We start from the raw sequence: 57,671 nt of genomic DNA, 5'->3' as shown, positions 1-57,671 counted from the left end.
ATTCGTCATGTTTTATCAAGCCCACTCATTTGAGTGGGCTTTTTCGTATAAACAAGAAAAAGACAAACATTTCCTTAAAAAATCCCCACTTTTCATTAAATTGCGTTATCTTTTAGATAGAACATATTTAAATACCAATATTTACCTATTGTTACATTGGTATCGCTGAGTATGGTCGGCTAAAAATGGAGATTTGGCGTTAAAACTGGCGTGATGTTCAGTCGCTAACAGGGATTATTATTGCTTAAAAAAAGAAGTAGTAATTGTTTAAACATAATCTATTTATTTTAAGGATGTAAACATGGCAAATGACTTGTCGAGTGTAGTGGAAGACCCAATTGTAGAGACGCTTTCTAGTGTTCAACAGTGGCTAAATAATAACTCGGAACTTTTAATTCAATATGGCGTGAATATTATTTCGGCTATTTTGATTTTATTCATTGGTAATCTTATCGTTAAAACCATTGCTGGTAGTGTCGCTAAGATTTTAGAAAAAAAAGAAATGGACAAAGCGGTTATTGAATTTATTCATGCGCTAGTTCGTTATACATTATTTGTTATTGTCCTTATTGCGGCGCTTGGTCGAATAGGGGTACAAACTGCATCTGTTGTCGCTGTTATTGGTGCCGCGGGTTTAGCCATAGGTTTAGCGTTGCAAGGTTCTCTATCTAACTTTGCTGCAGGCGTACTTATTGTTGCATTTCGCCCATTTAAGTCGGGTGACTATGTGGAAGTTGGTGGTGTAGCCGGTTCTGTTGAATCAATTCAAATTTTCCAAACCGTATTAACAACGCCTGATAACAAAATGGTCGTGGTACCAAATGGTGGCGTTATTGGTTCACCGATCACAAACTACTCTCGCCATGCTACTCGCCGTATTGATCATGTCATTGGGGTTTCTTACAAAGCCGATCTTAAAAAGACCAAAGAAGTGATTACTCGCGTTTTAGCAGAAGATTCGCGTATTCTAACCACTCCCGCACCAACCATTGGTGTGGTTGCGCTTGCGGACTCTTCAGTGAACTTTGTGGTTCGTCCATGGGTTAAAACGGCAGAGTACTGGGATGTGTATTTTTCTTCACTACAAGAGATAAAAGAAGCGCTAGACGCTGAAGGTATTGAAATCCCATTCCCTCAAATGGATGTGCATTTGAATAAGCAAGAAGACTAAATTAAGCACTCGAAATGCAGAAGGGGATCTCATTGAGATCCCCTTTTTTTATTGTGTGACTAAATTCTAAGGTTTAGTGAAGAAGACGAGCGCGAATAGTGCCTTCAACCTCTTTTAGTTTTGATAATGCTTCTTCTGAGCGGCTTGCTTGAATATCAATCACCACATAACCAATATTGGGATTTGTTTGTAGGTATTGACCCGCAATGTTGATACCTTCATCGGCAAAGATAGTGTTAATTTGCGTTAAAATACCAGGGCGGTTTTCGTGAATATGCAATAAGCGAGAAGTACCAGTATGTAGCGGTAGTGAAACCTCAGGGAAGTTTACGCTAGATAGTGTTGAGCCATTGTCAGAATATTTCGCCATTTTACCAGCAACTTCGATACCAATGTTCTCTTGTGCTTCTTGAGTTGATCCACCCACATGAGGCGTCAAAATTACATTATCAAACTTCATTAATGGGGACTCAAAAGGTTGAGCATTGGTTGCAGGCTCTGTTGGGAATACATCGACCGCAGCGCCACCTAAATGTCCTGACTCAAGTGCTTCGCAAAGTGCAGGTATATCAACAACAGTACCACGAGCGGCATTGATAAATATTGAGCCTGGCTTCATGCGTGCAAACTCTTCCTTGCCCATCATGTTTTTAGTGCCGTCCGTTTCAGGTACGTGCAGAGAGATGACATCACATTTATTGAGTAACTCACTCATTGTATGAACTTGAGTTGCGTTACCTAATGACAGTTTATTTTCAATATCATAGAAATAAACACGCATGCCTAGGTTTTCAGCAATAATACCTAACTGAGTACCGATATGACCGTAGCCAATAATACCTAAACGCTTGCCACGAGCTTCGTATGAATTATCTGCACTTTTTTTCCAAATGCCACGGTGAGCTAGAGCGTTCTTTTCAGGAATACCACGCAATAGGAGTAAAACTTGCCCTAGAACTAGCTCGGCAACACTACGAGTATTAGAGAAAGGCGCATTAAATACAGGAATACCACGTTTAGCGGTTGCTTCAAGATTAACTTGGTTTGTACCGATACAGAAACAACCCACAGCAACTAATTTTTCTGCAGCATCAACGACTTCTTGACTAATATTGGTGCGAGAGCGTATCCCGATAAAATGGGCATCTTTAACAGCTTCTAAAAGCTCTTCTTCCCCTAACGACCCTTTATGGTATTCTATGTTGGTGTAACCTGCTGATTGGAATACTTCTACAGATGAAGGGTGGAGTCCCTCAAGCAAGAGGATCTTAATCTTATCTTTTTCCAGTGATACTTTAGCCATTATTATCGTCCTTAAAATGGGAAGGGGAAAATGCGGCGCACATACAGTAAAGCGATTTGATGATTTATCTATCACTATTCTGTATAGAAGCAAACGTTATCCCTGTGCGTCTTCTGCTTAATAAAGTAACAAAAAAAAAATCATTTGGGTAAGAAAATTAAGGAATAAGGAATAATTTTATATGCAAAAAATAAAAAAACGGCACTCTTAAGTGCCGTTTGTAATCAAATAACAATATCTAGCCGTTATTCTTCGATTTTTGCCCCTTCAGGTGTACCAGTAATGATCACGTCAGCACCACGATGAGCAAATAGACCAACGGTAACCACGCCTGCAAGTGCATTTATATCGTCTTCAAGCTGTTTTGGGTTGGTAATGCTTAATCCATGCACATCGATGATGATGTTGCCATTATCAGTAACGACACCTTCACGGTAAACAGGGTCACCACCAAGCTTTAGCAGTTGACGTGCAACATATGAACGCGCCATCGGGATAACTTCCACTGGCAGAGGGAAGCGACCTAGAACGTCAACGGCTTTTGTACCATCAACGATACAGATAAATTTATCTGAAATAGCAGCAACAATTTTTTCACGAGTTAATGCAGCGCCACCGCCTTTGATCATTGCACGGCTTGCATCGATTTCATCAGCGCCATCAACGTAGACATCTAAAGAAAAGACATCGTTACATTCAAAAACCGGGATCTCAAGGGCTTCTAAGCGCTCTGTTGAAGCGACAGAGCTTGATACTGCGCCTTTAATTTCCCCTTTCATCGTCCCTAGAGCATCGATGAAGTGATTAACAGTTGAGCCTGTGCCTACACCGACAATGCTGCCTGGTTCAACATACTGTAGTGCTGCCCAACCTGCTGCTTTTTTCATTTCATCTTGAGTCATGCTCATCTCCTGAGTGTTCATTTTTATGGATGCGATATCGTTTGCGCGATGAGCAGGATTATATACTTAAAAGTGAGTTAGAGGCAGGGGATGACGTGAAAATATGATCATTTATTTTGTCTAGACCACTGCCAAACATGAGAAGGCGTAATAATAGTTGGTAGTGGGATGTCCCAGTGCTCTGAGGGGAGCAGGTCCACTTGTTGACAGTCATGAGCAATACCTAAAGGTTGAGCCCCCTTACCAGTCTGAAACCATGCTTCAAGCGTTCGATCATAATAGCCTCCTCCCATACCGAGGCGTTGGCCGTTTTGATCAAATGCGACCAGTGGGGTAACGATCAAGTCGAGTTGTGAACTTGGTTTGATTAAACGTTGGTCGAGTTTAGGCTCAGAAATACCGTATTTATTCGTTACCATTGGCGTTGATGGTAAGTAGTGAAGAAAGAGCAGATGACCCGGTGATAAGGGATGCAATACCGGTAGGTAGACCTGTTTTTGTTGTTGCCACAATGCAGTGATTAGTGCATGTGTATCGATTTCACCATCGGACGGTAGGTAGAGTGCAATATGTTGAGCTTGTTTGAATAAATCGAGAGAAAGGCATTGCTGCAATAACTGCTGGCTAGCATGATTTTGTTGTGAGACGGAAAGAGCATGTCGCTGAGCGCGAATGAGTTTACGATAGTCTGAACGTGATCGTGTGATCATAGAGATTACCCCAAAGTGCCGTTGAGAATAGATGGCCCTTGAACCAGTAGTTCAAGGCGGATCAGTAATGATTACCGTAGGCTTCTCGATACTAGCCGAGCATGCTCAATAGCACTCAAGTACTAACCCTTAGGGATTGCTTATCGGCTCGGGGACTTAAATCCTCTGACAAACACTCCAGGGTAAATTTAGATCGTTATCGATATATCGATTAACGAGTTAGCTGTCCTTGCGGTACATTTTTGAGTGCACCTTCAAGAGATGCGGTGAGCTTTTCCATTCGCTCAGCCAGTAACTTGTTTTGGTCATCAGCACTATGCTGCTGAGTTTGTAACTCATAACATATATTAAGCGCTGCAATAGTCAATAGCTTGACTTCATTGGTGACCTTAGTACGTTCAGCCATCTCTTTCAAGCGATTATCAAGATCTTGTGCAGCTTGAACTAAAGCGTCTTCCTGCCCACTGGGACAGTTAACTCGAGTTAGCTTTCCTAAAATTTCTACGTCTACCGCTTGATTACTCATGATGAATGAACTCTTTACGCGCTACCTAAGATGGGCTTCACTGCAACCATCGAGGGGGAAACTATAGGTAAAGCAGTGACAAGATTCAAGTCTTTCGCTAACTCAATGTTTAAATCATTGGCTAACAACACAGTAATTCAACAATTTGAGCAAATGCTGTGCATAATTGATGAGATCAGCATTTGCGCATTAAGGGTGAAATGATAGGATTGTTGCTTACATAACTAGATTCGAGTGAGTCCATTCATGAGCGAAATAACCTTACCTGATTACTTAACGACGGCAACTGAGCTACAGTCTTCAAGCTTGGCGGTAACACCAGCAGAAATGCATGGTTTATTAACAGGAATGTTAAGTGGCGGTTTGAGCTTAAGCGATAAAAGCTGGCAGCCATTGATTTTTGATTACACCAACGAAGGAATGGGTTGGCCAGATCGAGCGTTACAACTTGCCGAGACAACATTGACAGCAACGATCAGTGAAATCACTGGTTCAGATATGGAGCTATCTTTGCTACTGCCAGATGAAGAGGCGAGTGCTAGCTTATTTGACATTGCTGATGGTGTTTCAGAGTGGGTAAATCATTTTATTTCAGGTCTTGGTCTCGTTGGGGCAAAACTCAACTCTGCTTCAGAAGATGTGAAAGAAGCGCTTGCTGATTTAGAAGAGATGGCAAAGTTAGGTATTGATGAAGATGATGACCTTAATGAGCAAGCTCAATTGTTAGAGCAAGTGATCGAACATATTAAAGCTTGCGTATTAACAGTACATGCTGAGTTCGGTGTGAGACCAGAGCCAGCGCCGTCAACAACGGTTCATTAGTCTATGCTTAATACGATGAGATAAAATATGAACCAATATGATGTAGTCATTGTTGGTGGAGCGATGGCCGGCTCAACGCTTGCTTTAGCTTTGCATAAGTTAAGTAATGAGTCGCTTTCTATTGCCATTGTTGAGTCATATCAAATGGAGAGTCTTTCTCATCCTGGTTTTGACTCTCGCTCGATTGCTTTATCTTATAGTACGGTACTAATTTTACAAAATCTTGGTTTATGGCAAGCGATAGCGCCTGTTGCGACAGCGATTAATAACATTCATGTTTCAGACCGTTCTCATATGGGGATGGTCAATATTAACGCTGAAGATGAAGGGGGCTCAGCACTTGGTTATGTGGTTGAATTAGCTGATATTGGTCAAATATACCAAACGAAAATTCAATCAATAAAACAAATTGATTTGTTGTGTCCCGAGTCAGTAGCAGAGGTAACGCGCACGCAAGATAATGTCGTTGTTCGCTTATCAAGTGGAAAAGCATTACAAGGTAAGTTACTTGTTTCTGCAGATGGCGCCAATTCAACGTGTTGTCAGCAACTTGGTTTAGATGCAACAGCGCATGACTTTGAGCAAGTCGCAATTATTGCTAATGTGACAACCAATGAGAGTCATCAAGGTCGAGCATTTGAACGCTTTACCCATCATGGTCCGATTGCTTTATTGCCGATGAGTGATCAGCGCCTTTCTTTAGTTTGGTGTACTTCAGTAAGTGATGCAGAAGGCATTGTTAACTTAAATGATGATCAATTTATCGCTCGTTTACAGCAAGAATTTGGCTGGCGTTTAGGTGCCTTTACTAAGGTGGGGGAGCGAGCAAGTTACCCTTTAGTTTTACGTTATAGAAAACAAAATATCTCTCACCGATTTGCTGTGGTTGGCAATGCTGCGCAAGCTTTACACCCTATAGCTGGTCAGGGGTTTAATTTAGGTATTCGAGATGTAGCCTCTTTGGCTGCAGAGATTGTTAAATCACCGCATGATGCTGGGGAATATGCAAATCTAATGCGCTTTAGTCAACGTCGACAGCAAGATCGAACGGAAACAATAGCACTCACATCTCAATTAGTGCATCTGTTCTCTAATCGTCTACCAGCACTGCAAATAGGTCGAAATTTAGGGTTAATCGCAATGGATAATTTTGCGTTAATTAAATCCCCTTTACTACGCCGTACATTAGGCTTAGTTAAACGATAATAGGTTAGAAGATAGATCATGATGCAGAGTGTGGATATTGCAATTGTAGGTGGTGGAATGGTTGGGCTAGCTTTAGCAGCCGCTTTAAAAGATAGCCATTTACGCATTGCTGTTGTTGAAGGAACAATGCCGGAGGTAGAGCTACAGGCTTTACCTGACGTTCGTGTCTCTGCTTTAAGTCGTTCCAGTGAAATTATTCTACGTAATTTAGGGGTATGGGAAGGAATTACTTCTCGTCGTAGTGCTCCATACCAAGCTATGGAAGTATGGGAGCGAGACAGCTTTGCTCGTATTGAGTTTAAAGCGAACAACCTGGCTCAGCCTAATTTAGGTCATATTATTGAAAATCGTGTTATTCAGTTAGCTTTACTTGATCAAGTGAAGCAGCAGGATAATGTTACGTTATATATGCCAGCAATGTGCAGCTCCCTTGCTATCGGGGAGCAGGAAGCGTGGTTAACACTCGATAATGGGCAAGCCTTAACCGCAAAATTAGTGGTGGGTGCTGATGGTGCTAACTCTTGGGTTCGCCAGCAGCAAGCGATTCCTTTAACGCATTGGGATTACGGGCATAGTGCGATCGTTGCAAATATTAAAACAGAGTTTCCTCACGAGTCTGTAGCAAGGCAGGTTTTTACCCCTCAAGGTCCATTAGCTTTCTTACCTATGTCTAATGAGCACATGAGTTCAATAGTTTGGTCAACGGACCCAGGTCGAGCGCAGCAGTTAATATCAATCGATAACAGTAGTTTCAATAAAGCACTGACTACAGAGTTTGATGCCAAGCTTGGGCTGTGTGAAGTCGTTGGTGAACGTTTCGCTTTCCCTTTAAAGATGCGTTATGCACGAGATTTTGTATTAGATAGAGTCGCACTGGTTGGTGATGCTGCGCATACTATTCACCCTCTTGCAGGACAAGGGGTAAATTTAGGTTTGCTTGATGCCGCGAGTTTAGCGCAAGAGTTACTTAAGTTGTGGAAGCGAGGTGAAGATATTGGAACTCGACGAAATTTACGTAGTTATGAGCGTTGGAGAAAAGCAGAAGCCGCGAAAATGATAGCTTCAATGCAAGGCTTTAAAGATCTATTCGAAGGTCAAAATCCTGCCAAAAAACTGATACGTGGATTGGGTATGAAACTGGTTGGTCAGCTACCTGGGGCAAAAGATGAAATCATGAAACGGGCACTGGGTTTAAAAGGTAACTTACCGGATCTAGCAAAAAAAACGGTTCACTGATAAGCGAAAGGGCTGGCATAAATGCCAACCCTTTTTATTTTTTAAGCCATGTTTATTTTTTATTTGAGATCTAATCGCCTCAACTCATTATGCATAAGCACAACGTAGTCTCATTACTTCTTGGTTGATTTCATTGACCGTTTTAAAGTGACGTTTTTCAGCGCGTTCTGGAAGAATTAGCTTGCCATGATCGAACTCAAATTTTCCCACGCCATAAATGTAGATTCTACCTTTAAAAAGACGGCTAGTGTGTTTTGCTATCATCCCTGGAGTATAGCGTTTAAATAGTCTCATTTTGGTTGTCCTTATTATTACCTAGCGCTGCAAATTATAAGAAATTTTTGATGAAATTAGTGTGACACTATTAGAGTTAAATGCACTGGAGTGTTCTTTTGTTGGCGATTTGTGCTGGAGTTTGCACTTTAATTAGTAAATTGATTTTTATGTGTGAGCATCACCCCATAATCACGACAATTTAAAAAGCTGAATCGCTGCTTTATTGTTCAAGCCGTGCATTATGATGTCTAGAATAGTAGGTTCGCTGTCATCTTGTGTATTTTTTGTGTAAAAATCAGGCAAAAAAATGCCCACAATCAAGTGGGCGAATAGTCTTGCAGACAGTGAACTGTCTAGGGGGAAGTTTTATATACATATAGAAAGTATAGACTAAAAAATTACTCTTGAGTATTTATGCTTTTTTAATGACTGATAAATCAAGATAATTAATTGTTATTCTGCATCTAATGTGTAAGGCAACGGCATGATTGTCCAACGAGTTTCTGGCTGTGCCGTTAAGCGTAACTCGGTGTCATTTTCTAGCGTGTTAGGAAGAACAATAAGACCAATGGCTCGCTGATCACTAAATTGGAAGTGATTCATTAGCTTACCCGTGCTGCGCCAGTTTTCTCCAACAGAACGTTCTAGTTGAACTTCCTCGCCCATAACAAGTGGCTGTTGAGTATCACCAGTGACAATGCATAGTTGTCTTTTGTTTGTGCCGCGGTATTTTGCTCGAGCAACCGTTTCTTGACCGGTGTAGCAGCCCTTATTAAAGCTAATGCCACCTAAAGCTTGTAGGTTTAGCGCTTGAGGGATGTGTTCATTTTGCTCATCACTGGTTACGTTTGGTAGGGCATCAAGGATATCTAAATAGTGCCAAACAGATTCAGTGGCTTTGGTTGCTGTGATTGTTGTAACCAGCGACTTTGCTGCAGCAGGGGTTAAAATTAACGCCCAGCGAAGTGGTGAGACTTTTACAGCGGTTCCACCATCAATCACTCTTACGTCACCACGCTCAGGGCTTAACGAATCGATAAATTGCTCAGCATCACTGCCGATAAGACCTAAAACAGTCTCATCACCTTGAGCGATATCTACTTTTGAGAAAACAGCGTATTTTTTAATTTCATTCAATTCAATATCGATAGCAGACTTAGGCTGTAGGAGCGCATAACCTTGGTTGTGGTTAAATAGTCGGAAGATGCTCCATACTTTTCCTTTTGCATCACAGTGAGCACCAAGTGTTGATTGATCGGGCTTTAGTGCTACGACATCACAGGTGACTTGACCTTGTAGGTAAGATTTTTTGTCATCACCAACAAGTGTGATAATACCCCAGTCTGTTAAATGGCTAATAACGAGAGCGGGTAGTTTATCGTGTTGAGCAAGAGAAAGCGGTGTAAAGTCTTTGTGCCAATCCATATTTTTATTACCTAGTTCAATGGGTATTATTGATATGTTAATCCTATTATTTTTTTTTGCCAGCTTGAATAGGAGTGTGACAACGATAGTAGTTGAATATGACGAGGCTTGTTACACTGCAAGTAAGATAAGTCTATGGTGAGGGGCACCTATGTATAGTACAGAGCAAAGAGCACGAATCAAATGGGGTTGTCGTCGAGGAATGCTAGAGTTGGATGTGGTCATCATGCCATTTTTTGATGAATGCTTTGATAGGCTGCAAGAAAACGAACAGCGTGACTTTGTTTCGTTGCTAGAGTGTGATGATCCTGATTTATTTACTTGGGTCATGGGGCACGGTCGTAGTGACAACCTTGGGCATGCATCTATTGTGGATAAAATCGTTGCACACAACCTTAGTAAGGTACGCTAACCTTAATTTACATCAATCGATACTATCCCATAGGCTCAGCGTGGTTACGCTTATCTTCAGTCTATGGGCTATCACCTTGTCATCGATCCCACTCCTGCCATCTATTTTATTGCTATTGCTTTTATCTCAGTGGCTAATCGTCGATAAACTACCACTAGAAGCGGTATTTTTTGCTGAACCTTTGCATGGAAAAGTGACATTTAAAACCCAGCAATGGCTTGAGTATCAACAGCAGCGTTATCGCATACATTCACTGTTTCTTGCTTTTTATCGTTGGGCAGTTGTCATTCAATGTGAGAACAAACAACGTTTTATTATTTGGAGAGACAGTTGTAGTGAGCAAGAGTATCGGCACCTACTGGTCGTGTTAAGGCAGCATAAGGCAAGTAAATAGAGGTGTAGACGATGAGTTGTTATGCTCGGGCTAAATTGAATCTATGGCACAAACTGCATGGTAATAACCCCGATATAGCAGTGACTGCAGCACTGACCGCAACCCGTACACTTGGCTTTATCTAGACTAGGTAATTCATCCTCTTCCACTAAAATTGCCGCTTGTGGGCACAGCTGTTGGCATTGATTGCATTCGATTTGTAGATAGTTATTACAGGCTTGAGAAAATGTGGGCTGTAGGTCAATCGCGATGTTGATAGAGTCATGCAAAGCATCGGCGTTGCAGGCGACAACACATTGTTTACATAGACTGCATTCATTGTAGTCGAGGTTAATTTTTGCCAGCCCATCTTGGATTTCGATGACACCATTAGGGCAGGCAGATTGACAAAGACCACATCCATCGCATAAGCGCGTAAAAAGAGCTTCATCGACAGCGCAAGGAGGTCGAGGCTGTTCTCTTGGCGTCACTTCTGGAGCCTGACGAATAGCAGAGACAGGCTTTGAGAAGCGAGTTAAAAAACCTCGACGCTGCGGATCAACGATCTCACTCATGGCTGTGAATTTTGCGTGGTTGAATTGTATATTGCTGGTTTTTCGCTAGTTGTAATAGCCAGATTTTTACATCATGTGCAAGCGCTTGGAAGTAGAGGTTGTCAGTTTGAGTATGTAATCTTTCAAGGTATACAATCCCCCAAGGAAGAAAATGATATTCCATTAAGTCTTTGGCTGCGCTTTGTTTATTTTCTGACAGTAGTTGAGCGTATGCAAATAACATTAATCCAAATTGATCTTCAGGCTCTCTCAGTCCAGTATCTAACTCAATATCATGTTGAGATAAAAAAAGTCGGTATTCAATTGTAGAAGTGCCAAAGATGACCTTTTCTTTATCTAAATATACCGAACCCCAAGGTGGAGCTGGCATCTGACCATCACCTTCAAATAGAGTTAAGAAACTGGATTCTATTAATTCATCTGTTTGTAAATAAAGGCTTTTTATGCAGTATTCACTTAGGGCATTAATATCGATTAAAGCAAGGGTTAATGCTTGTAACTCATCTTTCTTATGTTTGTTGTAAAATAATGAACCGAGTATTTTAACCGTATCGATAATCATTCTTAATCCAATGTTTAAATATCAAAGTGAGCCTGTTTATATACCACACAGTTAGAGCAAATAAATATGTAAATATAACTGATAAAATTATTTTTAACCTGAATTTGATTTCTATCAATAGAACGACGAAGTGTAGATGTCATTCATCCATATAACTATAAAGTGGTAGCAATGGTTATAAAAAGGCATCTTATAATGACAAAAAGTACCAGCAAGTCAGGAATAATGAACGTTACCCGCCGTGGCTTTATTAAGGCTTCATCGGCAGTGGGTGGCGCTGCAGCTATTGCGAGTGGAATCACGCTTCCATTTACATCCAAACCAGCATCAGCAGCAGAGGCTTCTCCGTCGGATGAAAAAGTGGTATGGAGTGCATGTACAGTAAACTGTGGCTCTCGTTGCCCATTGCGAATGCATGTTCAAGATGGTGAAATTAAATACGTTGAAACCGATAACACCGGTATTGATGAGTACGGTAAAAACACTCAAGTACGTGCTTGTTTACGTGGTCGTTCTATGCGTCGTCGTGTGTATAACCCAGATCGTTTAAAGTACCCAATGAAGCGTATTGGTCAACGTGGCGAGGGCAAGTTTAAGCGCATTAGTTGGGAAGAAGCGTACGATGAACTGGCTGGAACCATGCAACGCTTGATCAAAGATTACGGTAATGACTCTATTTATCTTAATTATGGTACCGGCACTTTAGGTGGCACAGTGACACGTTCATGGCCACCGGCAACCACCTTACTTGCTCGTTTGATGAACCTATCGGGCGGTTACTTAAATCATTATGGTGACTACTCGACAGCACAAATTGCTAAAGGTTTGAGCTATACCTACGGTGGTTGGGCAAACAACAACTCATTTTCAGATCTAGAAAATACTAAGCTTAATATCCAATTCGGTAATAACCCTGCAGAAACGCGTATGTCGGGTGGTGGTTTAATTCATCACTATGTTGAGAGTAAGAATCGTTCTAATGCCAAAACGATAATTATCGACCCTCGCTATACCGATACGGCTGGTGGTCGAGAAGATCAATGGATCCCAATTCGCCCTTCTACTGATGCCGCGCTGGTTGCTGGTTTAGCTTATGTCATGATCACCGAAGATCTTGTTGATCAGCCGTTCCTGGATAAATACTGCGTAGGTTATGATGAGAAAACCCTTCCTGCATCAGCACCGAAAAATAGTGATTATAAGTCTTATATCCTAGGTCATGATAAAGATGGTATCGAGAAAACGCCGCAGTGGGCTGCCAAGATTACCGGCATTCCCGTTGATACTATCGTTAAATTGGCTCGTGAAATGGGAACCAATAAACCTTGTGCTATCCACCAAGGTTGGGGTTTACAGCGCACAGCAAATGGCGAGTTAGCTTGTCGTTCCATTGCGATGCTGTCATTACTTACCGGCTCTGTGGGTGTATCAGGTGGCTCTACTGGCGCACGTGAAAGTGACATTAACATTCCATTTGTTCGTTTCCCACAAGTACCAAACCCAATTAAAGCGTCAATTTCCATGTTTATGTGGACTGATGCGATTTATCGCCATGATGAAATGACGGATATTACCGATGGTGTACGCGGTGTTGAGCGTCTTAATAACCCGATCAAAATGATTTGGAACTATGCGGGTAACTGCCTGATTAACCAGCACTCAGACATCAACCGCACACACGATATTCTTCAAGATGATAAAGCGTGTGAGATGATTGTGGTGATCGATAACCATATGACTTCATCGGCTAAATATGCTGATATTATCCTGCCAGATCTTACTACCTCAGAGCAGGACGATTGGTGTATGGATGGTAAAGCTGCCAATGCGCCTTACTTTATCTATGCGCAAAAAGCGATTGAGCCTCAGTTTGAAGCTAAGAGTATTTATGAAATGTGTACTCAGCTTGCCAAACGTATGGGGGTTGAAGAAGCGTTCACGGAAGGTCGAACTCAGGAAGAGTGGGTTGAGCACCTATATGCAGAAACTCGCAAGAATGATCCATCTCTGCCAACGTTTGAAGAGATGAAAGAGATTGGTATTTACAAGCGCCAATACGATCATCACTACATCGCCTATGAAGATTTCCGCAATGACCCAGAAGCAAATCCACTCAATACACCAAGTGGTAAAATTGAGATCTATTCTGAACAACTGGCTGATATTGCAAATACTTGGCAGTTGAAAGCGGATGAGGTCATTCACCCATTACCAATCTATGTTGATTCGTTTGAAGGTCATAACGATCCTTTAGCGGAAAAATACCCACTTCAACTCACTGGCTTTCACTTTAAAGCTCGTTGCCACTCAACCTACGGTAATGTTGCTGAAATCAAAGCAGCAGCTCGCCAAGAGTTATGGATTAACCCTATCGATGCCCAAGAGCGTGGTATCGAAAATGGCGATATGGTGAGTATCTTTAATGATCGCGGTGAAGTGCGCATCTCAGCGAAAGTGACACCACGTATTCTGCCGCGAGTGGTTGCATTAGGTGAAGGTGCCTGGTATTCGCCAGATGGGCAAAAAGTGGATCATGCCGGTTCGATCAATGTTTTGACAACTCAGCGCCCAAGTCCATTGGCGAAGGGTAACCCTCAACATACGAATCTTGTTCAAATTAAAGCAGTTAAGAAAGCATAAGGTAGGTTGGAATGAAGCAATACGGCTTTTACATTGATTCAAGTAAATGCACAGGTTGTAAAACGTGCCAACTTGCTTGTAAAGATTATCGAGACTTAGATATTAAGCGTAACTATCGCCGTGTCTATGAATATGCTGGTGGTGGTTTTGTTCAAGATGGTGATACATGGGTGCAAAATGATGTTTTTTCATATTATCTATCAATTGCATGTAACCACTGCTCTAAGCCAGCGTGCGTCAAAGTGTGTCCATCAGGAGCGATGCATAAACGTAAAGAAGATGGCTTAGTCGTTGTCAATGAAGAGGTGTGTATCGGTTGTCAGCATTGTAGTAATGCTTGCCCATATGGCGCACCACAATTTGATAAGAAAAATGGTCATATGACGAAGTGTGACGGGTGTTATGAGCGTGTTGCTGAAGGTAAACAGCCAATGTGCGTAGACTCTTGCCCATTACGAGCGTTGGAGTTTGGTGAAATTAATACATTACGTGAGAAGTACGGGGCGACAGCCGATGTTGCTCCGTTACCATCATCAAGTGCTACTTTGCCAAATATTGTTATTAAGTTAAATAAAAACTCGAAGCCAACGGGTGATACGACTGGCTTCTTAGCAAATCCAAAGGAGGTGTAAGATGATTTTTCATGAGTGGTCTTTAATCTTTTTTACTGTGTTTGCTCAAACTGCTGTCGGTGGCTATCTATTCGTTAGCGCTCGAGCGTTAGTCATGGAACACGATGAAGAAAAGATACATAGCTATAAAGTGCCGATGTTTTTTTTATGGGCACTGATGGGGCTTGGTTTTCTTTGTTCAACTATGCACCTTGGTTCGCCACTGCGCGCACTGAACGCTTTTAATCAATTTGGCACCGCGTGGTTATCAAACGAGGTGTTTTTTGGTGCGGCTTTCTTTGCTGTTGGTGGTTTGCAGTGGTTATTGTCGGTGGTCAAAAAAGGCGGCTTAATCCTGCAGAAGGGGTTAATGTTTGCGGCAATGGTGCTGGGTATTGTTTTCATGTATTCGATGGTTCAAGTCTACATGATTGATACGGTTCCAACCTGGAATACGATTTATACACCATTGAGCTTTATCATGACGTTAGTAGTTGGTGGTTTATTGTTATCGCAACTGGTCATTGTTGCCGCTAACGATAGTCGATTCACCGTTGATCGTAATATTGCGATGCTGGCTGTGGTTGCTATCACCATTAGTTTAGTTGTGACCATAGGTAAAGCGGCATTTATTGGTGGTATTGAAACATCGATAGTGAAAGCTGTAGATTTAGTGGATGGTTTAGGCTGCTATCTTGGCATGCAAGTCGCTTTGCTTATGTCGGGTTTATTGATTTGGCTATTACCAATGATAAATAAATCGACACTTAACCCTGTAAATCTAACGGTCGCTTTGGTGCTTGTCTTAGCCTCAGAGTTGATTGGTCGTGGTCTGTTTTACTCACTACATATGACGATAGGCTTGTAATTGAACCTCAGTCATACTGATTATTAGTAATAAAAATCGTTGTAAATAACAGTTCATTTGACGAAAAAAAGCCACTTCTCATATGCTTTCAACTAGAAAGAAAGTTGTTGAAGTGGCTTTTTTATAACTGACTTAACCAGCATTAATCATCGGATTTTTTTGTTGCCGACATCTGCTTTGGTATTAATATTGTTGGTCCACTATCTTCAGCCAGTTCTGGGTAATCAAGGGTATAGTGTAAGCCTCGACTCTCTTTTCTTTCCATCGCACAGCGAACCATTAGTTCAGCAACTTGCAGTAAGTTTCGCAGTTCAAGTAAATTGTTTGATACTCTAAACGTACTGTAATACTCATGCGTTTCTTGTTGCAGTAATTGGATGCGGCGTAGTGCTCTTTCAAGACGCTTGTCGGTACGTACAATTCCCATGTAATCCCACATAAATAGACGTAGTTCATGCCAGTTATGCTGGATAATAACCTCTTCATCTGAGTTGGTTACCATACTTTCATCCCAAAGCGGTAAAGCGGGTGGAATGACTTCTTTATCTATGTTGGCGATAATATCTTTTGCTGCCCCCCATGCATAAACCACACACTCGAGCAGAGAGTTTGAAGCCATACGGTTTGCACCATGTAGCCCGGTGTAGCTCACTTCACCGATCGCATAAAGATTACTGATATCCGTTTGACCACTTTTATCAACCATAACGCCACCACATGTGTAGTGAGCAGCAGGAACAATAGGGATCGCTTCCTTCGTCATATCAATGCCAAGTGTTAGAAGGCGGCTATTGATCGTTGGGAAGTGTTTTTCAATGAATTCAGGTGTTTTATGACTGATATCAAGATACATACAGTCAGCACCAAGACGCTTCATTTCAAAGTCAATGGCACGAGCGACGACATCACGAGGTGCAAGTTCTTCGCGAGGGTCAAAGTCGGGCATAAAGCGCGAGCCATCAGGACGCTTAAGGAAAGCCCCTTCACCACGAAGCGCTTCAGTCAGCAAGAAGTTACGTGCTTCAGGGTGGAACAAGCAAGTAGGATGGAACTGGTTAAACTCAAGGTTAGCCACACGACAACCGGCACGCCATGCCATGGCTATACCATCACCAGAAGAAACATCAGGGTTTGAAGTGTACTGGTAAACTTTAGATGCACCGCCAGTGGCGAGTACAACAAACTTTGCTCGAACCGTTTCAACACGCTCTTCATTGCGGTTCCAAATATAAGCACCGACAATTTTATCTTCAGCACCGCCAATCTTATCTTCAGTAATGAAATCTAAGGCACTATGGCGTTCTAAAACTTGGATGTTTGGGTGGTTATGAACGTTATCTTGCAATGAGTTTTGCATCGCCATACCCGTGGCATCAGCGGCGTGTAGAATACGACGATGACTGTGACCACCTTCGCGAGTCAGGTGATAACGTGGCGCTTCATCGGTGTCGTCATCTTCACGATCAAAAGGCACGCCGCCATCAATAAGCCACTGAACACAATCTTTAGCATTCTCAGCGATAAACTTAACGGTATCGACATCACAAATACCGCCACCGGCAATTTGCGTATCTTGGATGTGTGACTCAATGCTGTCAGCCTCATCAAAGACAGCAGCAATACCGCCTTGAGCATAAAAGGTTGCGCCTTCACAGCGTGGACCTTTACTCAATACAATCACATTGCCAAATTCAGCGACTCTAAGAGCCAGCGATAGACCAGCAGCACCACTGCCGACGACTAATACATCACAAAGATGTTCACGGTTTTCGTTCATAAACTTTCCAAATCCCTAACTAGTGTAGAGTTTGCCTCTACTGCCTAGCCACATCCAAGTGCGATTTGCTTGAGGAGGTCACTGAGGCTTATTCCAAACTGCATTATTTAGCTATATTACCTCACAATTTAAGCCTATCAATGAATACTTTCATAAATGACGTTGCTTTTCGCATTTGCCACCTGCATATTCAAAGGAGTGATTATTTTCGATAGCTTCACATTACGAGTGATAAAAACTTAATATAATAAAAATGAATGGAACTCTTATAATCAAACAGTGTCTCAATGATGCTCTTGTAATTAGTAGTGTCAATGCTGCATTATTGCATAATAAATATCCATATTTAATGGGATAAGAGTTTATAACAATAGGAGTACACGCTCGAATGAACGAGCAGCTGACAGATCAAGTATTGATAGAGCGAGTTCAGAGTGGGGATAAGCAAGCGTTTAATTTACTAGTGATTAAGTATCAAAACAAAGTTTGTAACTTGATCTCTCGCTACGTAAATAACCCTGGAGATGTACAGGATGTGGCACAGGAGGCGTTTATTAAAGCGTATCGAGCCCTTCCAACCTTCCGTGGGGAAAGTGCGTTTTATACTTGGCTATATCGCATCGCTGTGAATACCGCTAAAAATCATATCGTAGCTCAAAATCGTCGACCACCGGCAAGTGATGTAGACGCAGAGGATGCGGAATACTACGAAATGGGTGATGGGTTAAAAGAAATTTCGAACCCTGAGAACTTAACGCTGTCTAAAGAATTGAAACACGTTGTTTTTAGTGCAATAGATGCGTTGCCAGAGGATTTAAAAACAGCAATGACCTTACGTGAGCTTGAAGGGTTAAGCTATGAAGAAATTGCTGATGTAATGGATTGCCCAGTCGGGACAGTACGCTCGCGTATTTTCCGCGCTCGAGAAGCCGTTGAAAAGAGGATCAAGCCTCTAATTCAACGCTAGACCAGTAATTAATATGGTGAAAATAATGGCTGATAAAGAAAAACTTTCGGCACTCATGGATGGTGAAGTGATCGATAAAGCTTTAATTTCTGAGTTAGAGCAAGATCAAGAAAGTTTACAAACGTGGCAAGACTATCATCTTATTGGTGATGTTTTACGAGGTGATACTCCGGATGAAATTCAATGGAATATTGCTGATAACGTAGCGCAAATGCTTGAAGATGAGCCTGCGCACAACAGTTTGAATAGCGATGCTTCTAATGTGTATTCGCTATCTGCAGCTGACTCGAAAAAATCGATGGTTGCTGAATCACAACCGACACCTAAAGAAGCAAAACGACAAATGCCAGCTTGGATATCTCAATTTGGTCAAGTCGCTGTTGCTGCATGTGTATCGTTAGCCGTTGTGTTAGGTGTGCAGCAATATGGCGGTGATGATCCATCTCAGCCTCAAATCGAACAATTACCTGTTTTACAAACGATTCCATTCTCAGGAAGTGTTGAGCCTGTTAGCTTAACGCGTGAATCATTTGAGAAGGATAACAACTCAGCTAATATTCAAGAGCAGCGCCTAAGAGTTAATGCGATGCTGCAGGATTATGAGTTACAATTGCGACTTAATAGTTCACCAACAGAAGCCAGTGAACACATCCAAGAGTCGGTAATTGAATGAAGAAAGTCTTAATTAGTGCTTTGACCTTATTGAGCCTTATGACAACAAAAGCCTTTGCTGATGACCAACCAGCAGAGGCGATTTTGCTTGATATGAACCAAGCTAGCCAGCAGCTCAATTATGAACTGTCGTATATTTTAATTAAAAAAAGCAGTATTGAACCGCTTTTGTATCGTCATGCCAATAATATTGAGCAGCAATTAGCTCACCTTATCTACTTAAGCGGTCCGGTTCGTGAGGTTATTCGTCGCGGTGATGAAGTCAGCTACATTGAACCCGGTGTCACGCCTTTCACTATTGAATCGGGTAATATGGTTGCGCCGATTATGCCGATGCTAAATAGCCATATTCCTCAGCTTGATCCTTATTATGACTACATTAAAGTAGGGCGAGCTCGTGAGGCGGGTCACCCTGCGCAAGTACTAAGAATTGTGCCTAAAGATGGTTTGCGCTATTCGTATGTACTGTGGGTAGATGAGCAAAGTAAGCTGCCATTAAGGGCTGATTTACTTGATCGTGACGGTGAGGTATTAGAGCAGTATCGGGCTATATCCTATACGGTTAATGATAAGATTGCGGAAATGATGAGTGGTTTAAACGATGTTAAGCTACCAGAAATGCTTTCTTTGCCAAAAGGTAATCTATCAGAAACGCACTGGAATGTGAGCTGGGTACCGAATGGTTTTGAAGCGCAAGATTTAAATCGTTACCGAATGGCAATTACAGATAAAGTCGTTGAAAGCCAAATGTTTAGTGATGGTTTATTCAGCTTCTCTGTTTATGTAGCAGATAAAGATGAGCATTCATTAAAAGGTCAATTGGTACGCCAGGGTCGCCGCACGTTACAAAGCCTAATCAGAGGTAATCATGAAATCTCTGTGGTTGGCGATATTCCACCGGCAACGGCGTTGCGTATAGCCGAATCAGTCAACTTAAAAGCACCGACGAGTGTCAATAGTCGCTTATCAGAAATAGATAAAAAGGTACAAACTCAATGATGACAGCATTAGCAACTGTCACTGATGTCCAAGCGAATGAGCAGGGTTATAGCGTTGGACTAAGTTGTCAGCAGCAAACCAGTTGTAAAGGTTGTGCTTCTCAAAAAAGTTGCGGCACAGGAATAGTCAGTAAGGCGGTTGGTAATAAATCTTTATTCTGGCAATTAACCACGTCAACACCAGTTGAGGCTGGGCAGGTGGTTGAAATTGGCTTTCCAGAAAAACAAATCATCCAATCTGCCGCCATTGTTTACCTTATCCCTCTTTTTATGCTTATGCTCGGTGCGATGATTGGGCATCTATGGTTAGCCCCTTTTTTTGCCATTGGAGAAGGGGGAGTTATTCTTACTTCCGTTCTATTTGCTGGTGGCGGTGTTTGGTTAGCTAAAAAATTATCCCAAACAATAGAGCAAAAATCAGCCCAGCAGGTCGTCCTTATCCGCATTCTTAGCAATGAGAGGTTATGCTGATAGATGTTGGATTACCTAATTTATGGTGCGAATTACCTAAAAATTGGGTAGAATCTGCCAACTTGATTGAAATGCCGTCAATGTACGGCTTTCTTATTTCCCTTTTTCAAAGAGTTTAGTCACACCAAGCCTATGAAGCATATTCGTAATTTTTCCATTATTGCCCATATCGACCACGGTAAGTCGACCCTTTCAGACCGCTTGATCCAAGTTTGTGGTGGTTTGAGTGAACGTGAAATGGACTCACAAGTCCTTGACTCAATGGATCTTGAGCGTGAACGTGGTATCACTATCAAAGCGCAGAGTGTGACACTGGATTATACAGCGAAAGATGGTGAAACTTACCAGCTTAACTTTATCGATACTCCAGGACACGTTGACTTTTCTTATGAAGTATCTCGTTCTCTAGCAGCCTGTGAAGGTGCGCTATTGGTTGTTGATGCCGGTCAAGGTGTAGAGGCTCAAACACTTGCTAACTGTTACACAGCGATTGAAATGGACCTTGAGGTTGTGCCTATCCTAAACAAGATAGACCTTCCTGCTGCCGATCCTGAGCGTGTTGCTGAAGAGATTGAAGAGATCGTTGGTATCGATGCTATGGAAGCTACGCGCTGTTCTGCTAAGACAGGTCTAGGCGTAGATGAAGTACTAGAAACAATCGTAAAACAAATTCCAGCACCAGAAGGTGATCCTGAAGCGCCAACACAAGCGTTGATCATTGACTCTTGGTTTGATAACTACTTGGGCGTTGTTTCATTAGTACGTATTAAAAATGGCGTATTAAGAAAGAACGACAAGATCAAAGTAATGAGTACGGGTCAAGTATGGGGTATTGACCGCATTGGTATCTTTACACCTAAACAGCTTGATACGGACGTACTAAATACGGGTGAAGTAGGCTGGGTTGTTTGTGGTATCAAAGACATTTTAGGCGCACCTGTTGGTGATACACTAACGCTTGCAAAAGGCGGCTGTGAAGAGCGTCTACCTGGTTTCCAAAAAGTGAAGCCACAAGTTTATGCAGGTCTATTCCCAGTATCATCGGATGACTATGAAAACTTCCGTGATGCTCTTGGTAAGTTAAGCCTGAATGACGCTTCATTATTTTATGAACCAGAAAGTTCAGCAGCACTTGGCTTTGGTTTCCGTTGTGGCTTCTTAGGAATGCTTCACATGGAGATCATTCAAGAGCGTCTAGAGCGTGAATATGACTTAGATCTGATCACAACAGCACCAACAGTAGTGTATGAAGTGGTTAAAAACGATCAAAGCATTTTATATGTAGATAGCCCTGCCAAACTACCAGCTATTAATGATCTACAAGAAATCCGCGAGCCAATGGCACGTTGTAATATCTTAGTACCTTCAGAGTACTTAGGTAACGTTATTACTCTGTGTGTTGAGAAGCGTGGTATTCAAGTTGATATGGTTTACCATGGTAACCAAGTCGCATTAACTTACGATCTTCCAATGGCAGAGGTGGTTCTAGATTTCTTCGACCGCTTGAAATCAACATCTCGCGGTTATGCATCGCTAGATTACAATTTCCACCGTTATGAAGTATCAAACATGGTTCGTGTTGATGTATTGCTAAATGGTGATACAGTGGATGCACTAGCTATCATTACTCACAAAGACAACTCACAAACTCGTGGTCGTCAATTAGTTGAGAAAATGAAAGAGTTTATCCCTCGCCAAATGTTTGATATTGCAATTCAAGCCGCGATTGGTAACCATATTATTGCTCGTTCAACCGTTAAGCAGCTACGTAAAAACGTAATCGCAAAATGTTACGGTGGTGATGTGAGTCGTAAGAAAAAGCTCTTGAAGAAGCAGAAAGAAGGTAAGAAGCGTATGAAGCAGATCGGTAACGTAGAACTGCCTCAAGAAGCATTCTTAGCAATTCTTCATGTTGGTAAAGATTAAGTCTCTCTTTTTTGAGTAGGCAATAATAGAAAGTGAAAGCACGGGATATCGTTCTTTCACTTTCGTTATTTTAAAAGAATTAAAAAGTAAAGGAATATCAATGGCTAATACATTCTCACTTATCCTAGTGATGGTAACTTTGGTGACTGGCATCGTCTGGACACTTGAAAAGTTAATCTGGGCTAAGAAGCGTCAGCAGAAACTGGCTGATGTTGAGTCGCAAACTAACCCTTTAGATGCGGCATCAAAAGAGAAAATTACACGCCAGCCATGGTGGATTGAAAATAGTGTTTCTATCTTCCCGGTTATTGGCTTTGTATTAGTATTGCGTTCTTTTATTTATGAACCGTTTCAAATCCCATCAGGCTCAATGATGCCAACCTTATTGATTGGCGATTTTATTTTAGTCGAGAAATACGCTTACGGTATTAAAGACCCAGTATGGCGTACTCAGTTGATTGAAACGGGTAAGCCAGAGCGTGGGGATACTGTCGTATTTAAGTACCCACCACAGCCAAACATTGACTACATTAAGCGTGTTGTTGGTTTGCCTGGTGACACAGTGCGTTATTCTGATAAAGAGCTATGTGTGCAGCCTCAAGGCGAGAGGGTATGTAAGCCTATCGTGTTAAATAATGTGGTTGAAAGTGAATTCCAGCAAGACGGTGTTGCACTGATCAAATTGGATGAACAGTTAGGTACACAAAAGCATGAAATTTTAATTAACCCTCTACGTCGTGATCGCGTTGATGCTTATCAACCTCGTGGTGGTGTTAATGAGTGGGTTGTCCCACAAGGTCAGTACTTTGTTATGGGTGATAACCGTGATAACAGTGCTGATAGTCGCTACTGGGGCTTTGTTCCAGAAGCAAACTTAGTCGGCAAAGCGGTCGCAATATGGATTAGCTTTGAATTTGAACGCAGCGCAGATAGTATTTTGCCTGCATGGATTCCAACTGATGTGCGTTTTAACCGCATTGGTGGACTCTATTAATCAAGCCTTAATGTATCGAGCCTTTAATGAATCGAGAAAACATGAATACTCTAACATCTAAGTTAGAGAAACGAATCGGGTATCAATTTAATGAGCCCGATTACCTCCAGCACGCACTAACTCACCGTAGTGCGAATGGGAAACACAATGAACGTCTTGAATTTCTGGGCGATTCAATTTTAAGTTTTGTTATCGCTGATGCCCTTTATCATCGCTTTCCTAAAGTGAATGAAGGCGATATGAGCCGTATGCGTGCGACGCTGGTTCGTGGTCATACATTGGCAGAACTAGGTCGAGAGTTCGGGCTAGGAGATTACTTAAAATTAGGTCCAGGTGAGTTGAAAAGTGGCGGTTGCCGTCGTGACTCCATTCTAGCTGACTCTGTTGAAGCCATTATTGGCGCTGTGTATTTAGACAGCGACGTTGAAATGGTTCGTGGTGTTATTTTAGAGTGGTACAAAACTCGCCTAGAAGCGATTGAACCAGGTGTTTCTCAAAAAGATCCTAAAACACGCCTGCAAGAACACCTACAAGGTAGAAGAAAACCGCTACCTATTTATGTAGTGGCTAATATTAAAGGTGAAGCACATAACCAAGAATTTACGGTTGAGTGTAAAGTAGCAGGTGTGGATGAACCTGTTGTCGGTAAGGGCACAAGCCGCCGCAAGGCAGAACAAGCGGCCGCTGAAGCAGCATTAGAGCAACTGACCAATGTCTGATAACAAAGATCAAGAATTTGATATCGATTCTTTCTTCTCAACAGAAAAGAAAGCGGAAAGCCTTCCTGAGAACCAACGTTGTGGCTTTATTGCTATCGTTGGTCGTCCTAACGTGGGTAAATCTACTTTACTTAACCACATCTTAGGGCAAAAAATCTCGATTACATCACGTAAACCGCAAACGACTCGTCACCGCATTATGGGTGTTGAAACGGAAGGAGATCACCAAGCTATTTTCGTTGATACTCCGGGTCTTCACATTGAAGAGAAGCGAGCGATTAACCGTTTAATGAACCGTGCAGCAAACAGTTCATTGAGTGATGTTAACCTAGTTTTATTTTTAGTCGATGGTACCCATTGGACTGAAGACGACGAGATGGTTTTGAACAAACTGCGTAAAGCTGAGTTCCCAGTCGTATTGTGTATTAATAAAGTCGATAATGTTCAAGACCGTAATGATGTGATGAAGCACATGATGGACTTATCACAAAAAATGGACTTTGTTGATGTTGTGCCAATTTCAGCAAAACAAGGTAAGAACATTGATGTGTTACGTAAACATGTTCGTGCTCACCTACCTAAAGCTGTGCACCACTTCCCTGAAGAGTATGTGACCGATCGTTCACAGCGCTTCATGGCTTCTGAAATCGTACGTGAGAAACTGATGCGTTTCACTGGTGAGGAATTGCCTTACTCTGTGACCGTTGAAATTGAACGTTTTGATTACAATCCAGAAACGGATGGTTTTCACATCAATGCGCTTATTTTAGTTGAGCGTACTGGTCAGAAGAAAATGGTTATTGGTAAAGCGGGCGAGAAAATTAAGACAATCGGACGTGAAGCTCGTCTTGATATGGAAGAATTATTCGGTCGTAAAGTTTACCTAGAAACATGGGTTAAAGTTAAATCAGGTTGGGCAGATGACGAACGAGCACTGCGTAGCCTTGGTTATATCGACGATCTATAATTGACCATAATAAGTTCCTAGTGCGCTTTAGGCTCGCTAGGGGCTTGTTGACGGTTGAGGCGTAATTATCTCATGTCTGACGGTTTACAACGTTGTTTTGTCCTTCACCGCCGTCCCTATAGCGAATCAAGCCTAATACTTGACGTGTTTAGCGAAGAGTATGGTCGCATCACACTGATGTCGAAAGGTGCTCGAGGTAAGCGCTCGCATTTAAAAGGTGTATTACAGCCTTTCACTCCTTTATTACTGAAGTGGTCAGGTAAAGGGGCAATGAAAACTCTACGTCAAGCTGAACCCATTAGCCTAGGCCTTCCCCTTAGTGGCATTAATCTTTTCTCCGGCATGTATGTCAATGAGCTGACCGCTCGAATTCTCGCACCAGAAGTCTCTGTACCAGCCTTATTTCATGACTATTTGCATGCGATAACCGAACTCGCTCATAACAACAATCCCGAACCCGCTTTGCGTCGTTTTGAACTCGCTTTACTGTCAGTGCTTGGCTATGGTGTCGATTTTTTGCATTGTGCGGGCACTGGTGAAGCTGTTGAGGGAACAATGACTTACCGTTATCGAGAGCAAAAGGGTTTTATTGCTAGCGTAAGGCAAGACAACTTAACCTTTATGGGTGATGAACTGATCGCAATTAGTGAGCGCCGCTTTCAAACAAAAGAGCAGTTGAGAGCAGCAAAACGCTTTACACGAATAGCATTAAAGCCGTATCTTGGCAGCAAACCATTAAAAAGCCGGGAATTGTTTATCTCAAGAGCAGGCATTCCCAGAGCACGGAGTATTGAAAAATGAGCTCAATCCTTTTAGGTATTAATATCGATCACATTGCGACATTACGTAATGCACGTGGCACTAAGTATCCCGATCCTGTACATGCTGCAGAAATTGCAGAGCGTGCAGGTGCTGCGGGTATCACTATCCATTTACGTGAAGATCGTCGTCATATTAAAGATCGTGATGTACGTATTTTACGTGAGACTTTACAAACACGTATGAATTTAGAAATGGCCGTTACTGATGAAATGGTGGCAATTGCATTAGAAACAAAGCCTGAATTTGTCTGTCTTGTACCAGAGAAAAGAGAAGAATTGACAACAGAAGGCGGCTTAGATGTTGTCGGTCAGTTTGAAAAAATTAAAGCGGCGACAGAGACGCTTGCTGCTGCAGGAATTAAGGTTTCGCTTTTCATTGATGCAGACCGTTTGCAAATTGATGCAGCAAAAGCGTGTGGTGCACCATTTATTGAACTTCATACTGGTCACTATGCCGATGCATTGACCGATGAAGATCAGCAAGATGAGTTAAAGAAAATTGCAGCTGGTGCAAGCTATGCTGATGATCTAGGCATTACGGTTAATGCAGGTCATGGTTTGACTTACCACAACGTTGGTCCTATTGCAGCATTGCCAGAAATCTATGAATTGAATATCGGTCACTCTGTTATGGGTAGAGCGGTATTTGATGGATTAGGCAAAGCCGTTGCGGATATGAAAGCGGTAATGGAACATGCCCGTAATGCGAAAGCATAGCGAATAAGTGCAGAGTAAAGCGTAATGGCAATTGTAGGCTTAGGCACTGATATTGCTGAAATTGAACGTGTTGAAAAAGCATTGCTAAGAAATGGTGATGCTTTTGCAGAGCGAATTTTAGCGCCATCAGAACTGGAATCGTATCGAAAAATAAAGCAGCAAGGTCGCTTTTTAGCGAAACGATTTGCTGCTAAAGAGGCGGCGTCGAAAGCACTAGGTACTGGGATCGCTCACGGTGTTACCTTTCAAGACTTTGTGGTGAGTAATGATGATAATGGTAAACCGTTATTGAATCTAACCGGCAAAGCGGCAGAGATAGCCAAGAGTCAATCGATACAACATTGGCATTTGAGTATTTCTGATGAAAGGCATTACGCGATAGCAACGGTGATCTTCGAATCTTAGTGCGCCTTTTAAACCTAACGACTTAGCAGTTTTATTATCATACCGATTAAATCCGAGTGTAATTATTACACTCGGATTTTTGCTATTATCATTATTACTTTTCATTTTGGTGACGTCTCTTATGCAGATAAACGAAGCGATTGCGCGTCGAATAGTCGAACGTGCAATGAAAATTATTTCTTATTCAATTAACGTGATGGATGCAAAAGGACGCATTATTGGCTCAGGTGATTCATCGCGTTTGTATGAAAAGCATGAAGGCGCTATTTTAGCCATTAATGAAAATCGTATTGTTGAAATAGGGCAATCAACGACCTCTTATTTAAAAGGTGTGAAGCCTGGTATCAATTTACCTATTGTTTATCAAGATCTTGTTATTGGTGTTGTTGGTATATCAGGGACTCCCGATACTGTTCGTCATTATGGTGAATTAGTCAAAATGACAGCTGAATTGATTGTTGAACAAGCGGCATTAATGGCTCAAGTACAATGGAATAAACGTCATCGAGAAGAGTTACTACTGCAACTTATCCAAGGTTCGACGTTAAATGAAGAGCAACTTAACTCTATTGCCGAGCGATTAGATCTCGATCTTTCTCAGCCTCGTATTGCAACGGTTGTAAAGGTAATTCCAGCCAAGGATACCGCTTTATCTTTAGAGCATTTACAGCAACTTGTGCATTTACTTGAATTTCCAGAGCGCGATAATTTAGTTGGAATTATTTCTGTATCACATAATGAAGTTGTCGTGCTTAAACCTATATCTTTAACCGCTTCTGGTTGGTCTCAAGAGATTGAGGATAAACGTATCAAGCAACTATTAAAGCGAATTAAGAAAGAAGGGAATTTTACGATAAAAATTGCTTTAGGTGATTACTTCCCTACTTTGAATGGGTTGGCCAAATCATACCAAACAGCAAAGTTAACGATGAAAGCGGCTCATAAAAAGCCCGGCTCAGTCTTTTTTTATCAAGACTATAAATTACCAGTATTACTCAATAGTGTGAAACAAGAGCAATGGCAATACGATCAATTACGAAAACCTTATACCTTACTTGAAGAACATGACCATAAAGGGGTATTGATAAAAACGCTGACTCAATATTTTGAACAAAATTGTGATGTCAGTCAAACTTGCCAATGTTTGCATATTCATAGAAATACTCTTCGTTATCGCATGGATAAGATAGAGTCATTAACTGGTTTGAAATTCAATAACTTAATGGATGTTACGCATCTTTACCTATCACTTTCTTTAATCTGATTTGCTTTGTTTTTTGGTCATGTGCACAAAAATGTAGGGCTTTTAAGTCTTATTATTTGTCACTTTAACTAAAGACTCTCTGACGTTCTCTCTCTAGTATTGCGGCATATCTCAACAATACATTCGGAATAGAACATGATTGAAGTATCTACATTAGGAGCCTTAGCTGCTCTGGTTATTGCTATCTCTCTGATCCTAAAAAAAGTCCCACCAGCTTATGGGATGATCATTGGTGCATTAGTCGGTGGTGTTATTGGTGGTGTATCGCTAACTGATACTGTTGGCTTAATGATCGGTGGTGCTCAAGGTATCGTTACCGCAGTTTTGCGCATTCTTGCCGCAGGTGTTCTCGCTGGTGTGTTGATTGAGTCAGGCGCGGCAACGTCGATTGCTGAAACGATTGTGAAAAAAGTAGGTGAGACGAGAGCATTACTTGCCTTAGCGCTTGCAACCATGATTTTAACTTCTGTAGGCGTGTTTGTTGATGTCGCAGTGATTACCGTATCACCAATCGCTTTAGCGATAGCTCGTCGCGCTGATCTTTCCAAAATGGCTATTTTATTAGCTATGGTTGGCGGAGGTAAAGCCGGTAATGTTATGTCACCAAATCCTAACGCTATTGCTGCAGCTGATGCTTTTAATGTCCCTCTAACATCAGTAATGGCTGCTGGTATTATCCCCGGTTTGTGCGGCATGATGCTCGCTTACTTTATTGCTAAACGTTTAGTTAATAAGGGCAGTAAAGTCGCTGAGCACGAAGTCGCAGCCGTTGATTACTCCAAATTACCAAGTTTTGGTGCTTCTATTATCGCACCGTTGATTGCGATTACCTTGCTTGCACTTCGCCCTATTGCTGGTATCAATGTTGACCCTCTTATTGCTTTGCCTCTTGGTGGTTTAGTGGGAGCGGTTGCTATGGGGCGCTTTGCTGATACCAATCATTTTGCTGTATCCGGTTTAAATCGTATGGCACCAGTTGCTGTTATGTTACTTGGTACCGGCACACTTGCTGGTATTATTGCGAACTCAGGTTTAAAAGATGGGTTAATTGATTTATTAACTACGTCAGGTCTTCCTTCTTATTTATTGGCTCCAATCTCGGGTGCCATGATGTCTCTTGCTACTGCTTCAACCACTGCTGGTGCAGCGGTTGCGTCGAATGTATTTAGCCACACCATTTTAGAGCTGGGTGTTCCAGGTTTAGCTGGCGCTGCAATGATTCACTCAGGAGCAACCGTTCTTGATCATATGCCACATGGTAGCTTTTTCCATGCGACAGGTGGTGCTGTTCATATGGATATTCGTCAACGCTTAAAACTGATTCCATACGAATCTGCTGTAGGTCTAATGATTGCCTTTGTATCGGTAATGATCTTTGGTGTGTTTGGTTTATTTGTTTAATTTTGTTTAAGGTTTAAAAATGAAAATTGTTATCGCTCCTGATTCATATAAAGAAAGCCTGACGGCAATGGAAGTCGCTATTGCGATTGAAAATGGTTTTAAGCAAGTAATACCCAATGCGGAATACATTAAATTACCAATGGCTGATGGTGGTGAAGGCACCGTACAATCTCTTGTTGATGCAACTGAGGGGTCGATTGTCAGTGCTGTAGTAACAGCACCACTTGGAAATCAGGTCGAAGGTTTCTATGGTGTCATGGGTAATGGTAAAACCGCTATTATTGAAATGGCAGCAGCATCAGGTCTTCACTTAGTTGCACCTGAATTGCGTAATCCTTTAAAGACGAGTACTTATGGTACTGGTGAGTTAATTAAAGCGGTTTTAGATAAAGGCGTTGAACATATTATTATCGGGATTGGTGGTAGTGCGACCAATGATGCTGGTTTAGGTATGGCACAAGCATTAGGCATTAAAATGCTTGATAGCAATGGTCAAGAGCTTGGCTTTGGTGGTGGTGAACTATCAAAATTAGTGAGCATCGATGTTTCAGGTATTGATCCACGTTTAGCTGCAACGAAGTTAGAAATTGCTTGTGATGTTGACAACCCGTTATGTGGTCCTCAGGGAGCTTCTGCTGTATTTGGACCACAAAAAGGTGCTACGCCAGAAATGGTGGCAGAATTAGATGCAAACTTGGCTCACTATGCTGATTTAATGAAAACGCTATTTGATTGTGATGTGAAAGATATGCCAGGGGCTGGTGCAGCTGGTGGCTTAGGTGCTGCCTTGGTCGGTTTACTTGGTGCAACACTACGTCCAGGCATTGATATTGTGATGGATGCTGTTAACTTGAGTGATATTGTTAAAGATGCAGACTTAGTTATTACTGGGGAAGGGCGTATTGATAGTCAAACTATTCATGGTAAAACGCCAGTCGGAGTTGCTCGTACAGCGAAGCGCTTTAATCTGCCGGTTGTTGGAATTGCTGGTTGTTTATCAATGGATTGTGATGTGGTACACCTCCATGGTATCGATGCTGTATTTAGTGTTGTACCGCGCTCTGTCGATTTACCAACCGCGTTGGCTGAAGCTGCGCAAAATGTTGAGTTAACGGCTCGTAATGTTGCAGCAATTTACAAGATGAAAAAATAGTTTGTAACCCACCCTAATGAAACCCCGGTAGCTTTATGCTCTCGGGGTTTTTTATATCCATTTATTTAGCTTTCACTTTCGTTAAGGTAGGGGGCGGAGGCAACAATCACTTTATCCATTTCATCTTGTAATTCAAATAATTCAGGCTCAACTTCTTCGATAGTTCCACCTGATCTCAATACTTGTTCGATAGTGGCACATAGTGATTTTAAACGCGGCACTCCACAGTAGGAACTGCTGCCGTGCAACTTATGAATGTGATGGATCAATTCATCGGGTGAGTAGTTACTCTCTTCTATTGCGGCTTCGACGACAACATCAATCTCAGGAATATACTCAACGAGCATCTGCAGCATATCACGCGCAAGATCCTCTTTATTGGCTGATTGCTTTAAAGCCGCCTGCCAATCAATAATCATATTGTTACGAGTACTATCGACGATTAACTCTGGTTCGATCGGTTCATAAGGAAGAATGTTCTCTAACTTCTCAAGTTGGTCCTTATTCGTATGTGGACTCCAGTGGCTTAAGATTTGCTGTAAAATATGCTCTTCTATCGGCTTAGTTAGATAGTCATCCATTCCGACTTGTAATAAACGTTCTCTTTCCCCTGCCATTGCGTGCGCTGTTACTGCGATGACTGGTGTTTGAGAGTTTAGCGCCGTTTTTTTAATATGCTGGCAGGTGGTCACGCCATCCATTTTCGGCATTTGAATATCCATAAAGATGATATCAAACTTCTGTTGCATCGCTTCTTGAACGGCATCTTCACCATTAGTACAAGTAATTACGTTTTGTACCCGCTCTTGTAAGAGGGCTTTAATGAGTTTTAGATTCGCTCGGTTATCATCAACCGCTAATACCGTTAATGGCGCGAGTCCATCGCTTGAAACACTCTCAATAGGTGCTTGTAGTACAACGGGAGATTGATTGGCAATCAACGTTTGCAGTAGTTTTTTACGTGATAATGGTTTAGTTAAACATTGTACATTATACCGCTTCATTAAATTATCGGCTAAAGCCAGCTCAGTACTTGGTGTACCGATAATGACATTAGGTGATATTTGTAGTGCTTGCTCAACCTGCTCACTGACAAGCGCTTCATCGTGCGGTTGAGTTGGAGATAGGTTAAGTAATACATAATCATATTGAGCATTATCGCTTGGTAACTCAGGGCGGTAGGTCATTGCAAGATCATATTGGGCTAAGGTTTGTTGCATGATAGATGCGACGATCATATTTGGCTCAACAAGCAACAACTGCTTATTCGCTAGCGTTTCAACTTCCAATAACTCGCTGATAGGCATATCGGTGGTGTTTAAGCGCAGGGTAAACCAGAAGGTCGATCCTTGGTGCAGACGGCTGGTTAAACTAATTTCACCCCCCATTTGACCAACTAATTTTTGCGTAATGACGAGCCCTAAACCTGTACCACCATAGCGACGTGAAATGCTCGCATCGGCTTGGCTAAAGGCTTGGAATAGTTGTGCTTGCTGACGCTCTGAGATACCAATCCCGGTATCGCGCACCATAAACTGAATTTCAACCGCTTCTGGGCTTTGTGAGCGTAATTCGACACTGATATCGATATTGCCACGCTCAGTAAATTTAATGGAGTTACCGACGAGGTTCGTTAATATTTGCTGAATACGTAATGGATCACCAATGACACCTGCAGGGATCTTTGAGTCTACTTTTAAAGTGATTTCTAGCCCTTTTTCATGCGCACTGGTTGCCTGTAGATTAACCACCTCTTCTAGGCTTTCTTGGAACTCAAATGGGATATTCTCGAGAGCTAATTTACCCGCTTCTAGCTTTGAGAAGTCCAAAATATCATTGATAATATTAAGTAAATTATTAGCTGAGCGCTCAATGGTTTGCAGGTAATCAATTTGGCTATTTGTCAGGTGAGTTTTTAGCATTTGACGAGTGAAGCCGATCACCCCATTAAGTGGTGTACGCAGTTCATGAGACATATTAGCTAAGAATTCAGATTTTACACGTGCCGCTTCTTGAGCTCGTTTTTTCGCAATATCGAGCTCTACGTTTTGAATCTCTAACTGTTCTAGTGTTTCACGTAAATCAGATGTGGCCTGATCAATACTGTGCTGCATTTCGACGTGGTACTCAGAGAGCGAGATCGCCATTGAGTTAATACCATTTTTTAAATCATCCAATTCACCATGCATGTTGCCTTCAATACGTACATCTAAGTGACCTCGACGAATGCGATCAACCATATTTTTCATATGAGTGATAGGTTGGGTAACATCATGCATTAAACGAAAAGCGAAAACGCCAGCCAGTCCGAGACCAAAGATGAGTACAATAAAGGCTGATAGCACCTCTTGATACTGTTGGAGTCGCAGCGATGAAAGATCAAGCTCCATCGCAATATAGCCGAGCGCCTGACTTTTTAATCCTGGACCACTCGGAGCATTAACAAATTGACCTTCACTCCAGATAGGTGCTCTAAGAATTAATGTATCATCCAACAGTTGAGCTGAACTTGAGCTTGGTATTGGTTGATCTTCAGCAAAAGTCAGTTGCTCAAAGTTGGGGTGAAAGTTGGACGTTACGAATAACTCATGATTGTTATCGAAGACAGCAATACTACGGACAAACTTGGAATTTTTCCGATGAGCATAACTGATCAATTTACGCACAGCTTCACGGCTTTGAGAGAGCATGCTTACTTCGCTAACGATCGCAATCGGCTCTATAATACTCATTCCAGAATGGATCACTTGGTGTTCTAAATCTTGATAGCGGTTATAGGAAAAGAAAGCACTTAAAAGAAGACCTATAATTAAGGTCGGAGCTAAGGTTAAGGTAATAACGCGGGCGCGTAAGCCATATCTGGTCATTTTTCTCTAATTACATTGGGGGCTGGATATGGGAAAATGAACTTTCACATTAAGCAGTTCAATCGAAACATAAGTTAGCTTAATCAAGTCGGCGCTATTCGACAATGCCTCCAAGCAAGAATAGTGACACTTGGAAGAAAATAACTTATTCATTATAGATTATATTAGGCAAATAAGATGGCACGTTTTTTTCAACCCAAAAAGAAAACTCAATTTGAGACCAAACACCAATCGGTTCTGGTTGAAAGGATGGATCACCAAGGCGCAGGGATTGCTTATCTGAATAAAAAGCCGACCTTTATTGATGGTGCTTTGCCAGGTGAGCAGGTCGTCATGCAGCTAACGGAAACGAAAAGCAAATATGCACGTGGTCAGTTAATTAAAATACTACAAGCAAGTGAAGATCGTTTGCAGCCATTATGCCCTGTGTTTGACGAGTGTGGTGGTTGTCACCTTCAGCACCTTGCATACCCTGCTCAAGTTGCACATAAATCCCAATCGCTTACACAGGCAATGAGTAAAATTATCGCGGGTGATGAAGTTGTTCAACCGGCAATACTGGGTGATGATCAAGGTTACCGTCGTCGTACACGCATCAGTTTGTTTTTTGACCGCAAGACTCAAAAGCTTAAATTTGGCTTTCGTAAAAAGCAGAGCAAAGCCATTGTCGACATTAGTGAATGTGCGGTATTAGCACAGCCATTACAAGCGATGCTGCCAGCATTAAAAGCGTGCTTAACTAACTTCTCTTCTCCAAGTGATTTAGGTCATTTAGAGTTGGTGCTTGGTGATCAAGGTCCTGTTATCGTATTGCGCCATTTACGATCTTTAGCAGCGAAAGATCAACAGGCACTGCTGGCATTGGCACAAGAAAACCAAGCTTCGCTCTATCTAATGCCAGAAAGTGATCAGCTAGAACTTATTCATGGTGAAGAAGCAAGTTACAGTGAAGCTGGGGTGACCATTCCTTTTTCACCAAGCAACTTTATTCAAGTAAACCAAGCGGTGAATAAAAAAATGGTTGCTCAGGCGATTGAGTGGTTGAATCCGCAATCTGATCAGCGTGTATTGGATCTTTTTTGTGGCTTAGGTAACTTTAGCCTGCCGTTAGCTAAATTAGCTAAGCAAGTCGTCGGCATTGAAGGTGTGGAGGCGATGGTCTGTAAGGCAAAACAGAATGCACAACTGAACCATTTTGATAACGTAGAGTTTTATCAAGCGAACCTTGAAGAAGCTCTGTCTGATCATGCTTGGGCTGATGAGAAGTTTGATAAAGTATTGCTGGATCCTGCGCGCGCAGGTGCTAGTGGAATTGTCGAGCAGTTAGCGAGCTTAGGCGCTAAAAGCGTTGTGTACGTTTCGTGTAACCCTGCGACATTAGCACGTGACAGTTTGAGTCTATTAGAGCAAGGCTATCAGCTGAAAAAATTAGGAATGTTGGATATGTTCCCACATACCAGTCACCTAGAGGCGATGGCATTATTTGAGAAAAAAGGTCAATAGTGTAGCTAGCGTCACTAAAAGCAAAACAGAATCGTTATAAGAAGCAAAGCTGAACTTTTCAGCCTATATTCGGTCAGACGATCACGTTATGATAAGGCATAGTATAAGACGAATCAGGAAGTGATGAGTCACTAAGACAGTAATCAACACTAGGATGAAGAGATGGTTGCGGTAAGAAGCGCACATTTATACCCAAACGAACAGTTTGAGCTAGAGCATTGGATTGCCACATTAGATCTTGATAAAAAGACCGCGAATAAACTGACGAAAGTTTATCGAGAGTGTGAAACGCTATTGGATGGTGAGGAATTAGCGACGCTATTTTTATGGCGTGGTCGTGAAATGATCGAGATATTGATTACCTTATCAATGGATCGAGCGACTCTTATTGCAGCACTACTCTTTCCTATTGTCTCTAGTGGCTTGTTTGATCGAGCTTCTTTAGCGGAAAGCTATGGTAAAGAAGTGATGAAGTTGATTGATGGCGTTGAAGAAATGGCCGCCATTGGTCAACTCAATGTCACGGTGGAAGGTTCAGAGGCTTCAGGACAAGTTGATAATGTCAGACGCATGCTCTTGGCCATGGTTGATGACTTCCGCTGCGTCGTGATTAAACTGGCTGAACGTATTTGTAATCTTATCGAAGTAAAAAAAGCCCCAGATGAAGTGCGTAGAGCGGCAGCGAAAGAGTGTGCCAATATTTATGCGCCTTTAGCTAACCGTCTTGGTATTGGTCAACTCAAGTGGGAAATTGAGGATTACGCCTTTCGTTATCAACAGTCCACGACATATAAGCAAATCGCCAAGCAACTGTCGGAGCGACGTATCGTTCGCGAGCAGTATATTGATGACTTTGTAACGGATTTATCGCAAGAAATGCAGGTGTCAAATATCAATGCAGAGGTGAGTGGGCGACCTAAGCATATCTATAGTATTTGGCGAAAAATGCAAAAGAAAAACCTAGATTTTGATGAACTGTTTGACGTACGAGCCGTCAGAATTATTGCCGATCAACTGCAAGATTGTTATGCGGCTTTAGGGGTTGTACACACCAAATATAAACACCTACCGAGTGAATTTGATGATTATGTAGCGAATCCCAAACCTAACGGTTATCAATCGATTCATACTGTTGTCCTAGGCCCTGAAGGGAAAACGATAGAGATCCAGATCCGCACCAAGCAGATGCATGAAGATTCAGAGTTAGGGGTTGCTGCACACTGGAAGTATAAAGAAGGGGCATCGAATGCTCGCAGCGGCTATGACGAAAAAATCACTTGGTTAAGAAAACTGATTGATTGGCAAGAAGAAATGTCAGACTCAGGCGAAATGCTTGATGAGTTACGTAGCCAAGTGTTTGATGACCGTGTTTATGCCTTTACTCCGCGAGGTGATGTGGTCGATCTTCCTATGGGGGCAACACCGCTTGATTTTGCTTACCATATCCACTCTGAAGTCGGTCATCGCTGTATCGGAACAAAAGTAGCGGGTCGAATCGTTCCTTTTACTCATAAGCTTGCTATGGGTGACCAAGTTGAAATCATTACTCAAAAAGAGCCGAATCCTTCTCGAGATTGGTTAAATCCATCGTTAGGTTTTGTTCACTCCGGTCGAGCAAGAGCGAAGATTAATGCTTGGTTTAGAAAGTTAGGTCGAGATAAGAACTTAGAAGCTGGGCGTGAAATATTAGAGAATGAATTAGCTAAAATTGGCGCAAGTTTAAAAGATGCTCAAACGTATGCCCTGAAACGCTTTAATGTCAACACTGCCGATGAACTCTATACCGGTATCGGTAGTGGTGATCTTAGAATTAATCAGGTGGTTAACCATATCAATGCGTTGGTTAATAAACCAACCGCTGAAGAAGAAGATCAAAAAGCATTAGAAAAGCTGCAAGAGTCGGAAAGTAAGCCTGCGCAATCAAGCCGCCCGCAAAAAGATGCTGTTGTGGTCGAGGGGGTTGATAATTTAATGACCCACCTTGCACGTTGTTGCCAGCCGATCCCAGGTGATATTATCAAAGGTTATATCACTCAAGGGCGAGGTATTTCAGTGCATCGTGCAGATTGTGAGCAACTTGATGAGTTAAGCCATCACGCACCGGAACGTATTATTGATACAGTTTGGGGGAGCGGTTTTATCGGCTCTTACATTCTAACGTTGCGTGTTGAAGCTCTAGAGCGCAGTGGTCTATTGAAAGATATTACTTCATTGTTTGCGAATGAAAAAGTCAAAGTGACGACAATGAAAAGTCGTACTGATTATAAGCGACAAATGGCAGTGATGGACTTTGATTTAGAGCTAACCAATGTTGAAATTCTGTCACGTGTTTCCATGCGACTTGAGCAAATCAAAGACGTGATATCAGTGAAGCGATTAGGGTAATAAAAGGCAAAAACATGTCAAAATCAATCGAGTCGCTATTAGGCATTATGGAAAAATTGCGCGACCCTGAGCAAGGTTGCCCTTGGGATAAACAGCAAACCTTTTCTTCTATTGTTCCTTATACAATAGAGGAGACCTATGAAGTGGTTGATGCTATCCATCAGCAAGACTGGCCGAATTTAAAAGAAGAATTAGGCGACTTGTTGTACCAAGTTATTTTTTATAGCCAGTTAGCAAAAGAGCAATCATTATTTGATTTTGACCAAGTGGTTGAAGGCATTAATGAAAAGCTAATTCGTCGACATCCTTATGTTTTTTCTATGATTAAGTTTGAAAATGAAGAGCAAGTAGCAGAAAATTGGGAAGCAACGAAAGCACAAGAAAAAGCTCAGCAAGGAACGGTTGATCACAGCATTCTTGATTCTGTTCCTAATGCATTGCCAGCATTATCTCGTGCCATGAAGATTCAAAAGAAATGCTCTCAATATGGCTTTGATTGGGACACATTAGCGCCAGTTGCTGATAAAGTATTAGAGGAAGTTGACGAAGTTTTGGAGGAAGCAGTCCAAGCTTCTCCAGATAAAGAGAAGGTCGAGGAGGAACTGGGTGATTTATTATTTGCCACGGTAAACTTTGCTCGCCACTTAGGTCACAACCCTGAAGTCGCTTTAGCAAAAGCCAATTTAAAGTTTGAACGACGCTTTCGTGGTATTGAAAATATTGTCGCGAAACAAGGCAAAACATTAGGTGATTTTACCCTTAATGAGTTGGATGCTTTATGGGAACAGGTAAAATTGAGCGAAAAAAAGTAAAAAAGTGATCACCGTCAATAAGTGTTTCAACAGATAATATAATCTTGTGAAACTGTTGGTTTACAGTCGCTTTTGTTTCTAATGTAGATTCACGGCAAAAAATTAAATACCGACTGTGATAAGTTTCACGTTGTGGCGAGAAAGGGCTTCTGGTATATTTTTACCCCGTCCAGAAGTAGTCCATTTCCCTCATTCAACCAATTTCAGGTTAAACATGACGACAAATTACATTTTTGTTACTGGCGGGGTTGTTTCCTCTCTAGGTAAAGGTATTGCAGCAGCTTCATTGGCTGCTATTTTAGAAGCTCGTGGTCTTAAAGTGACTATGATGAAGCTTGACCCTTACATCAACGTTGATCCAGGCACAATGAGCCCTACTCAACATGGTGAAGTGTTTGTTACGGAAGATGGCGCTGAAACTGACCTTGATTTAGGTCACTATGAGCGTTTTATTCGCACTAAGATGACTAAGCGCAATAACTTCACAGCTGGTCGTGTTTATGCAGACGTTCTACGTAAAGAGCGTCGCGGTGACTACCTTGGTGCAACCATTCAGGTTATCCCTCATATTACTAACGCAATTAAAGAGCGTGTTATTTCTGGTGCTGAAGGCCATGATATCGCGATCGTTGAAGTTGGTGGTACAGTAGGTGATATCGAATCTTTGCCATTTATGGAAGCGATTCGTCAATTAGCTGTTGAGCTAGGCCGTGAGCGTGCAATGTTTATGCACTTGACTCTAGTTCCTTACCTTGCCGCGGCAGGTGAAGTGAAAACTAAGCCAACACAACACTCAGTGAAAGAATTACTTTCTATCGGTATTCAACCTGATATTCTGGTTTGCCGTTCAGATCGTGTTATTCCAGCAAATGAACGTAAGAAAATTGCTCTTTTCTGTAACGTACAAGAAAAAGCAGTTATCTCAATGAAAGATGTAGACTCGATCTACAAAATCCCACAGCTAATTAAAGCTCAAGGTACTGATGATCTTGTGTGTCAACGTTTTGGTATTGACGCACCTGAAGCTGATCTGTCAGAGTGGGAGCAAGTTATTTATGAAGAAGCGAATCCAACGAGCGATGTTACTATCGGTATGGTTGGTAAGTATATTGAACTACCGGATGCGTACAAATCGGTAAACGAAGCTCTAAAGCATGCTGGCTTAAAGAACCGTTTAAATGTAACGATTAAGTACGTTGATTCACAAGATGTGGAATCAAAAGGTTTTGAAGTACTTGAAGGTCTTGACGCAATTCTGGTTCCTGGTGGCTTTGGCGACCGTGGTATCGAAGGTAAGATCCTTGCTGCTCAATTTGCTCGTGAGAACAAAGTACCTTACTTAGGTATTTGTCTTGGTATGCAAGTTGCGCTAATCGAATACGCTCGTAATGTCGCTGGTATGAAAGGCGCACATTCTTCAGAATTTAGCAAAGACACTAAATACCCAGTTATCGGCCTAATTACAGAATGGGTTGATCAAGAAGGTAAAGTAGAAGCTCGTACGGAAACGTCTGATCTTGGTGGAACAATGCGCCTTGGTTCTCAGCTATGTCACCTAGAAAAAGGGACAAAAGCTTATGAACTTTACGGTAGTGCAACGATCCATGAACGTCACCGTCACCGTTACGAAGTGAACAACAACCTTCGTCCGCAAATTGAAAAAGCGGGTCTGAAAATTTCGGGCTTATCAGCGGACAAGAAACTGGTTGAAGTAATTGAGAACCCAGAACACCCATGGTTTGTGGCTGCTCAATTCCACCCAGAATTCACATCAACACCTCGTGATGGACACCCATTATTTGCAGGTTTTGTTAAAGCAGCTGGAGACTTTCAGCGCGGTGAGTTAAAGAAGTAAATTAAGAATACAGGTAGTAGCATAACGTTATGTTGCTACCTTTTTATTTTAATATTTATTATATATTCAACGAGAAGGAAATATTCAATGTCTAAAATCGTTAAAGTTCTAGGTCGTGAAATCATTGATTCACGTGGTAACCCAACTGTAGAAGCTGAAGTTCACCTAGAAGGCGGTTTCGTAGGTATGGCTGCTGCACCATCTGGCGCATCTACTGGTTCTCGCGAAGCTCTTGAGCTACGTGACGGCGACAAAGCACGTTTCCTAGGTAAAGGTGTTCTTAAAGCAGTTGAAGCTGTAAACGGCGCGATTGCTGAAGCTCTTGTAGGTCAAGACGCTAAAGCTCAAGCTGACGTTGACCAAGTAATGCTTGATCTAGACGGAACTGAGAACAAATCTAAGTTCGGTGCTAACGCAATCCTAGCTGTTTCTCTAGCGAACGCTAAAGCTGCTGCTGCTGCTAAAGGCATGCCTTTATACGAGCACATTGCTGAACTAAACGGTACTGCTGGTCAGTTCTCTATGCCTCTACCAATGATGAACATCATCAACGGTGGTGAGCACGCTGATAACAACGTTGATATCCAAGAGTTCATGATCCAACCTGTTGGCGCTAAAACTCTTAAAGAAGCTCTACGTGTAGGTGCTGAAGTATTCCACAACCTTGCTAAAGTACTTAAAGCTAAAGGCCTAAGCACTGCAGTTGGTGATGAAGGTGGTTTCGCTCCTAACCTAGAATCTAACGCTGCTGCTCTAGCTGCAATCAAAGAAGCTGTAGAAGCTGCTGGTTACGAGCTAGGTAAAGACGTTACTCTAGCTATGGACTGTGCTGCATCTGAGTTTTACGACAAAGAAGCTGGCAACTACAACATGAAAGGCGAAGGCAAAATCTTCACTTCTGAAGAATTTAACTTCTACCTACAAGACCTTGCTAACCAATACCCAATCGTATCTATCGAAGACGGTCTTGACGAGTCAGATTGGGATGGCTTCAAGCACCAAACTGAACTTATGGGCGACAAGCTTCAACTAGTTGGTGACGATCTATTCGTTACAAACACTAAGATTCTTGCTGAAGGTATCGAGAAAGGCGTAGCTAACTCTATCCTTATCAAGTTCAACCAAATCGGTTCTCTAACAGAGACTCTAGCTGCAATCAAGATGGCTAAAGATGCTGGTTACACAGCTGTAATCTCTCACCGTTCTGGCGAAACTGAAGATGCAACTATCGCTGATCTAGCGGTAGGTACAGCTGCAGGTCAAATCAAAACTGGTTCTATGAGCCGTTCTGACCGTGTTGCTAAGTACAACCAACTAATCCGTATCGAAGAAGCTCTAGGTTCTAAAGCTCCTTACAACGGTCTTAAAGAAGTAAAAGGTCAAGCTTAATTCTTTTGAATTAACTTACGCTTTTTAGCTTTTAAAACGCCCCATTTATGGGGCGTTTTTGTTTTTATGCACAAGAGGTTTTGTTGACTAACGTTTATAGTAATCGCAGTAAGCCAGTTATCGAGTGTTTTAATAAGCGAGTACAACTGGGCTATTTACTACGATTGGTATTATTGTGTAGAGTTTTTATTTTTACTCTTTATCCTGCGCCTAGTTACTCATAGTGAGTTATGCTATATATGAGTAACGATTTATCCTCTCTTTTATTAACGATACGAAAAGAAGCTATGCGATTATTTTCCTTGGTCTTATTACTCTTATTAGGTTGGCTACAATACACCTTGTGGTTAGGTAAAAATGGTATCGCTGATTACACTCAAGTTCACAATGATATTGATCTTCAACAGCAGGTGAATACACAACTGCAAGAGCGTAATAGTGAGATGTTTGCAGAAATTGATGATTTGAGACAAGGCTTGGATGCGATAGAAGAAAGAGCAAGACATGAGCTTGGCATGGTTAAACAAGATGAAACGTTTTATCGTTTGATCGATGAGGAGTCGTTGTAGTGGAAGATATGATAGTAGCCATCGTCCCTGCGGCAGGTGTAGGCAGTCGAATGCAAGCCGACAAGCCCAAGCAGTACTTAGTTTTGCATGGCAAGACAATTTTAGAGCATACAGTAGAAAAACTTCTTCAACATACAAAAATTCAAAAGGTTATAGTAGCGATAAGCGATGCAGATCCTTACTATAGTCAATTATCTTTATCCTCTAATCCGAATGTTATTCGTGTTTCTGGCGGAAAAGAGCGTGCTGACTCCGTTTTATCCGGTCTCAATTATTTGCAAGCTAACCCTTCAGCTGCTTGGGCTTTAGTGCACGATGCTGCGCGTCCGTGTGTGACGTTAAATGATATTGATAATTTAATTTCCGTTGCTCTGCAGCATAGCGTCGGTGCGATTCTAGCAACTCCGGTACGTGATACGATGAAGCGCAGTAATCAACAGCAGGCTATCGTACATACCGTTGAGCGAGAGCAATTATGGCATGCCTTAACGCCGCAAATGTTCAGAGTCAATGCGCTGAGAGATGTGCTTTCTCAAGCCTTAGAGCAGCAGGTTACGATTACCGATGAAGCTTCGGCATTTGAGTGGTTAGGGCAATCACCAGCACTGGTAAAAGGTCGAGCGGATAATATCAAAATTACTCAACCAGAAGATTTAGCGCTGGTGGAGTTTTACTTAGGTCAAAATAAGGAAAGGTAATGATTCGTATAGGTCATGGCTTTGATGTACATAAATTTGGTGGTAATGGTCCTGTTATTATCGGTGGTGTTGCAATACCTTATGAACAGGGGCTAATTGCTCATTCCGATGGTGACGTCGCGCTGCATGCTTTATGTGATGCTTTACTTGGCTCCATTGCAGCTGGCGATATCGGTCGTCATTTTCCTGATACTGATGATGAGTGGAAAGGAGCAAATAGTCGCGACCTACTTAAAGATGTTTACCGAAGAGTCAAGGAGCAGGGTTATGTACTTGGTAATGCTGATATTACCATTATGGCTCAAGCTCCTAAAATGGCACCTCACATTGAAGCGATGTGCCAAGCTATTGCGCAAGATTTAGACACGGAATTACACAATGTAAATGTCAAAGCAACGACGACTGAGCGACTTGGTTTTACTGGGCGCAAAGAAGGCATAGCTTGTGAAGCTGTTGTCGTTATTAAAAAAGCTTAACTAATTAGAAAGAACTCTCATGACTGATATTTTATCTCCATTAGCTTACCTACATGGCAAGCCAACAACGACAGCAAAAATTAAAGCAAAAGCTGAGCACTTTGTCGTAAAAGAACAACTTGGTTTTTCTTTTACAGGTGAGGGCGAGCATTTAATGGTTCGCATCCGAAAAACCGGTGAAAATACCAGCTTTGTAGTTAATGAACTCGCTAAAGCCTGCGGTGTAAAATCAAAGGATGTCAGTTGGGCTGGTCTTAAAGATCGTCATGCAGTGACAGAGCAGTGGTTAAGTGTTCACTTACCAAAAGCAGGAACACCAGACTTTAGTGATTTTCTTGCTCAGCATCCAAGTGTCGAGATCTTAGCAACCGATCGTCATAACAAAAAACTACGCCCTGGCGATCTGATTGGTAATGAATTTGAAGTGACGCTTTCAGAAGTTTCTGATGTAGCAGAAGTATTATCTCGCTTAGAAAAGATCAAAACCTCTGGTGTACCGAGCTACTTTGGCGCTCAACGCTTTGGTAATGAAGGTAATAACTTATCTGAAGCTCGTCGTTGGGGGCGTGATAATGTCCGTACTAGAAACCAGAATAAGCGTAGTCTATACCTATCAACTGCTCGCTCATGGATTTTTAATTTGATTCTTTCTGAGCGAATTAAACAAGATAAACTTACTCAGCCTATGTTGGGCGATATTCTTTTTCATGATAATAACTTAGTTGCTATCACAGCCGATAATCTAGATGCTTTTACCCAATTAGTTAAGCAAGATCAGGCATCAATCTCAATAGCGATGGCGGGAGATAACGCACTGCCAACAACCGATGAAGCATTAATGCTTGAGCAAGTCTTTGTCGATGCGGAACCTGATTTGATGGCTTTGATCCGTGGTAATCGCATGCGTCATGAGCGTCGTAATGGATTATTACACCCACAAAACCTTGCTTGGCAGTCTACTTCAGATTCAATAACGTTAACCTTTTCTTTAGATTCAGGATGCTTTGCCACTGCTCTTGTGCGTGAATTAGTCGAAGAAATCGCAGTAGAGCGTGAATTTAGCACAAACCAATAATTGCAGTGAATCTTAAGGAAAAGGAATGGAATATGAAAATACTGCTTAGTAATGATGATGGTGTTTATGCGCAAGGTATTCATGCGCTCTCTGATGCATTAGCAGGTTTGGCTGAAGTGATTATTGTTGCTCCTGATCGTAATCGATCGGGCGCTTCAAACTCATTAACGCTCGAGCAACCATTACGCGTGCAAAAAGTAGCGGCAGATAACTATTCCGCTTCAGAGATTTATTCAGTGCAAGGTACGCCAACAGATTGTGTACATTTTGCGCTTAATGAATTGATGAAAGACGATATGCCTCAGTTACTCCTTTCTGGTATTAATCACGGCGCAAACTTAGGTGATGACGTACTTTATTCTGGAACGGTCGCAGCAGCAATGGAGGGGCATTTCCTTGGTGTTCCATCGATTGCCTTCTCTTTAGTTGGGCAGAATAACTTTGCTACTGCAGCGAAAGTGGTTCGCGATATTGTTGAGCAGCATTTAGCATCACCAATTCCAACCAATCGAGTGATCAATATTAATATTCCAGATGTTGCCATAACTGAACTGATGGGAACTCAGGTTACTCGTTTAGGCGCCAGACATCACTCCGAAAGTATGATTAAGCAGCAAGATCCAAGAGGACATGATATTTATTGGTTAGGTCCTCCAGGGAAAGAGCAAGATGCTGGTCAAGGGACAGATTTCTTCGCAATAGAACATAAATATGTATCAGTAACACCACTTTTGGTCGATCTGACAGCACATGAATCTTTGCGTTGTATGGATTCATGGTTAAAAGGTGAAGTACGATGATTGGATCGCATTCTATGCGTTTAGTTGAATTTCTAATCGAAAATGGTATTCAGAATCAAGCTGTTTTAGATGCAATCTATGCTCTACCTCGTGAACGATTTGTTGCGCCAGCCATGCACCATCAAGCCTATGATAATAATGCACTACCTATCGGGCAGGGGCAGACGATCTCTCAACCTTATATTGTTGCTAAGATGACAGAGTTATTAGGCTTAAATCGTGATAGTCGTGTATTAGAAATAGGTACGGGCTCTGGTTATCAAACCGCTGTTCTCGCTCAATTAGTCGATCATGTCTACTCTGTGGAACGAATTAAATCGTTGCAGTGGGAGGCCAAGCGTCGCTTAAAGCAGTTGGATATTTATAATGTATCAACAAAGCACGGTGATGGTTGGCAAGGTTGGGTGAATAAAGGTCCTTTTGATGCCATCATTGTGACCGCTGCTGCCAAATCGATTCCACAAGCTCTACTTGAACAACTCAGTGATGGCGGTGTCATGGTTATCCCTGTTGGTGAGCAAGAGCAGCAATTGCTGAAAATTGTTCGCAGTCAGGGGACATTTGTTTCAGAGTTAATTGAGATGGTCCGTTTTGTCCCTTTAGTTGCGGGTGATCTGGCCTAGTTATGAATATAAAGCAATGAAAATAAATAAAAGAGTTAGCGTATTATTATGTGTGTGCAGTAGCCTTATTGGTTGTGCTGCGCATTCTCCTGCGCCAGTTTCTAGTGTCTCTAAAGACTATGGAAGTATTAGCCGAGGTAGTTATCGAGGCAGTTACTATGAAGTTAAAAAAGGCGATACACTTTATTTCATTGCTTATGTGACAGACAAAGATGTTAAAGAATTGATTCAATATAATAAATTGTCTCAACCTTATACTATTCACCCAGGACAGAAGCTCAAGCTATGGGGACCTAAATATTCAGCCCCTGTTGTGGGGCGTGCTCCAAATAAAAAAGCTGCAGTCGTGGCTACCGCTGCCTCTACTCCGGTATCAACACCTGTAAAAACACCAGCAGCCAAGCCTGTCGCTGTAAAGTCAACAGCCTCTACAACCCCCGTCGTTGCTAAGACAACCCCGACAAGTACAGCGCAAACAACACCAGCGACCACGAAAAAAGTCGTTGCGGCACCTGTTGTAGCCAAAGCTGCACCAAAGAAAGAACCACAAGCGACACCTCCCCCAGCAAAACCTGTAAATAAGCAGGCAGTAAGTGCTACGCCTTCAAAAGTTAACAAAGTTTCAACAAATAAGGTTGAACAATCCAAAACAAAAGAGTATGTTGTAACTAAAAGTAACAATACACCCAAACCTTTAACAAAAAACACCAAGGCAGTTGATGATAAGGTTTCTAAGTGGCTATGGCCAACCAAGGGAAGAGTCATTAAAAACTTCTCCTCTGGTGAGCAAGGAAACAATGGTATTGATATTGGTGGTCAACGTGGTCAATCCATTATTTCAACCGCGGCTGGTTCGGTGGTTTATTCAGGGAATGCGCTACGAGGGTATGGCAACTTAATTATCATAAAACACAATGATAAATATTTAAGTGCTTATGCTCATAACGACAAGTTATTGGTTAAAGAAGGTCAAACAGTGAATGCTGGTCAAAAAATTGCCACCATGGGCAGTTCAGGAAGTACCAGCGTCAGATTACATTTTGAAATACGCTATCAAGGTAAATCGGTTAATCCAAAGCGTTATTTACCTTAATTGCTGATATGAATTACGGGTCAAGATTTTATAATAAAAGGCATAATTAATATGCCTTGCTAGCTCGCCAGGGGGAGGCACTATGAGTAAAAGCAATGCAGTTATCCAATCTGAAGAGTTCACTAATCCAACCATAGCAAAAGAGAAGAAAAGCAGAAAAGTAAAAGAAGAGTATGAAGCAAGCAGTAAAAGCTTAGATGCAACTCAACTTTATTTAGGTGAAATAGGTTACTCACCACTGCTAACAGCAGAAGAAGAAGTACTTTATGCCCGTCGAGCATTACGTGGTGATGAAGTTGCTCGTAAACGCATGATCGAAAGTAATTTACGCTTAGTTGTTAAAATATCTCGTCGTTATGGCAACCGTGGTTTAGCGTTACTTGATCTTATTGAAGAAGGTAACTTAGGGTTAATTAGAGCGGTAGAAAAGTTTGATCCTGAACGAGGCTTCCGTTTCTCTACTTATGCAACATGGTGGATCAGACAAACGATAGAACGTGCTCTGATGAACCAAACTCGAACTATTCGTCTTCCTATCCACGTGGTTAAAGAGCTTAATGTTTATTTACGTACGGCTCGAGAGTTATCGCAAAAATTAGATCACGAACCAACAGCAGAAGAAATAGCAGAGATGCTAGATAAACCTGTTGAAGATGTGAGTAAGATGCTACGCCTTAATGAGCGAGTTAGCTCTGTTGATACGCCATTAAGTGGTGATGGAGAGAAGGCGCTTCTAGATATTATTCCTGATCTACATAACACCGATCCTGAAGTTTCAACTCAAGATGATGATATAAAAGCTTCATTAATTGATTGGCTTGATGAACTTAACCCTAAACAAAAAGAAGTACTAGCCCGCCGTTTTGGTTTGTTAGGCTATGAACCTTCTACATTGGAAGAGGTTGGTCGTGAAATTTGTTTAACACGTGAACGTGTTCGTCAAATTCAAGTTGAAGGCTTGCGTCGTCTAAGAGAAATTCTACTTAAACAAGGTTTGAGCATGGAAAACCTATTTGATGTCGAAAGTGACTAAATAAGTTTGAAGCCAGAGTGAAAAAGCATGACAGTTCTCCCTGTCATGCTTTTTTGTTATTTTACAGTAGCTTTTTCAATCGATATAGCTCGTCTAACGCCTGGCGAGGAGTTAGATCATCAGGGTTTAAATTAGCTAATGCTTCCTCAGCTTCACTCGGCTCAGGGATCAAGCTTAATTGATTTGCGATATCAACTTGCTGTGATGTATCGCTACTTGTTGCAATTGGTGTTTGCTCAAGTTGTTTCAATTTAGCTCGTGCATTTTTAATAACAGTTTTAGGTACGCCTGCTAATCCTGCAACGGCTAATCCATAAGATTTATTAGCCGCCCCTTCTTGAACAGCGTGCATAAAAGCAATGCTATCTCCATGCTCAACAGCATCTAAATGTACATTCGCTAAATGCGCAATCTGTTCAGGCAGTTCTGTTAACTCAAAGTAGTGCGTGGCAAATAAAGTCAAAGCACCAATTTTCTTCGCTAACCACTCAGCACTTGCCCAAGCTAACGATAAACCATCATAAGTACTGGTTCCGCGACCAATTTCATCCATTAAAACTAAACTATTTGGTGTGGAGTTATGCAGGATATTAGCGGTTTCTGTCATCTCGACCATGAAGGTTGAGCGACCGGATGCAAGATCATCAGAAGCACCAATACGTGTAAATATTCGATCAATCGAGCCTATTGTTGCACTTTCAGCCGGTACATAAGAGCCAATATGTGCCATGAGAGCAATCAATGCAGTTTGACGCATATAGGTTGATTTACCACCCATGTTAGGGCCAGTAATGATCAACATTTTTCGTTCAGGGCTCAGTACGATAGGGTTAGCAATGAAAGGTTCATCCATAACTTGCTCAACCACGGGATGGCGACCCGCTGTGATATTGACACCTGGCTTGTTAGCCATAGTAGGGCGACAGTAATCGAGACTTTCAGCACGTTCAGCTAAGTTTTGTAGAACATCAAATTGAGAAATAGCTGAAGCTAGATTTTGCAGTTGCTCAAGATGTGGCAATAGCAGATCAAATAACTCTTCCCAAAGCTGCTTTTCAATCGCTAGCGCTTTAGACTTAGAGCTTAGTACCTTATCTTCATGCTCTTTGAGTTCAGGAATAATGTAGCGTTCAGAATTTTTAAGGGTTTGACGACGAACGTAGTGATCCGGAACTAAATGGCTTTGCCCACGACTTACTTGAATGAAAAAACCATGTACGTTGTTATAGCCGACTTTTAATGTATCGATACCATGCTGTTCTCGCTCTTCAAGTTCTAACTTATCAAGGTATGCGGTGGCGCCATTAGCAAGCTCTCTCCACTCATCTAACTCTTGGCTATAGCCGTCAGCAATAACCCCACCATCACGAATCACAACGGGAGGATTCTCTTTAATTGCTCGCTCTAAAAGCTTACAAACCTCATCCAATGGTGCTGAATGCTGTGCTAATTGGCATAAGTAAGGGTGGTTAAGATCTTGCACAATCGCAGCAAGTTCTGGTAATTGTTGCGCAGCATGACGCAATCGAGCCATATCTCGTGGTCTTGCTGAGCGTAGCGCTAAACGAGCAAGAATACGCTCGATATCACCGATCTGTTTTAATACCGGGGTTAGGTCTTCAAACAAGCTAAGATCTTTAATTTCAGTAATAGCATCTAAGCGTTGATTTAAGGTATCAATATCACGCATAGGTTGGTGCAACCAGCGCTTTAGCATACGACTGCCCATTGCGGTCGCAGTATGATCGAGAACCTCTGCAAGAGTGTTATCAAAGCCGCCAGCAAGGTTTTGTGTGATCTCTAAATTACGGCGAGTTGCAGCGTCAAGGATAACAGAATGATCTTGGCTATCTAAGGTCAAAGAGCGAATGTGAGGTAGAGCAGTGCGCTGTGTATCTTTAACATATTGAATTAAACACCCTGCAGCACATAGACCTAATGTTGCATCTTCAACGCCAAAACCAATCAGATCCTTTGTACCAAACTGTTGATTTAGCTGCTGCTTAGCGGTATCTAACTCAAATTCCCATACGGGTCTGCGGCGATTCCCATTACGGTTTGCCATCAGGTGCACCGCTTCAAAATCTTCAGAAAATAGTAGCTCTTTTGGTGAAGTGCGCTGTAATTCTGCCGCCATTGCTTCTTCTGTGACCGGCTCGGATAATAAAAAGCGACCAGAGGTTATATCTAATGTTGCGTAGCCGAATTTGCCATTACTTTCATAAATAGCAGCAATGAGGTTATCAATTCTTTCTGATAATAACGCTTCATCAGTCACAGTGCCTGGCGTAACAATACGCACAACTTTACGCTCAACTGGCCCTTTACTGGTCGCTGGATTCCCAATTTGCTCGCAGATAGCCACAGATTCACCAAGTTGAACCAGTTTTGCTAGATAGCCCTCAACGGCATGATAAGGAACGCCAGCCATTGGGATCGGCTCACCTGCAGAAGATCCTCGTTTGGTTAGTGATATTTCTAGCAGCTGTGAAGCTTTTCTCGCATCGTCATAAAAAAGCTCGTAAAAGTCACCCATGCGATAAAAAAGTAAAATTTCAGGGTTCTCAGCTTTTAATTTATGGTATTGCTGCATCATTGGGGTATGTTTTTGATCGGCTTTCACAGAGTGCTCTTTTGTTTATTTCTATTAGCGCCTAGGATACGTTAATAGCACTCAAGCGAAAAGTCACAAAGAGGTTTTATCTTATGGAATCACTGACAAGGTTAAGTCATCAGGTTGGAGCGTTATTACGTGATCACCAGCAAGTACTCACTACAGCAGAATCGTGTACAGGGGGAGGGATTGCAACGGTTATTACTGATATAGCAGGCAGTTCAACATGGTTTGATAGAGCTTTTATTACCTATAGCAATGAATCTAAAATGGATATGGTAGATGTATCCGAGCTTACTTTAGAGCAGCATGGTGCAGTGAGTGAGCAGGTTGTAAAAGAAATGGCTCAAGGGGCGTTGCGTCACTCTAATGCAACAGTAGCGATTGCAGTGAGTGGGATTGCTGGGCCTGGTGGTGGAAGTGCTGATAAACCAGTAGGGATGGTTTGTTTTGCTTGGGCTGAATGGCATAAAGAGGTGGATATTCAGACTCAATACTTTAGCGGTAGCCGAGCACAAATACGTCAACAAGTTATTCATCACGCACTGTCTCATTTAGAGAGCAAACTGATCACTCAACAATAATTAAGCTGAGGTAATGGTTTTTAGTATCTGATTATTAATGTTATTTTTGATTTTCGCCTTGTTTTTCTGATTTTTTTTTCATACAGCTATGGACACTGTATGAATCAACAGTATAATAAATGTTAACTACCGACCCTTATGTGGGTTAATTATATTCAAGTGCACTTCTTTATTAAATGAAGTGTATTACGTGGAGATAGTAATGAACGAGAATAAGCAAAAGGCTCTTGCTGCAGCGCTAGGTCAGATTGAAAAACAATTTGGTAAAGGCTCAATCATGCGTCTAGGTGATAACCGCACTATGGATGTTGAAACTATCTCTACAGGTTCACTGGCCTTGGATATTGCTTTGGGCGCTGGTGGCTTACCTATGGGACGTATCGTTGAAGTTTACGGTCCTGAAAGTTCTGGTAAAACAACACTAACTTTAGAGTTAATCTCAGCAGCACAAAAAGCAGGTAAGACGTGTGCTTTCGTTGATGCCGAGCATGCTCTTGATCCTATCTATGCTCAAAAGCTGGGTGTAAATATTGATGAACTACTTGTTTCTCAACCGGATACTGGTGAGCAAGCTTTAGAAATCTGTGACGCACTAGCGCGTTCAGGTGCTGTTGATGTACTTGTTGTCGATTCTGTTGCTGCTTTAACACCAAAAGCAGAAATTGAAGGCGAGATGGGTGATAGTCATATGGGTCTACAAGCTCGTATGTTGTCACAAGCAATGCGTAAATTAACGGGTAACCTAAAGCAGTCTAACTGTATGGCTATCTTCATCAACCAAATCCGTATGAAAATTGGCGTGATGTTTGGTTCGCCAGAGACGACAACCGGTGGTAACGCACTTAAATTCTACGCATCTGTTCGCCTTGATATTCGTCGTACTGGCTCAATTAAAGATGGCGATGAGATCGTTGGTAATGAAACGCGTATTAAAGTCGTTAAGAACAAGATTGCAGCACCATTTAAGCAAGCTGAAACTCAAATCTTATATGGTCAAGGCTTTAACCGTGAAGGTGAGTTAATTGATTTAGGTGTTAAGCATAAGTTGGTTGATAAAGCGGGTGCTTGGTACTCATACCAAGGCGATAAGATTGGTCAAGGTAAGGCTAATTCTTGTAAATATATTCGTGAAAACCCACAGATCGCCAACGAAATCGATAGCCGTTTACGTGAAATGCTATTGAAGCCAGCAACCTTAGAAACTGAGTCAGAAGGTGATAAACCAGAAGTAGAAGAGCTATAAACTAGCCTTCATTGATATTATAAGCCTCGCGATTGCGGGGCTTTGTTGTATTTATAGTCTCTACATAGATATTCTTTTGCTCGACTCGTCATTTCAATTTACAATATGCAAAAATCTCACTTGAATATTTCAGGAAGAATTGCATGTACATGAGCACCGACGAGGTACGTAACGCGTTCCTTAAGTTCTTTGAAAGCAAAGGACACCAAATTGTAGATAGTTCATCATTAGTACCTGCTAATGATCCAACTTTACTTTTTACCAATGCTGGTATGAACCAGTTCAAAGATTGCTTCTTAGGTTCTGAGAAGCGTAGTTACACTCGTGCGACAACATCTCAACGTTGTGTTCGTGCTGGTGGTAAGCATAATGATTTAGAAAATGTCGGCTTTACTGCCCGTCATCATACTTTCTTTGAAATGCTAGGTAACTTCAGCTTTGGTGATTACTTTAAGCAAGACGCAATCAAGTTCGCATGGGAATTTTTAACAGAAGAGTTAAAGCTACCTACAGAGCGTCTACTTGTTACTGTTTATGAAACGGATGATGAAGCGTTCGATATCTGGAATAAAGATATGGGCATCCCTGCTGATCGCATTGTTCGCATTGGCGATAAAAAAGGCGGTAAAGCATTCGAGTCAGATAACTTTTGGCAGATGGGCGATACTGGTCCTTGTGGTCCATGTACAGAAATATTCTATGATCACGGTGAGCATATCTGGGGCGGTCGACCAGGTACTCCAGAAGAAGATGGCGATCGTTTCATTGAAATCTGGAATAACGTATTTATGCAGTTTAACCGTCATGCTGATGGCACGATGGAACCATTACCTAAGCCTGCGGTAGATACAGGTATGGGTATTGAGCGTATCTCTGCAATTATGCAAGGTGTACACTCAAACTATGAGATTGATGTATTCCAAACGCTGATCAAAGCGGCAGCTGAAGTAACGGGTTACGAAGATCTATCTAATCAATCACTACGCGTGGTTGCCGATCATATCCGTTCATGTTCTTTCCTTATTGTTGATGGTGTTATGCCATCGAATGAAGGTCGTGGTTACGTATTGCGTCGTATTATTCGTCGTGCAGTACGTCACGGTAATAAGCTTGGTGCGCAAGGTGCATTCTTCTATAAGCTAGTGGGTACATTAGCAAAAGTGATGGGTACAGCAGGCGAAGAGCTCAAAAAACAGCAAGCGATTGTTGAAAAAATTCTACGTATTGAAGAAGAAAACTTCGGACGTACTTTAGAACGTGGTATGACAATTCTAAATGAAGCGCTTGATAACCTAGAAGGTACAGTGCTTGATGGTGATACGGTATTTAAACTTTATGATACCTACGGCTTCCCAGCTGACTTAACGAATGATGTAGCGCGTGAGCGTGAACTGTCAATTGATGAGCAAGGCTTTGAGCAAGCAATGGAAGCGCAGCGTCAACGTGCACGTGAAGCAGGGCAGTTCGGTACTGATTACAATGCAGTGATCAAAGTGGATACTAACACAGAGTTCTGTGGTTACAGCGGTATTGAAGGTCAAAGCACCATCGCTTCTCTGTTTGTTGATGGCAGTGAAGTTGAGAATTTATCTGCTGGTGATAAAGCCATTATCATCCTTGAAGAAACACCATTCTACGCTGAATCAGGTGGACAGTGTGGTGATGCTGGCGTTTTGAAAACAGAGACGGGTTTATTTACGGTAACGGATACGCAAAAGCTAGGTAATGCAATTGCTCATCATGGTGAATTAACTCAAGGTGTTATGGCTAAAGACGATGCTGTTGAAGCATTAGTTGATGGTGCTCGTCGCCAAGCTATTTCATTAAACCACTCTGCAACTCACTTATTGCACGAAGCTTTACGCCAAGTATTAGGTGAACATGTCGCACAGAAAGGTTCTTTGGTTAAGCCTGATAACCTACGTTTTGACTTCTCTCACTTAGAAGGTGTTACGGCTTCAGAACTTCGTACCGTTGAGCGCTTAGTGAATGAGCAAGTACGTCGTAACCATGTGATTGAAACTAATATCATGGATATCGAATCCGCTAAGCAGAAAGGCGCAATGGCACTGTTTGGTGAAAAGTACGACGATGAAGTTCGCGTGCTTTCAATGGGTGATTTCTCTACTGAGCTATGTGGTGGTATTCACGCAGCGCATACCGGTGACATTGGCTTGTTTAAGATCACTTCTGAAGGTGGTATTGCAGCAGGTGTTCGTCGTATTGAAGCGGTAACGGGTGAAACGGCTCTTGATGCACTTGAAGAGCAAAATGCACAAGTTGAAGCTAAATTTGCTGAAATGGCAACGAAGACGAAATCACTGGAAAAAGAACTTCAACAATTGAAAGATAAATTAGCCTCTCAAGAAGGTGCTAACTTAGCAAGTAAAGTCGTTCAAATTTCAGGTGTTAACGTTCTTATTGCACAATTAAATGGTGCTGAGAACAAAGCATTACGCGGTATGGTTGATGAACTTAAAAATCAACTAGGCAGCGCAATCATTATGCTAGGCAACGTTGCTGATGATAAAGTCGGCTTAATTGCAGGCGTAACAAAAGATTTAACCGGCAAAGTAAAAGCGGGTGAATTAGTTAATATGGTTGCTCAACAGGTTGGTGGTAAGGGCGGTGGTCGTCCTGACATGGCTCAAGCAGGTGGTAGTGATGCAAACGCATTACCAGCAGCTTTAACAAGCGTTAACGCTTGGCTTGAAGAGCGCCTATAATAAATTAGCTCAATCATAAATAAATAATGCCCAATCAATGTATGTTGATTGGGCTTATTCATTCTAGCGAATCAAGTAATGTAATTCGTCTCTGTTGCAGAGAAAGCCATACATTTTAGTTTGGTTCGCCTTATATAGTAAAAAATTAATGCTTTAATTTTTATCGATGCAAAACCATAGTGTTTTGCTCTTAGGAAGGTGAATACTGGTGAATAAGCCCCTTATCGTTCAAAAATTCGGTGGAACCTCGGTGGGTTCTATTGAAAATATCCACATTGTTGCTGAGCACGTTATTAAAGCTAAAGAACAAGGTAATCAGGTTGTTGTTGTTGTTTCTGCTATGTCAGGAGAAACAAACCGCCTACTTGGTTTAGCGCATGATATTGATGCTGTACCTAATGCGAGAGAATTGGATGTGCTACTTGCAGCAGGTGAACAAGTATCGATGTCACTATTAGCAATGACCCTGAATAAGTTAGGGCATAAAGCTTGCTCTATGACAGGCGGCCAAGCTCAAATAGTGACAAACGATCAATATGGTGATGCCACTATTGAGTCGATAGATACGCGTTCAATCAAAGCTCAGCTTGATGAGGATATGATAGTTATTATTGCTGGTTTTCAAGGGGTTGATACCAAAGGCAATATTACGACATTAGGCCGAGGAGGTTCAGATACCAGTGCGGTAACGCTGGCTGGAGCTTTACATGCCAATGAATGTCAGATTTTTACCGATGTTGACGGTATTTATACCTGTGATCCTCGGGTTGTTTCTAATGCGAAAAAATTAGAAACAATAGATTTCCATGCTATGGAAGAGATGGCAAGAATGGGGGCTAAAGTCTTGCATTTACCGTCTGTACAGTATGCTAAGGCTCATAATGTCCCATTAAGGGTGTTATCAACCTTTGTTAGTAATACTGGCAGTCTTGTGCAGCATGCTAAGTCTCATAATCAAGTCTCAGGCTTAGCTATTCAACAAAATATGATGTTGATACAAGTTGATAGCGATCTTTGCGCTACACTTATAAAGCAATGCGATATGTTAGGTATAAAACTCTGGAATTTCATCGAAGGTGAGAAGTTCAGTGAGTTTATTATTAAGCATGAGTATTTTGCTAAATTAAGCCTGATTTGTGATGAAAAGATTAACAATAGTAAAATAGTAAGTTTGTTGACTATAGTTAGTGAAAAAGAACAGGGAGATGTCGCTCATTCATGTGAATTGTTAGCCCAACAGGATATTGGCATCAGTCATTATTTTGTTCGACAGCAATCTTTTGTACTCGTAGTTTGTCCTACGAAAATCGAACACGCAGCTAACATATTGCATGAAGCGTACATAACACCGTGTAATATTGCCTTATCTTAATATAAATGGACCTATTTTAAGTAAATTAGTGAAATAGACAGTTTACGAAAATGTAACTTTTGTTGATAATGGCGCAGTAGCAGATAATTTAAAGAATAATTCTAGGAGCAAAGAATGCTAATTTTAACTCGCCGTGTTGGTGAAACCCTGATGATTGGTGATGAAGTCACTGTAACGGTACTTGGCGTAAAGGGTAACCAAGTACGTATTGGTGTTAATGCACCAAAAGAAGTATCAGTTCACCGTGAAGAAATTTACATGCGCATTCAAGCTGAAAAAGGCAATGTAGCACCTGCTGAGCCAGGCAACTACTAATCTAGTGTGTATTGCAAAAGGCTAACCATTTGGTTGGCCTTTTTTGTAGAAGTAATTTGAGTTAATCCCCTGAAATATGTGGACTAACGTTTAAAATACGGTCGATTTGGTTAAAATGGCAACGGTTGAGCGATTTTAATCAATTTTTTATCATAAAATGTTTGACATATTTTCGGTAAAACGTAATATGCACATCCGCAAGACGGTGAGGTGGCCGAGTGGCCGAAGGCGCTCCCCTGCTAAGGGAGTATACGGTTTGTAGCCGTATCGAGGGTTCGAATCCCTCCCTCACCGCCATTCTTGCAACGCTGATTTAGTCATAAGATTAATGATGCAAAATGCGCCCTTAGCTCAGCTGGATAGAGTACCTGGCTACGAACCAGGCGGTCGGAGGTTCGAATCCTCCAGGGCGCACCATCTTTTCTTATTAGAGTTAAGATACAATGATTTACGACGGTGAGGTGGCCGAGTGGCCGAAGGCGCTCCCCTGCTAAGGGAGTATACGGTTTGTAGCCGTATCGAGGGTTCGAATCCCTCCCTCACCGCCATTCATTGTTTTATTGGCCTTTGGCCTTTTTTTTGTTTCAAACGAAATGAAATGTGATATGCTTCACAAATATTCTTTAGCAAGAATAACCGTGCGCCCTTAGCTCAGCTGGATAGAGTACCTGGCTACGAACCAGGCGGTCGGAGGTTCGAATCCTCCAGGGCGCACCACTTTTTAGGGTTTTCATTAATCCTGATGCTGTTTAAGCAGTATCGAAACCTT

At 41.9% G+C, this 57,671-nt stretch carries 52 protein-coding genes, 4 tRNA genes and 1 other RNA gene; 45 read left to right on the top strand and 12 right to left on the bottom strand.

The genetic code is table 11. The features are described from left to right. Positions 1-301 precede the first annotated feature (301 nt). Positions 302-1,171: a mechanosensitive ion channel domain-containing protein gene (locus BCU68_RS08060; RefSeq protein ID WP_102564271.1), complete on the top strand. Its 870-nt coding sequence runs from the start codon at positions 302-304 to the stop codon at positions 1,169-1,171. Between the two features lie 73 nt (positions 1,172-1,244). On the opposite strand, the gene serA is transcribed toward BCU68_RS08060, so the two are convergent. The 5 genes from serA to zapA form a co-directional block, all read right to left on the bottom strand. Continuing rightward, positions 1,245-2,474, bottom strand: a complete 1,230-nt coding sequence (gene serA / locus BCU68_RS08055) for a phosphoglycerate dehydrogenase (RefSeq protein ID WP_102564270.1) — start codon at positions 2,472-2,474, stop codon at positions 1,245-1,247. A 245-nt stretch (positions 2,475-2,719) separates the two neighbouring features. Beyond that, positions 2,720-3,376 (bottom strand): ribose-5-phosphate isomerase RpiA, encoded by a 657-nt coding sequence (rpiA, locus tag BCU68_RS08050; protein WP_102564269.1) that lies wholly within the window; start codon positions 3,374-3,376, stop codon positions 2,720-2,722. Positions 3,377-3,483: 107 nt separating this feature from the next. After that, positions 3,484-4,086, bottom strand: a complete 603-nt coding sequence (locus BCU68_RS08045; RefSeq protein ID WP_102564278.1) for a 5-formyltetrahydrofolate cyclo-ligase — start codon at positions 4,084-4,086, stop codon at positions 3,484-3,486. 3 nt (positions 4,087-4,089) lie between these two features. Further along, a non-coding RNA gene (gene ssrS, locus BCU68_RS08040) (6S RNA) lies at positions 4,090-4,273 on the bottom strand. Between the two features lie 24 nt (positions 4,274-4,297). Next, on the bottom strand, positions 4,298-4,612 hold the full coding sequence (gene zapA, locus BCU68_RS08035; RefSeq protein WP_102564268.1) for a cell division protein ZapA: 315 nt from the start codon (positions 4,610-4,612) through the stop codon (positions 4,298-4,300). A gap of 246 nt (positions 4,613-4,858) precedes the next feature. Between zapA and BCU68_RS08030 the strand changes: the two genes are divergently transcribed. The 3 genes from BCU68_RS08030 to BCU68_RS08020 are packed head-to-tail and all read left to right on the top strand — an operon-like array spanning position 4,859 to position 7,876. Further along, the gene (locus BCU68_RS08030) at positions 4,859-5,434 is read left to right on the top strand and encodes a YecA family protein (RefSeq protein ID WP_102564267.1); all 576 of its coding nucleotides are present in this window, start codon (positions 4,859-4,861) and stop codon (positions 5,432-5,434) included. A 27-nt stretch (positions 5,435-5,461) separates the two neighbouring features. Next, positions 5,462-6,640 carry a 2-octaprenyl-6-methoxyphenyl hydroxylase gene (gene ubiH, locus BCU68_RS08025; RefSeq protein ID WP_102564266.1) on the top strand — a complete coding sequence of 393 codons (1,179 nt, stop codon included), beginning with the start codon at positions 5,462-5,464 and terminating at the stop codon, positions 6,638-6,640. 18 nt (positions 6,641-6,658) lie between these two features. Further along, complete coding sequence (locus BCU68_RS08020; protein WP_102564265.1) at positions 6,659-7,876, top strand: FAD-dependent 2-octaprenylphenol hydroxylase; 1,218 nt, start codon at positions 6,659-6,661, stop codon at positions 7,874-7,876. 87 nt (positions 7,877-7,963) lie between these two features. Here the strand turns inward: BCU68_RS08020 and BCU68_RS08015 are convergent, their stop codons facing one another. Then, positions 7,964-8,170 carry a DUF1107 domain-containing protein gene (locus BCU68_RS08015; RefSeq protein ID WP_102564264.1) on the bottom strand — a complete coding sequence of 69 codons (207 nt, stop codon included), beginning with the start codon at positions 8,168-8,170 and terminating at the stop codon, positions 7,964-7,966. Between the two features lie 435 nt (positions 8,171-8,605). Beyond that, positions 8,606-9,577, bottom strand: coding sequence for a tRNA-modifying protein YgfZ (gene ygfZ, locus BCU68_RS08010; RefSeq protein WP_102564263.1), 972 nt, complete (start codon positions 9,575-9,577; stop codon positions 8,606-8,608). Between the two features lie 151 nt (positions 9,578-9,728). On the opposite strand from ygfZ, the gene BCU68_RS08005 reads away from it, so the two are divergent. Both BCU68_RS08005 and BCU68_RS08000 read left to right on the top strand, forming a co-directional pair. Beyond that, a complete protein-coding gene (locus BCU68_RS08005) occupies positions 9,729-9,989 on the top strand; it encodes a succinate dehydrogenase assembly factor 2 (RefSeq protein WP_102564262.1) in 261 nt (86 codons plus the stop codon). Continuing rightward, positions 9,880-10,383: a protein YgfX gene (locus BCU68_RS08000; protein ID WP_347230766.1), complete on the top strand. Its 504-nt coding sequence runs from the start codon at positions 9,880-9,882 to the stop codon at positions 10,381-10,383. The genes BCU68_RS08005 and BCU68_RS08000 overlap by 110 nt, the downstream gene beginning before the upstream one ends. A gap of 41 nt (positions 10,384-10,424) precedes the next feature. Here BCU68_RS08000 and napF read toward each other — a convergent pair whose 3' ends face one another. Both napF and BCU68_RS07990 read right to left on the bottom strand, forming a co-directional pair. Next, on the bottom strand, positions 10,425-10,937 hold the full coding sequence (gene napF, locus BCU68_RS07995) for a ferredoxin-type protein NapF (RefSeq protein WP_102564260.1): 513 nt from the start codon (positions 10,935-10,937) through the stop codon (positions 10,425-10,427). Then, the gene (locus BCU68_RS07990) at positions 10,930-11,499 is read right to left on the bottom strand and encodes a molecular chaperone TorD family protein (RefSeq protein WP_102564259.1); all 570 of its coding nucleotides are present in this window, start codon (positions 11,497-11,499) and stop codon (positions 10,930-10,932) included. The genes napF and BCU68_RS07990 overlap by 8 nt, the downstream gene beginning before the upstream one ends. Before the next feature lie 195 nt (positions 11,500-11,694). On the opposite strand from BCU68_RS07990, the gene BCU68_RS07985 reads away from it, so the two are divergent. The 3 genes from BCU68_RS07985 to BCU68_RS07975 are packed head-to-tail and all read left to right on the top strand — an operon-like array spanning position 11,695 to position 15,618. Continuing rightward, positions 11,695-14,139 carry a DmsA/YnfE/YnfF family dimethyl sulfoxide reductase gene (locus BCU68_RS07985; protein WP_102564258.1) on the top strand — a complete coding sequence of 815 codons (2,445 nt, stop codon included), beginning with the start codon at positions 11,695-11,697 and terminating at the stop codon, positions 14,137-14,139. Positions 14,140-14,150: 11 nt separating this feature from the next. Next, a complete protein-coding gene (locus BCU68_RS07980) occupies positions 14,151-14,771 on the top strand; it encodes a DMSO/selenate family reductase complex B subunit (protein ID WP_102564257.1) in 621 nt (206 codons plus the stop codon). 1 nt (position 14,772) lies between these two features. Then, a complete protein-coding gene (locus BCU68_RS07975; protein ID WP_102564256.1) occupies positions 14,773-15,618 on the top strand; it encodes a DmsC/YnfH family molybdoenzyme membrane anchor subunit in 846 nt (281 codons plus the stop codon). Positions 15,619-15,760: 142 nt separating this feature from the next. Here the strand turns inward: BCU68_RS07975 and nadB are convergent, their stop codons facing one another. Next, positions 15,761-17,395: an L-aspartate oxidase gene (nadB, locus tag BCU68_RS07970; RefSeq protein ID WP_102564255.1), complete on the bottom strand. Its 1,635-nt coding sequence runs from the start codon at positions 17,393-17,395 to the stop codon at positions 15,761-15,763. A gap of 388 nt (positions 17,396-17,783) precedes the next feature. Between nadB and rpoE the strand changes: the two genes are divergently transcribed. From rpoE to BCU68_RS07900, 14 genes are all read left to right on the top strand, one after another. Beyond that, entirely contained in the window at positions 17,784-18,362 is a 579-nt protein-coding gene (gene rpoE, locus BCU68_RS07965; protein WP_102564254.1) for an RNA polymerase sigma factor RpoE, read from the top strand. A 13-nt stretch (positions 18,363-18,375) separates the two neighbouring features. Continuing rightward, on the top strand, positions 18,376-19,035 hold the full coding sequence (locus BCU68_RS07960; RefSeq protein ID WP_198591702.1) for an RseA family anti-sigma factor: 660 nt from the start codon (positions 18,376-18,378) through the stop codon (positions 19,033-19,035). Then, positions 19,032-20,033 (top strand): sigma-E factor regulatory protein RseB, encoded by a 1,002-nt coding sequence (rseB, locus tag BCU68_RS07955; protein WP_102564252.1) that lies wholly within the window; start codon positions 19,032-19,034, stop codon positions 20,031-20,033. Before BCU68_RS07960 ends, rseB begins: the two co-directional genes overlap by 4 nt. After that, complete coding sequence (locus BCU68_RS07950) at positions 20,030-20,503, top strand: SoxR reducing system RseC family protein (protein WP_102564251.1); 474 nt, start codon at positions 20,030-20,032, stop codon at positions 20,501-20,503. The genes rseB and BCU68_RS07950 overlap by 4 nt, the downstream gene beginning before the upstream one ends. A 132-nt stretch (positions 20,504-20,635) precedes the next feature. After that, positions 20,636-22,429 (top strand): translation elongation factor 4, encoded by a 1,794-nt coding sequence (gene lepA, locus BCU68_RS07945; RefSeq protein WP_102564250.1) that lies wholly within the window; start codon positions 20,636-20,638, stop codon positions 22,427-22,429. Between the two features lie 100 nt (positions 22,430-22,529). Next, positions 22,530-23,423, top strand: coding sequence for a signal peptidase I (lepB, locus tag BCU68_RS07940; protein WP_102564249.1), 894 nt, complete (start codon positions 22,530-22,532; stop codon positions 23,421-23,423). Between the two features lie 41 nt (positions 23,424-23,464). Beyond that, positions 23,465-24,142 (top strand): ribonuclease III, encoded by a 678-nt coding sequence (gene rnc / locus BCU68_RS07935; RefSeq protein WP_102564277.1) that lies wholly within the window; start codon positions 23,465-23,467, stop codon positions 24,140-24,142. Then, entirely contained in the window at positions 24,135-25,109 is a 975-nt protein-coding gene (gene era, locus BCU68_RS07930) for a GTPase Era (protein WP_102564248.1), read from the top strand. The genes rnc and era overlap by 8 nt, the downstream gene beginning before the upstream one ends. Before the next feature lie 72 nt (positions 25,110-25,181). Further along, complete coding sequence (gene recO / locus BCU68_RS07925) at positions 25,182-25,910, top strand: DNA repair protein RecO (RefSeq protein ID WP_102564247.1); 729 nt, start codon at positions 25,182-25,184, stop codon at positions 25,908-25,910. Beyond that, a complete protein-coding gene (gene pdxJ, locus BCU68_RS07920) occupies positions 25,907-26,647 on the top strand; it encodes a pyridoxine 5'-phosphate synthase (RefSeq protein WP_102564246.1) in 741 nt (246 codons plus the stop codon). Before recO ends, pdxJ begins: the two co-directional genes overlap by 4 nt. A 24-nt stretch (positions 26,648-26,671) precedes the next feature. Continuing rightward, a complete protein-coding gene (gene acpS / locus BCU68_RS07915) occupies positions 26,672-27,052 on the top strand; it encodes a holo-ACP synthase (protein ID WP_102564245.1) in 381 nt (126 codons plus the stop codon). 121 nt (positions 27,053-27,173) lie between these two features. Then, complete coding sequence (locus tag BCU68_RS07910) at positions 27,174-28,316, top strand: sugar diacid recognition domain-containing protein (protein WP_102564244.1); 1,143 nt, start codon at positions 27,174-27,176, stop codon at positions 28,314-28,316. 135 nt (positions 28,317-28,451) lie between these two features. Continuing rightward, entirely contained in the window at positions 28,452-29,717 is a 1,266-nt protein-coding gene (locus tag BCU68_RS07905; protein ID WP_102564243.1) for a GntP family permease, read from the top strand. 19 nt (positions 29,718-29,736) lie between these two features. Beyond that, positions 29,737-30,870 carry a glycerate kinase gene (locus BCU68_RS07900; protein ID WP_102564242.1) on the top strand — a complete coding sequence of 378 codons (1,134 nt, stop codon included), beginning with the start codon at positions 29,737-29,739 and terminating at the stop codon, positions 30,868-30,870. Between the two features lie 65 nt (positions 30,871-30,935). Here the strand turns inward: BCU68_RS07900 and barA are convergent, their stop codons facing one another. After that, positions 30,936-33,737 carry a two-component sensor histidine kinase BarA gene (barA, locus tag BCU68_RS07895; protein WP_102564241.1) on the bottom strand — a complete coding sequence of 934 codons (2,802 nt, stop codon included), beginning with the start codon at positions 33,735-33,737 and terminating at the stop codon, positions 30,936-30,938. Positions 33,738-33,914: 177 nt separating this feature from the next. Between barA and rlmD the strand changes: the two genes are divergently transcribed. The 13 genes from rlmD (at position 33,915) to rpoS (ending at position 48,048) form a co-directional block, all read left to right on the top strand. Beyond that, the gene (rlmD, locus tag BCU68_RS07890) at positions 33,915-35,240 is read left to right on the top strand and encodes a 23S rRNA (uracil(1939)-C(5))-methyltransferase RlmD (protein WP_102564240.1); all 1,326 of its coding nucleotides are present in this window, start codon (positions 33,915-33,917) and stop codon (positions 35,238-35,240) included. Between the two features lie 162 nt (positions 35,241-35,402). Then, positions 35,403-37,625 (top strand): GTP diphosphokinase, encoded by a 2,223-nt coding sequence (gene relA / locus BCU68_RS07885; RefSeq protein WP_102564239.1) that lies wholly within the window; start codon positions 35,403-35,405, stop codon positions 37,623-37,625. Between the two features lie 14 nt (positions 37,626-37,639). Next, positions 37,640-38,437, top strand: a complete 798-nt coding sequence (gene mazG, locus BCU68_RS07880) for a nucleoside triphosphate pyrophosphohydrolase (RefSeq protein ID WP_102564238.1) — start codon at positions 37,640-37,642, stop codon at positions 38,435-38,437. A gap of 214 nt (positions 38,438-38,651) precedes the next feature. Then, on the top strand, positions 38,652-40,292 hold the full coding sequence (locus tag BCU68_RS07875) for a CTP synthase (protein WP_102564237.1): 1,641 nt from the start codon (positions 38,652-38,654) through the stop codon (positions 40,290-40,292). An 87-nt stretch (positions 40,293-40,379) separates the two neighbouring features. Beyond that, positions 40,380-41,681 (top strand): phosphopyruvate hydratase, encoded by a 1,302-nt coding sequence (gene eno / locus BCU68_RS07870; RefSeq protein ID WP_102564236.1) that lies wholly within the window; start codon positions 40,380-40,382, stop codon positions 41,679-41,681. A 287-nt stretch (positions 41,682-41,968) separates the two neighbouring features. Further along, positions 41,969-42,250: a cell division protein FtsB gene (gene ftsB / locus BCU68_RS07865; RefSeq protein WP_102564276.1), complete on the top strand. Its 282-nt coding sequence runs from the start codon at positions 41,969-41,971 to the stop codon at positions 42,248-42,250. An 8-nt stretch (positions 42,251-42,258) separates the two neighbouring features. After that, on the top strand, positions 42,259-42,948 hold the full coding sequence (ispD, locus tag BCU68_RS07860) for a 2-C-methyl-D-erythritol 4-phosphate cytidylyltransferase (protein ID WP_102564275.1): 690 nt from the start codon (positions 42,259-42,261) through the stop codon (positions 42,946-42,948). Next, positions 42,948-43,424, top strand: coding sequence for a 2-C-methyl-D-erythritol 2,4-cyclodiphosphate synthase (ispF, locus tag BCU68_RS07855; protein ID WP_102564235.1), 477 nt, complete (start codon positions 42,948-42,950; stop codon positions 43,422-43,424). The genes ispD and ispF overlap by 1 nt, the downstream gene beginning before the upstream one ends. Positions 43,425-43,443: 19 nt before the next feature. Further along, entirely contained in the window at positions 43,444-44,499 is a 1,056-nt protein-coding gene (gene truD, locus BCU68_RS07850; RefSeq protein WP_102564234.1) for a tRNA pseudouridine(13) synthase TruD, read from the top strand. A 32-nt stretch (positions 44,500-44,531) separates the two neighbouring features. Continuing rightward, positions 44,532-45,299: a 5'/3'-nucleotidase SurE gene (gene surE, locus BCU68_RS07845; RefSeq protein WP_102564233.1), complete on the top strand. Its 768-nt coding sequence runs from the start codon at positions 44,532-44,534 to the stop codon at positions 45,297-45,299. Further along, complete coding sequence (locus BCU68_RS07840; RefSeq protein ID WP_102564232.1) at positions 45,296-45,922, top strand: protein-L-isoaspartate(D-aspartate) O-methyltransferase; 627 nt, start codon at positions 45,296-45,298, stop codon at positions 45,920-45,922. Before surE ends, BCU68_RS07840 begins: the two co-directional genes overlap by 4 nt. 16 nt (positions 45,923-45,938) lie before the next feature. Beyond that, positions 45,939-47,015, top strand: a complete 1,077-nt coding sequence (locus tag BCU68_RS07835) for a peptidoglycan DD-metalloendopeptidase family protein (protein ID WP_102564231.1) — start codon at positions 45,939-45,941, stop codon at positions 47,013-47,015. Positions 47,016-47,097: 82 nt separating this feature from the next. Beyond that, positions 47,098-48,048, top strand: a complete 951-nt coding sequence (gene rpoS, locus BCU68_RS07830; RefSeq protein WP_102564230.1) for an RNA polymerase sigma factor RpoS — start codon at positions 47,098-47,100, stop codon at positions 48,046-48,048. A 61-nt stretch (positions 48,049-48,109) separates the two neighbouring features. Here rpoS and mutS read toward each other — a convergent pair whose 3' ends face one another. Continuing rightward, positions 48,110-50,671 carry a DNA mismatch repair protein MutS gene (gene mutS, locus BCU68_RS07825; protein ID WP_102564229.1) on the bottom strand — a complete coding sequence of 854 codons (2,562 nt, stop codon included), beginning with the start codon at positions 50,669-50,671 and terminating at the stop codon, positions 48,110-48,112. An 83-nt stretch (positions 50,672-50,754) separates the two neighbouring features. On the opposite strand from mutS, the gene pncC reads away from it, so the two are divergent. The 9 genes from pncC (at position 50,755) to BCU68_RS07780 (ending at position 57,619) form a co-directional block, all read left to right on the top strand. Then, positions 50,755-51,246, top strand: a complete 492-nt coding sequence (gene pncC, locus BCU68_RS07820) for a nicotinamide-nucleotide amidase (RefSeq protein ID WP_102564228.1) — start codon at positions 50,755-50,757, stop codon at positions 51,244-51,246. A 202-nt stretch (positions 51,247-51,448) separates the two neighbouring features. Next, positions 51,449-52,489, top strand: coding sequence for a recombinase RecA (gene recA, locus BCU68_RS07815; protein ID WP_102564227.1), 1,041 nt, complete (start codon positions 51,449-51,451; stop codon positions 52,487-52,489). 143 nt (positions 52,490-52,632) lie between these two features. Continuing rightward, the gene (alaS, locus tag BCU68_RS07810; RefSeq protein ID WP_102564226.1) at positions 52,633-55,215 is read left to right on the top strand and encodes an alanine--tRNA ligase; all 2,583 of its coding nucleotides are present in this window, start codon (positions 52,633-52,635) and stop codon (positions 55,213-55,215) included. Between the two features lie 208 nt (positions 55,216-55,423). Next, positions 55,424-56,587, top strand: coding sequence for an aspartate kinase (locus BCU68_RS07805; protein ID WP_102564225.1), 1,164 nt, complete (start codon positions 55,424-55,426; stop codon positions 56,585-56,587). A 114-nt stretch (positions 56,588-56,701) separates the two neighbouring features. Continuing rightward, a complete protein-coding gene (gene csrA / locus BCU68_RS07800; RefSeq protein WP_102564224.1) occupies positions 56,702-56,902 on the top strand; it encodes a carbon storage regulator CsrA in 201 nt (66 codons plus the stop codon). Positions 56,903-57,106: 204 nt separating this feature from the next. Then, positions 57,107-57,199: transfer RNA gene (locus tag BCU68_RS07795), tRNA-Ser, on the top strand. Positions 57,200-57,242: 43 nt separating this feature from the next. Further along, a tRNA-Arg gene (locus BCU68_RS07790) sits at positions 57,243-57,319 on the top strand. A 38-nt stretch (positions 57,320-57,357) separates the two neighbouring features. Beyond that, positions 57,358-57,450, top strand: a tRNA-Ser gene (locus tag BCU68_RS07785). Positions 57,451-57,542: 92 nt separating this feature from the next. After that, positions 57,543-57,619, top strand: a tRNA-Arg gene (locus tag BCU68_RS07780). The last annotated feature ends 52 nt before the right edge of the window (positions 57,620-57,671 follow it).

The organism is Vibrio sp. 10N.286.49.B3 (genome assembly GCF_002873395.1).
Taxonomy (GTDB): Bacteria; Pseudomonadota; Gammaproteobacteria; order Enterobacterales; family Vibrionaceae; genus Vibrio.
The sequence above is the reverse complement of the archived record's forward strand: the minus strand, read 5'-3'. Positions and strand labels throughout refer to the sequence as shown.

Coding starts and splice junctions, on each gene's coding strand:
- BCU68_RS08060 (WP_102564271.1), top strand. CDS start 302: ATGGCAAATGACTTGTCGAGTGTAGTGGAAGACCCAATTGTAGAGACG.
- serA (WP_102564270.1), bottom strand. CDS start 2,474: ATGGCTAAAGTATCACTGGAAAAAGATAAGATTAAGATCCTCTTGCTT.
- rpiA (WP_102564269.1), bottom strand. CDS start 3,376: ATGACTCAAGATGAAATGAAAAAAGCAGCAGGTTGGGCAGCACTACAG.
- BCU68_RS08045 (WP_102564278.1), bottom strand. CDS start 4,086: ATGATCACACGATCACGTTCAGACTATCGTAAACTCATTCGCGCTCAG.
- zapA (WP_102564268.1), bottom strand. CDS start 4,612: ATGAGTAATCAAGCGGTAGACGTAGAAATTTTAGGAAAGCTAACTCGA.
- BCU68_RS08030 (WP_102564267.1), top strand. CDS start 4,859: ATGAGCGAAATAACCTTACCTGATTACTTAACGACGGCAACTGAGCTA.
- ubiH (WP_102564266.1), top strand. CDS start 5,462: ATGAACCAATATGATGTAGTCATTGTTGGTGGAGCGATGGCCGGCTCA.
- BCU68_RS08020 (WP_102564265.1), top strand. CDS start 6,659: ATGATGCAGAGTGTGGATATTGCAATTGTAGGTGGTGGAATGGTTGGG.
- BCU68_RS08015 (WP_102564264.1), bottom strand. CDS start 8,170: ATGAGACTATTTAAACGCTATACTCCAGGGATGATAGCAAAACACACT.
- ygfZ (WP_102564263.1), bottom strand. CDS start 9,577: ATGGATTGGCACAAAGACTTTACACCGCTTTCTCTTGCTCAACACGAT.
- BCU68_RS08005 (WP_102564262.1), top strand. CDS start 9,729: ATGTATAGTACAGAGCAAAGAGCACGAATCAAATGGGGTTGTCGTCGA.
- BCU68_RS08000 (WP_347230766.1), top strand. CDS start 9,880: ATGATCCTGATTTATTTACTTGGGTCATGGGGCACGGTCGTAGTGACA.
- napF (WP_102564260.1), bottom strand. CDS start 10,937: ATGAGTGAGATCGTTGATCCGCAGCGTCGAGGTTTTTTAACTCGCTTC.
- BCU68_RS07990 (WP_102564259.1), bottom strand. CDS start 11,499: ATGATTATCGATACGGTTAAAATACTCGGTTCATTATTTTACAACAAA.
- BCU68_RS07985 (WP_102564258.1), top strand. CDS start 11,695: ATGACAAAAAGTACCAGCAAGTCAGGAATAATGAACGTTACCCGCCGT.
- BCU68_RS07980 (WP_102564257.1), top strand. CDS start 14,151: ATGAAGCAATACGGCTTTTACATTGATTCAAGTAAATGCACAGGTTGT.
- BCU68_RS07975 (WP_102564256.1), top strand. CDS start 14,773: ATGATTTTTCATGAGTGGTCTTTAATCTTTTTTACTGTGTTTGCTCAA.
- nadB (WP_102564255.1), bottom strand. CDS start 17,395: ATGAACGAAAACCGTGAACATCTTTGTGATGTATTAGTCGTCGGCAGT.
- rpoE (WP_102564254.1), top strand. CDS start 17,784: ATGAACGAGCAGCTGACAGATCAAGTATTGATAGAGCGAGTTCAGAGT.
- BCU68_RS07960 (WP_198591702.1), top strand. CDS start 18,376: ATGGTGAAAATAATGGCTGATAAAGAAAAACTTTCGGCACTCATGGAT.
- rseB (WP_102564252.1), top strand. CDS start 19,032: ATGAAGAAAGTCTTAATTAGTGCTTTGACCTTATTGAGCCTTATGACA.
- BCU68_RS07950 (WP_102564251.1), top strand. CDS start 20,030: ATGATGACAGCATTAGCAACTGTCACTGATGTCCAAGCGAATGAGCAG.
- lepA (WP_102564250.1), top strand. CDS start 20,636: ATGAAGCATATTCGTAATTTTTCCATTATTGCCCATATCGACCACGGT.
- lepB (WP_102564249.1), top strand. CDS start 22,530: ATGGCTAATACATTCTCACTTATCCTAGTGATGGTAACTTTGGTGACT.
- rnc (WP_102564277.1), top strand. CDS start 23,465: ATGAATACTCTAACATCTAAGTTAGAGAAACGAATCGGGTATCAATTT.
- era (WP_102564248.1), top strand. CDS start 24,135: ATGTCTGATAACAAAGATCAAGAATTTGATATCGATTCTTTCTTCTCA.
- recO (WP_102564247.1), top strand. CDS start 25,182: ATGTCTGACGGTTTACAACGTTGTTTTGTCCTTCACCGCCGTCCCTAT.
- pdxJ (WP_102564246.1), top strand. CDS start 25,907: ATGAGCTCAATCCTTTTAGGTATTAATATCGATCACATTGCGACATTA.
- acpS (WP_102564245.1), top strand. CDS start 26,672: ATGGCAATTGTAGGCTTAGGCACTGATATTGCTGAAATTGAACGTGTT.
- BCU68_RS07910 (WP_102564244.1), top strand. CDS start 27,174: ATGCAGATAAACGAAGCGATTGCGCGTCGAATAGTCGAACGTGCAATG.
- BCU68_RS07905 (WP_102564243.1), top strand. CDS start 28,452: ATGATTGAAGTATCTACATTAGGAGCCTTAGCTGCTCTGGTTATTGCT.
- BCU68_RS07900 (WP_102564242.1), top strand. CDS start 29,737: ATGAAAATTGTTATCGCTCCTGATTCATATAAAGAAAGCCTGACGGCA.
- barA (WP_102564241.1), bottom strand. CDS start 33,737: ATGACCAGATATGGCTTACGCGCCCGCGTTATTACCTTAACCTTAGCT.
- rlmD (WP_102564240.1), top strand. CDS start 33,915: ATGGCACGTTTTTTTCAACCCAAAAAGAAAACTCAATTTGAGACCAAA.
- relA (WP_102564239.1), top strand. CDS start 35,403: ATGGTTGCGGTAAGAAGCGCACATTTATACCCAAACGAACAGTTTGAG.
- mazG (WP_102564238.1), top strand. CDS start 37,640: ATGTCAAAATCAATCGAGTCGCTATTAGGCATTATGGAAAAATTGCGC.
- BCU68_RS07875 (WP_102564237.1), top strand. CDS start 38,652: ATGACGACAAATTACATTTTTGTTACTGGCGGGGTTGTTTCCTCTCTA.
- eno (WP_102564236.1), top strand. CDS start 40,380: ATGTCTAAAATCGTTAAAGTTCTAGGTCGTGAAATCATTGATTCACGT.
- ftsB (WP_102564276.1), top strand. CDS start 41,969: ATGCGATTATTTTCCTTGGTCTTATTACTCTTATTAGGTTGGCTACAA.
- ispD (WP_102564275.1), top strand. CDS start 42,259: ATGATAGTAGCCATCGTCCCTGCGGCAGGTGTAGGCAGTCGAATGCAA.
- ispF (WP_102564235.1), top strand. CDS start 42,948: ATGATTCGTATAGGTCATGGCTTTGATGTACATAAATTTGGTGGTAAT.
- truD (WP_102564234.1), top strand. CDS start 43,444: ATGACTGATATTTTATCTCCATTAGCTTACCTACATGGCAAGCCAACA.
- surE (WP_102564233.1), top strand. CDS start 44,532: ATGAAAATACTGCTTAGTAATGATGATGGTGTTTATGCGCAAGGTATT.
- BCU68_RS07840 (WP_102564232.1), top strand. CDS start 45,296: ATGATTGGATCGCATTCTATGCGTTTAGTTGAATTTCTAATCGAAAAT.
- BCU68_RS07835 (WP_102564231.1), top strand. CDS start 45,939: ATGAAAATAAATAAAAGAGTTAGCGTATTATTATGTGTGTGCAGTAGC.
- rpoS (WP_102564230.1), top strand. CDS start 47,098: ATGAGTAAAAGCAATGCAGTTATCCAATCTGAAGAGTTCACTAATCCA.
- pncC (WP_102564228.1), top strand. CDS start 50,755: ATGGAATCACTGACAAGGTTAAGTCATCAGGTTGGAGCGTTATTACGT.
- recA (WP_102564227.1), top strand. CDS start 51,449: ATGAACGAGAATAAGCAAAAGGCTCTTGCTGCAGCGCTAGGTCAGATT.
- alaS (WP_102564226.1), top strand. CDS start 52,633: ATGTACATGAGCACCGACGAGGTACGTAACGCGTTCCTTAAGTTCTTT.
- csrA (WP_102564224.1), top strand. CDS start 56,702: ATGCTAATTTTAACTCGCCGTGTTGGTGAAACCCTGATGATTGGTGAT.